Here is a 56,010-nt window from a genome sequence, read left to right on the forward strand (position 1 = left end):
GGACCAAGACAGCCGAGGAGATCCTCGACTCCCTCGCCCGTTTCTGCCGACGGATCTCCGGCGCAGGACACTAGCGGCTAGCGGCTAGCGGCTAGCGCGTTTCGGTGACCTTGGCCAGTGCCCGGGGTGCATCCGGGTCCTGGCCGCGGGCGATCGTCACCTCGTACGCGAGCATCTGGAGCGGCAGGATCTCCAGGATCGGCTGGACCTCTTCCGCGACGCCCTCCATGGGCAGGACGAAGCCCGCCGAAGCCGCCTCTACCTGGGCCCTCGGCCCGACCACGACCAGGTCCGCGCCGCGGCCGCGCAGCCGGTCCAGGACGGGCTGGAGGGCCTCGCCGCCCCTGCCGTCCGTCACGACGGCGATCACCGGGAAGATGTTGTCGACCATGGCGAGCGGGCCGTGCAGGAGGTCAGCGCCGGAGTAGGAGAGGGCGGGGATGTAGCTCGTCTCCATGAGCTTCAGCGCGGCCTCCTTCGCGGTCGGATAGCCGTACCCGCGCGAGGTGATCACCATGCGCTCGGCGAACCGGTACCGGGAGGCCAGCGTCCGTACCTCCGCCTGGCGGCCGAGGATCTGCTCGGCGAGTTCCGGCAGCACTTCGGCCGCCGAACCTTCGCCGCCCCGCAGCCCCTCCACGAAGAGGTACAGCGCCAGCAGCGAGGCGGTGTACGTCTTCGTCGCCGGCAGCGCCTTCTCCGGACCCGCGAGGATGTCGATGTGGTGCTCGGAGACCGCGGCGAGCGGCGAGTCCGCGTTGTTGGTGACCGCGAGGGTGCTCCGGCCTCCCGGGCCGCCTTGGTGGAGGCGATCAGGTCCGGCGAGCCGCCGGACTGGCTGACCGTGATCACCAGTACGTCGGTGAGGTCCGGCTTCGCGCCGTACGCCGTCGTGGTGGACATCGAGGTCAGGCCGCACGGCAGGCCGAGCCGCACCTCCAGGAGGTACTTCGCGTAGAGCGCCGCGTTGTCGGACGTGCCGCGCGCGGTGAGCAGTACGAAGCGCGGGCTCTTCGCCGCGATGCGCTCGGCGACCTCGCGGATCTTCGGCGCTCCCTGCTCGAGGATGCGCCGCAGCACGAGGGGCTGCTCGGCCATCTCGCCGGACATGATCCGGCCCGGCTGCTCGCTGGCGGACACGACGCCCAGTCGACCATCTCCGGACACAACACGCCACCTCTGCTAGATTGGTCTATACCACATGAGACCACTCTCCAGATCGGCAGGCCCAGCGTGGAAGTTGTCATCGTCCCGGACGCCAAAGCAGGGGGCGAGCTCATCGCGGAGGCCATCGGCGCCCTGCTGAGCCGCAAGCCCGACGCTCTGCTCGGCGTGGCCACCGGCTCGACCCCGCTGCCCATCTACCAGGCCCTGGCCGCCGCCGTCCGGTCCGGCGCCGTGGACGCCACCCGCGCCCGCGTCTGCCAGCTCGACGAGTACGTCGGCCTGCCCGCCGGGCACCGCGAGTCCTACCGCTCGGTCGTGCTGCGCGAGGTCGTGGAACCGCTCGGCCTGACCGAAGGCTCCTTCATCGGCCCCGACGGCACCGCCGAGGACGTCCAGGCCGCCTGCGAGGCGTACGACCGCGCGCTGGCCGAGGCCGGCGGAGTGGACCTCCAGCTGCTCGGCATCGGCACCGACGGGCACATCGGCTTCAACGAGCCGTGCTCCTCGCTCGCCTCCCGCACCCGGATCAAGACCCTCACCCAGCAGACCCGGGAGGACAACGCCCGGTTCTTCGACAGCCTCGCCGAGGTACCCCACCACGTCATCACGCAGGGCATCGGGACCATCCTGGAGGCCCGCCACCTGGTGCTGCTCGCCACCGGCGAGGGCAAGGCCGACGCCGTCGCGCAGTCCGTCGAAGGCCCCGTCTCCGCGCTGGTGCCCGCCTCCGCGCTGCAGTTGCACCCGCACGCGACGGTCGTGGTGGACGAGGCCGCGGCGTCCAAGCTCAAGCTCGCGGACTACTTCCGCGCCACCTACGCCGCGAAGCCGGCCTGGCAGGGGCTGTAGACGGTACCGATGGGAAGGTGGCCGGGCCCCCGAGAGGGGCCCGGCCACCGCCGTATCCGGAAGTCAGACTCCGGCGATGACCTCCGCCGCGGCCCGTCCGCAGACCCGGGCGGCGCCATGGGTCGCGATGTGCACGGCTCCCCTCTGCGGCGCCTGGGGCACGCCCATCTCCACCACGACCGTGTCGGGGCGGGCGTCGAGCAGGGCGTCCAGCGCGCCGGCCATCCACGGGTGGCGGTGGACGTCGCGTACGACGGCGACGATCCGGCGGTCGCCCGCGTCCTTCAGTACGGTCTCGGGCGTGACCGGGTCGGCGTACGTGCCGGTCTCCGTACCGGGGAGCAGGCGCGCCAGCTCGGCGGCCACGCCCCACGGGGTCTCGTCTCCGACGGCGATGTTCGCGACCGGGGTGAGGGCGGCGACGTACGGGGCGGCCGTGAGCGGCTCGAACGTGGCCGCATGCGGTCCGGGGGTGACGCGCAGCGCGCGCCGGGCGGCGGTCAGACCGATGCCGGTGCCGGGCGCGGTCCCCTCCTGTGAAGCCGCGCCCGGCCCCGAAGCCCCCCTGGTCCGCCGCGTCCACTCAGCGAGCGCGCGGACCCGGGCTGCCGCGTCGGCCAGCCGTTCCTCGGGCAGGTGACCTTCGCGTACCGCACCGACCAGCGCGTCGCGCAGGCGCAGTACGGTCTCCTCGTCGGCGAGGCCGCCGCCCACACAGATGGCGTCGGCGCCCGCGGCGATCGCGAGGACACTGCCGCGCTCGATGCCGTACGTGGCGGAGATCGCTTGCATCTCCATGCCGTCCGTGACGATCAGCCCCTGGTAGCCCAGCTCTTCACGCAGCAGACCGGTGAGGATCTGCGGGCTGAGGGTCGCCGGGCGGGTGGGGTCGAGCGCGGGAAGCAGAATATGCGCACTCATCACCGCTTTCGAGCCCCCTGCGATGGCGGCGCGGAATGGTGCCAGCTCACGGGCGTGCAGTGTGTCCAGATCCACATCGATGCGGGGCAGCGCGTGGTGCGAATCGACGGCCGTGTCGCCGTGGCCGGGGAAGTGCTTGGTGCAGGCCGCGACGCCGGCGGACTGCAGGCCCTCGATGTACGCAGCGGTGTGCCGGGCGACGAGGTCGGTGCCGGCGCCGAAGGACCGTACACCGATGACTGGATTGCCCGGGTTCGAGTTGACATCGGCGGAGGGCGCCCAGTTGAGGTTGACACCGCATTCGGCGAGCCGGCGGCCCAGCTCGCGGGCGACCTCCCGGGTCAGATCGGTGTCGTCGACCGCGCCCAGTGCGAGATTGCCGGGGAACGACGAACCGTGCCGCACTTCCAGGCGGGTGACGTCGCCGCCCTCCTCGTCGATCGCCACGAGTACGTCGTCCCGCTCGGCCAGCAACTGGGCGGTGAGCGCGGCGAGTTGCTCGGGCGAGGCGATGTTGCGGCCGAACAGGCCGACGGAGGACAGGCCTTCGCCGACCCGGCGGAGCAGCCAGTCGGGGGCGGTGGTGCCGGGGAACCCGGGCTGGAGGACGGCGAGCGCGTCGCGGGTCAGTCCGTCCTGGGAGGACGTGGCCGTGCCGTGGGCGAGGGTCGTCATGGGGAGGCGTTATCCCTTCACTGCGCCGGCGGTCATCCCGCCGACGGCCCGTCGCTGGAGGAAGAGGAAGACGACGAGCACGGGGACGGCGAAGAGCGAGGAGGCCGCCATCGTGGCGCCCCAGTCGCTGCCGAAGGCCGTCTGGAACTGCGTCAGCCACAGCGTCAGGGTCTGCGCTTCCTTGTCCTTGTTGAGGATGAGGACCATGGCGAACTCGTTCCAGGCCGTGATGAAGCCGAAGAGCGAGGTGGACATCAGACCGGGCGCGAGCAGCGGGAAGATCACCTTGAAGAACGCCTGGCCGCGGTTGCAGCCGTCGATCAGCGCGGCCTCCTCCAGCTCCACCGGGACGGCGGCGATGAAGCCGCGCAGGGTCCAGATGGTGAAGGGCAGCACCATGACGAAGTAGATCGCGGTGAGCAGCGGAATGCTGTTCAGCATGTCCCCGTCGCGGGCGATCAGGTACATCACGATGACCATGACTTCCCAGGGCGCCATCTGAGCCATCATGACGGCGAGTACGAGGCCCTTGCGGCCCTTGAACTTCATCCGGGCGATGGCGAAGCTCGCGGCCAGGGCGACGACGAGGGCGAGGAGCACCGCGCCGACGGTGACGATGAAGCTGTTCTGGACATATGTCCAGAACAGGTCGACGTTCGTCGCCTTGGTGTAGTTGTCGAAGGTCGGCGCGAAGAAGAAGACCGGGTCCTTGCTGAGGATCTCGCTCTGCGGCTTCAGCGAGGACGAGAACATCCAGTAGACCGGGAAGACGAAGCCGGCGGCGAGCACGAGCGCGGCGGCGTTCTTGCCGATCGCGCCGAACCGGATGGGCCGCTTGGCGCGGCGGACGCCAGGGGACACGTTGCTGTTCAACTCTCCTCCTCCTGCTTCAGGATCAGGCGGAAGTAGAAGGACATGAGGACGACCAGGATGAGGATGGTCAGTACGGAGATCGCCGCGGCGAGCCCGTAGTGACCCTGGCCCTGGCCCTCGATGTAGGCGAAGACGGGAAGGATCTCGGAGGCGCGGTCCGGGCCGCCCTGGTTCATCGCGTACACCTGGGTGAATGCCTTGAAGACCCAGATGATCTCCAGGAACGTGGTGATCAGGAAGAACGGCTTCAGGTTCGGGAAGACCACGGACCAGAAGATCCGCCAGCCGCCCGCGCCGTCCATCCGGGCCGCCTCGTACAGCTCGCTGCCGATGGTCGTCAGGCCCGCGTACATGTTGAGCGCCACGAACGGGATCGAGCCCCAGACCACCAGCACGGTGACGATGGTGAGGGTCGAGAAGCCCGTCTCGAACCAGTTGTGCTGGTCGTATCCGGCGAAACCGAGGGTGCGCATCAGCCAGTTGGCGACGCCGAACTGCTCGTCGAAGAGCCAGCGGAACACGGTCACGGAGGCGACGATCGGCATGGCCCAGGCCATCACCAGCGCCACCGAGAGCACCAGCCGCATCTTCTTGCCGAGGCGGCCCAGGAGGATGCCGATGAGCGTGCCGACCGCCATGATCAGGACGACGTTCGCGGCGGTGAACGCGAAGCTGCGCAGGACCACCGTCCAGAAGTCGGGGTCACCCAGCAGCTCGGTGTAGTTGCTGAAGCCGGTCCACACCGTCTCGCGGGTGATCAGCTCCTTCCGGTTGACCTGCTGGAAGGAGAGGACCACGTTGCGGACGAGTGGATACAGCAGAAGCAGCGCGCCGCAGACGATCGCGGGGGCCACCAGCAGATACGGCAACAGCCCGGCGGGCAGCGCCCGTCTGCCGCGAGGAGGCCGACGGACTTCCTTGGAACCGGAACTGGGGCCGGAAGGGGGCGGCGGAGTCTTCGACTCCGTTGCCGCCTTCCCGGGCGCATCCTCCGGAGCAGAGGTCGCCACTCCCTGGGAGTGCACGGTCATGGTCTTCTTCCTCGCGGTTCTGGGGCTCCCGCGCCCACCGGGCAAGGCGGCCACGACAACGGCCGCCGTCACTGCAGAATCCGGTGGCCCGGCCGGCGCGCGCTGAGCGCCGGCCGTGACCACCGGTCATGACTACTGCTGCATGACTACTGCTGGTTGACTACTGCTGGTTGATGCGCTCGGTGATGACCTTGTCGGCCGCCTCGCCCGCCTTCTTGGCGTCCTCACCCTTGAGCACCTTGGTCATGTACTCCTTGATCGGGTTGGGCGCGGTCTCCACGTTCGCCCAGCCCGGGGTGACCGGGGTGATGTTGCCCGCGGCCGCGGCGGCGGCCATGGCCTCGGCGAAGGAGCCGGCCTCCGGCTTGAACTGCGCCGAGTCGTTGTTCGGCAGCAGCGCGCCGGTGACGGCGGCGCTGTACTTGGTCATCTGGTCCTTGCCGGCGGCCAGCGCCAGCCACTCCTTGGCCAGGTCCTTGTTCTTGGACCGCTCGGAGATGGCGAGGTTCGAGCCGCCGAAGAACACGCTGCCCGGCTTGTCCGCGGTCTTGCCCGGGATCGGGAAGTACCCGAAGTCGGCCGTCTTGCCGGCCTTCTTCATCGCGTCGATCGCACCGCCGGCCTCCCAGCCGAGACCGATCCACGAGGCGACGCCTCCCTTGGGGACGATGTCGGTGGACTGCTGCGGGGTGGCCTCGTCCTTGTCCTTCGGAGCGGTCGAATAGGACTGCAGCTTCTTGTAGAACTCCATCGCGGAGGCTGCCTCGGGGGTGGAAAGAGTGCCCTTCCACTTGTCGCCGTCCTTGACCGCGAAGTCGCCGCCCTCGTCCCAGATGAGTCCGGCGAGCACGTACCAGCTCTGGCCGGGCAGGTAGATCGGCTGGGACTTGCTGTCGGCGGCCTTCAGCTTCTCCAGGCCGGCGATCCACTCGTCGCGGGTCTTCGGCGGGGTCACCTTCGCCTTCGCGTACGCCGCCTTGTCGTAGACGACGACGCGGTTGGCCGCGTACCACGGGGCGGAGTACAGCTTGCCGTCGTACTCGGCCGACGCGAGCATGCCCTTGTTCCAGCCGTCGCCGCCGAGGGTGGCCTTGTCGGCGGACAGGTCGGCGAGGCCGCCGGTGGCCGCGTACCCCGCGGTCTGGGTGTTACCGAGCTCGAGCACGTCCGGCGGGGTGTCCTCGGAGAGGGCCGTGGTGACCTTCTCCTGGATGCCGTTCCACTGCTGGGTCTCGACCTTGACCTTGACGCCCTTGTGCTTGGCCTCGAACTCCTTGTTCACGGCCTCGAGCCACGGGGCCGGAGCCGAACCGTCCATCACCCAGACGGTCAGGGTCTTGTTGCCGTTCGCGTCCGTGGTGCCCTTGCTGTCGCTGTCGCTACCACAGGCCACAACGCCGACCATCATGCCCGCGACGCCTACCGCCGCGATGAGCTTGCGCTTCACGCCACACTCCTCAGGGATGCCTGCAATCCACTGCCCGCCGCGGTGACATACGCCAAGTACTGCCGTGGGGCTGGGACCTGGTCTTTAATGGTTTAGACCAGTACTCGGAGCTTGGCCTAGACCTTTAGGGGTGTCAAGGGTGTATAAGAAGGGCAGTCGCGTCCGTTATCGGACCGACACCTGAGGGAGGGCGACGTCCTCGGACCGGCCCGTGTCACGATGTGAGCCGCTACGTACGGAGGAGCCGGTGACGGCAGCAGGACAGGAGTCGGGAAGGCGGGGCATGGCCACCGACGGGGGAAGCACGGATTCCGAGAGCAGTAAGGCGGGGGCGGCCACCCGCACCGCACGCGTGCCCAAGTACTACCGCCTCAAGCGGCACTTGCTCGACATGACGGAGACACTGCCGCCGGGCACCCCGGTGCCGCCGGAGCGGACACTCGCCGCCGAGTTCGACACGTCGCGCACCACCGTGCGGCAGGCACTGCAGGAGCTGGTCGTCGAAGGCCGGCTGGAGCGGATCCAGGGCAAGGGCACGTTCGTCGCCAAGCCCAAGGTCTCCCAGGCGCTCCAACTCACCTCCTACACGGAGGACATGCGGGCCCAGGGCCTCGAACCCACCTCTCAGCTGCTGGACATCGGCTATGTGACGGCCGACGACACGCTCGCGGGACTGCTCGACATCACCACCGGCGGACGGGTGCTGCGGATCGAGCGGCTGCGGCTCGCCAGCGGTGAGCCGATGGCCATCGAGACCACCCACCTGTCGGCCAAGCGCTTCCCCGCGCTGCGCCGCTCGCTGGTCAAGTACACGTCCCTCTACACGGCGCTGGCCGAGGTGTACGACGTCCACCTCGCCGAGGCCGAGGAGACGATCGAGACCTCGCTGGCCACCCCGCGCGAGGCCGGGCTGCTCGGCACCGACGTGGGCCTGCCGATGCTGATGCTGTCGCGCCACTCGCTGGACGCGAACGGCGAGCCGGTGGAGTGGGTCCGCTCCGTCTACCGCGGCGACCGCTACAAGTTCGTGGCGCGGCTCCAGCGGCCGAGCGGCTGAGCGGCTGACCAGCCCGGACCGACATCGTTCTCGTACCGATATACGGACGGGGGGTGACGCCTGCCGAGACAGTCGCCTAGATTTCCTGCGCATTAAGCAGGTGATCAGCGAGGGGACGGAACACCATGCCAGAGCCGGCATCACCCACCACCGCCACCAAGCGGGGCCTTACTCCGAAGTCGATAGCGGTCTGGTCAGTCGTCGCCCTCACGGGCGCGATCGGCTGGGCCGTGCTCGCGCTCTCCCGCGGCGAGGACATCTCCGCCGCCTGGATGCTCGCGGCCGCCCTCGGCTCGTACGCGATCGCGTACCGCTTCTACTCCCGCTTCATCGCCAACCGCGTACTGAAGGTGGACAAAACGCGGGCCACCCCCGCCGAACGCCTTGACAACGGTGTCGACTTCCACCCCACCGACCGCCGGGTGCTCTTCGGGCACCACTTCGCGGCGGTCGCGGGCGCGGGTCCGCTGGTCGGCCCGGTCCTCGCCGCCCAGATGGGCTACCTGCCGGGCACGATCTGGATCGTCGCGGGCGTCATCTTCGCCGGCGCCGTCCAGGACATGGTGACGCTCTTCTTCTCGACCCGCCGCAACGGCCGGTCGCTGGGCCAGATGGCCCGGGACGAGATAGGGCCCTTCGGCGGCGCGTCCGCACTGGTCGCTGTCTTCGCCATCATGATCATCCTGCTGGCCGTGCTGGCACTGGTGATCGTCAACGCCCTGGCGGACTCGCCGTGGGGCGTCTTCTCCATCGGCATGACCATCCCGATCGCCCTGTTCATGGGTGTCTACCTGCGCACACTGCGGCCGGGCAAGGTCACCGAGGTCTCCGTCATCGGCGTGGCGCTGCTGCTGCTCGCCATCGTCGCGGGCGGCTGGGTCGCCGACTCCTCGCTCGCCGACACCTTCACGCTGGAGAAGGGCACGCTCGTCATCTGGATGATCGTGTACGGATTCCTGGCCTCCGTACTGCCGGTGTGGATGCTGCTCGCGCCGCGCGACTACCTCTCCACCTTTATGAAGGTCGGCACGATCGGGCTGCTCGCACTGGGCGTCGTGATCGCCCTGCCGACCCTGAAGATGGACGCGGTCACCGAGTTCGCGAGCCGCGGGGACGGACCGGTCTTCGCCGGCTCGATGTTCCCCTTCGTCTTCATCACCATCGCCTGCGGTGCGCTCTCCGGCTTCCACTCCCTGGTCTCCTCGGGCACCACCCCGAAGATGATCCAGAAGGAGACCCAGGTCCGGGTGATCGGCTACGGGGCGATGCTGACCGAGTCGTTCGTCGCCATCATGGCGATGATCACGGCCTGCATCATCGACCCGGGCCTGTACTTCGCCATCAACTCCCCGGCCGGTGTCGTCGGCACGACCGTCGAGTCCGCCTCGCAGGCGGTGACGAACCTCGGGTTCACCATCTCGCCCGAGCAGCTGGCGCAGGCCGCCAAGGACGTCGACGAAGCCAGCCTGCTGTCGCGGACCGGCGGTGCGCCGACCTTCGCGCTCGGTATGTCGGAGATCTTCTCCGCCGTGGTCGGCGGTACGGCGATGAAGGCCTTCTGGTACCACTTCGCGATCATGTTCGAGGCGCTGTTCATCCTCACCACCGTGGACGCGGGCACCCGCGTCGGGCGCTTCATGCTCCAGGACATGCTGGGCAACGTCTACAAGCCGTTCCGCCAGGTCAGCTGGAAGCCGGGCGTCTGGTTCGCCAGCGCGGTCGTCGTCGGCGGCTGGGGCTACTTCCTGTGGGTGGGCGTGCACGACCCGCTGGGCGGCATCAACCAGCTCTTCCCGCTGTTCGGTATCGCCAACCAGCTGCTCGCCGCCGTGGCGCTCGCCGTATGTACGACGCTGCTGGTCAAGTCCGGCCGGCTGAAGTGGGCCTGGGTCACGGCGGTCCCGCTCGCCTGGGACGTGGCCGTCACGCTCACCGCGAGCTGGATGAAGATCTTCTCGGACGACACCAAGGTCGGCTTCTTCGCCCAGCGCGAGAAGTTCCAGGCGGGCATCGACGCCGACAAGGTGCTGCCGCCCGCCAAGACCATGGACGACATGCACACGGTCGTCACCAACGCCACGGTCGACGGGGTGCTCTCAGTGCTCTTCGCCGTCCTCATCGTCGTGGTCATCGCGGACGCGGCGCGGGTCTGCTACCGGGCCATCAGCAACCCGGAGGGCGTCAAGCTGGCCGAGGTCCCGTACACCGAGTCCAAGCTCCTCGCACCGGCGAGCCTGATCGCCACGAAGGAGGAGAAGGCCGAGTTCGCGGCGGCCGGACTCGGCCCGGACGGCGGTGTCCGCAAGGACATGGACACCGTCCCGGCGGGGACCGGCCAGGCATGAACCCCGCGACCCTCGCGACCCGGCTCGGGCGGGCCGTGAACTGGATCCGCTGGTACGTACGCGAGGTGTCGGGCGAGGCGGTGTACGACAAGTACGTCGCCCACGCCCGGGCCTGCAATCCGGCCGCCGAGGTGATGGACCGGCGCGAGTTCGAGCGCAGCCGTACGGACGCGCGAGAAGCTGATCCACGGGAAGGCTTCCGCTGCTGCTGAGCCCCCCAGCACCGCCCAACGGGCCGTCGCATCCCCTCCGGGGGAAATGCGGCGGCCCGTTGTCGTACCCGTGCGGCACACTTCGGTACATGGACATCACCATCCGGCAGGCCCGGGCAGAGGAGTACAAGCAGCTGGGCGAGATCACCGCGCAGGCGTATCTCGGGGACGGGCTGCTGGACTTCGGGGAGGACGACGACTACCTCCACGTCCTGCGGGACGTGGCCCGGCGGGCGGTCGGCGCGGAGGTGCTCGTCGCGGTGCACGACGGGGAGCTGCTGGGCGGGGTGACCTTCGCACCCCCCGGCAGCGCGTGGGCCGACATCGCGCGGGACGGCGAGGCGGAGTTCCGGATGCTGGCCGTCGCCCGCGAGGGGCGGGGGCGTGGTGCGGGCGAGGCTCTGGTGCGGGCGTGTATCGAGCGGGCACGGGCGCTCCACGGCGTCGAGCGGCTTGTCCTGTCCACGCAGCCCACCATGCTGGACGCCCACCGGATCTACGAACGGCTGGGCTTCACCCGCGCCCCGCAGCGCGATTGGGAGCCGATACCGGGCCTCCCGCTCTTCGCCTACGAGTTGGAGCTTTGACCTCCTCCCCCACATGAATTGGTCGGATTCCGTCCCTGGCGTGCCGTTACCGGTGCGAGGCCCCCGGTCCGGGGGTGGACGGTGCTGTGTTAGGGAGCCGCCGCCCGTATGCGGCGGCCTTCGTGTTCGACGTTCTTCGCGGCGTTGTGGTCCCGGTCGTGGCGGGTGCCGCATTCGGTGCAGGTCCAGGCCCGGATGTGCAGGGGCTTGGGGGCCGTCACGGTGCCCGCATGCCGAGCACACCTGCGAGGACGGATACACCCGATCCACCTTGGTGAGAGTGCGGCCGTGCTTGACGGCCTTGTACTCCAGCATGCTCACGAACGCGGACCATCACGCGTCGTGCACCGTCCGCTCTAGCCGCAGGTCATTGCAGGCTAGAGATTCGCCTCACCTCCGGGGTGAAGCCCAGAGCACTGCGAATGGACCCGGTAGCGACCCACGACACAACATGTGGGGGGTGCCTCATCGCACGGCCCCCACATGTATGCTCGTGCTCGCTGTCGCCGCAGGGGAATCCGGTGGAAATCCGGAACTGTCCCGCAACGGTGCATTGGTGCGCATTCGCACACCCAGGAGTCCGAACACCTGCCGACGGCGCCTCCGGTTCGACCGATCCGGAGCCGATACGTCCGGGCCTCGCGGATAGGCCGGTGGACGCTGCGTGGTGTGCTGCCCGGTGCCGGTTGCGTACGCCCGTGAGCGCCCCCGCTTCCCCGTGGCCCCGAGCCGAGCGAGGGAGAGAACCCCGTGACCATCGCGCCAGCCGGTCCTGCTTCAGCCCAGGTTGCCGAACAGGTTGCCGACGGACCGGGGACCGCACTGCTGCGGACCCTGACCGACCTCACCGCCGATCTGCCGGACACCGACCCCGGCAGGGTCGCCGCGGCGGCGCTGCGCGGCCGGAACGCGCGGTCGGACGAGGCCGAGCTGCGGGGCCTGGCCACCGAGGCGGCCGCGGGTCTCATCTCCGAGGACCCGGCCTACTCGCGGCTCGCGGCGCGCCTGCTGACCCTCGCGATCGCGGACGAGGCGGCCGGCCAGGGCGCGGTGTCGTTCTCCGCGTCCGTCGCGGTGGGGCACCGGGAGGGCCTGATCGCCGACCGTACGGCCGAGTTCGTCCGTACGCACGCGGACCGGCTGGACACGCTGGTCGACATGTCGCTCGCCGACGGTGCGGACGACCGCTTCGGCTACTTCGGCCTGCGCACCCTGCACAGCCGCTACCTGCTGCGCCACCCGATCACCCGCCAGGTCATCGAGACCCCGCAGTTCTTCATGCTGCGCGTCGCGGCAGGACTGGCACAGGACGAGAGCCCGCGCTCGGTCGACGAAGTCGCCGCGCTCTACCGGCTGATGAGCCGCCTGGACTACCTCCCCTCCTCCCCCACCCTCTTCAACTCCGGCACCCGCCACCCGCAGATGTCCTCCTGCTACCTGCTGGACTCACCGCTGGACGAACTCGACTCGATCTACGACCGCTACCACCAGGTCGCGCGGCTCTCGAAGCACGCGGGCGGCATCGGACTCTCGTACTCCCGTATCCGCTCCCGCGGTTCGCTGATCCGCGGCACGAACGGCCACTCCAACGGCATCGTCCCGTTCCTGCGCACCCTCGACTCCTCGGTCGCGGCGGTCAACCAGGGCGGCCGGCGCAAGGGCGCGGCCTGCGTCTACCTGGAGACCTGGCACGCGGACATCGAGGAGTTCCTGGAGCTGCGCGACAACACCGGCGAAGAAGCCCGCCGTACGCACAACCTCAACCTCGCGCACTGGATCCCGGACGAGTTCATGCGCCGCGTCGAGGCCGACGCCGACTGGTCGCTGTTCTCCCCCGCCGACGTGCCCGAGCTGGTCGACCTGTGGGGCGACGAGTTCGACCGCGCCTACCGCACGGCGGAAGCCCAGGGCCTGGCCCGCACCACCGTCCCGGCCCGCCAGCTGTACGGCCGGATGATGCGTACGCTCGCCCAGACCGGCAACGGCTGGATGACCTTCAAGGACGCCTCGAACCGGACAGCCAACCAGACCGCCGAGCCCGGCAAGGTCGTCCACTCCTCGAACCTCTGCACCGAGATCCTCGAAGTGACGGACGACGGCGAGACGGCCGTCTGCAACCTGGGTTCGGTCAACCTGGGCGCGTTCGTGCTGCCTTCAGGGGAGATCGACTGGGAGCGGCTGGACGAGACCGTCCGTACCGCCGTGACCTTCCTCGACCGGGTCGTCGACATCAACTTCTACCCGACCGAGCAGGCCGGCCGCTCCAACACCAAGTGGCGCCCGGTCGGCCTGGGCGCGATGGGCCTGCAGGACGTCTTCTTCAAGCTGCGCCTGCCGTTCGACTCCGCGGAGGCGCAGGTGCTGTCCACGAAGATCGCCGAGCGCATCATGCTCGCCGCATACGAGGCGTCCTGCGACCTCGCCGAGCGCAACGGCCCCCTGCCCGCCTGGTCCCAGACCCGCGCCGCCCGCGGCGTCCTGCACCCCGACCACTACGGCGTCGAGGTCACCTGGCCGGAGCGCTGGGCCGCGCTGCGTACCCGTATCGCCGCGACCGGCATGCGCAACTCGCTCCTGCTCGCCATCGCCCCGACGGCGACCATCGCGTCGATCGCCGGCGTGTACGAGTGCATCGAGCCGCAGGTCTCCAACCTCTTCAAGCGCGAGACGCTCAGCGGTGAGTTCCTCCAGGTGAACGCCTACCTGGTGAACGACCTGAAGAAGCACGGCATCTGGGACGCCCAGACCCGCGAGGCGCTGCGCGACTCCAACGGCTCGATCGAGGGTCTGAGCTGGATCCCCCAGGAGATCCGCGCCCTCTACCGCACCGCGTGGGAGCTGCCGCAGCGCGCGCTGATCGACATGGCCGCGGCCCGGACGCCGTACCTCGACCAGAGCCAGTCGCTCAACCTCTTCCTGGCCTCGCCCACCATCGGCAAGCTCAGCTCGATGTACGCGTACGCCTGGAAGAAGGGCCTGAAGACGACGTACTACCTGCGCTCCCGCCCGGCGACCCGCATCGCCCGCGCGGCCGGCGCCGCGGCGACTGTCGCCGCACCCATCCCCGTACAGCAGACGGCTTCGCCCGACGCCGAGGCGATCGCCTGCTCCCTGGAAAACCCCGAGTCCTGCGAGGCATGCCAGTAATCATGAGTGACAAGAACCTTCTCGACCCGGGCTTCGAACTGACCCTGCGTCCCATGCGCTACCCGGACTTCTACGAGCGCTACCGGGACGCGATCAAGAACACCTGGACGGTGGAGGAGGTCGACCTCCACTCCGACGTGGCCGACCTCGCCAAACTCTCGCCGGGCGAGCAGCACATGATCGGCCGCCTGGTCGCGTTCTTCGCGACGGGCGACTCGATCGTCTCCAACAACCTGGTGCTCACGCTCTACAAGCACATCAACTCCCCCGAGGCGCGGCTCTATCTCTCCCGCCAGCTCTTCGAGGAGGCTGTGCACGTCCAGTTCTACTTGACCCTGCTGGACACGTATCTCCCGGATCCTGACGACCGGGCGGCCGCCTTCGACGCGGTGGAGGAGATCCCGTCGATCCGGGAGAAGGCCCAGTTCTGCTTCAAGTGGATGGATTCGGTCGAGAAGATCGACCGGCTGGAGACGAAGGCCGACCGCCGCCGTTTCCTGCTGAACCTCATCTGCTTCGCGGCGTGCATCGAGGGCCTGTTCTTCTACGGCGCCTTCGCATACGTGTACTGGTTCCGCTCGCGCGGCCTGCTGCACGGCCTGGCGACGGGGACGAACTGGGTCTTCCGCGACGAGACTGCCCACATGAGCTTTGCGTTCGAGGTTGTCGACACCGTTCGCAAGGAGGAGCCCGACCTCTTCGACGAGGAGCTGGAGAGGGAGATCTCCGCGATGCTGAAGGAAGCAGTCGATGCGGAGCTTCAGTTCGGCCGCGACCTCTGCGGTGACGGTCTGCCCGGCATGAACACGGACTCCATGCGACAGTACCTGGAGTGTGTGGCCGACGACCGCCTCCGACGCCTCGGCCTCGCCCCGGTCTACGGGTCCACGAACCCGTTCTCCTTCATGGAGCTTCAGGGCGTGCAGGAGCTGACGAACTTCTTCGAACGCCGGCCTTCGGCGTACCAGGTCGCGGTCGAGGGCACGGTCGGCTTCGACGACGACTTCTGAGCCTGCCGGATCTCATGAGCCCGCGGGCGTACGGATCGGGCGGCGGCTGCCTTCAGCTGCCGGTCGATCCGTCGGTCGTGGAGATGCCCGATCAACGAGGGAGCGAGCAGCAGTCCGAGGACGGCGAGGACGAGGAGGTAGTTCAGGAACGTGTTCATGGCTCCACTGTCGTCGTCCGGGCCTGGAAAAGTCAGTGGCAGGACTGTCATGAAACGTCGAATTACTGCCAAGACAGTGGCACACTGGTGGCATGCTGAAAAACGTGGCTGTGGCCGTGGCCGACGAGGTCGCCCCCTTCGAGCTCGGCGTGATCTGCGAGGTCTTCGGCCTCGACCGCAGTGATCAGGGACTGCCCGTCTACGACTTCGCGCTCTGTGCGGCGCAGCCGGGGCCGCTGAACGCGAGGTCGGGCACCTTCGGGATCTCCGTACCGTACGGACTCGACCGGCTGGAGTCGGCCGATCTCATCGCGGTGCCGGCCGAGCGGCCCCGCGAGCCGCAGGAGTACTCCGAGCCCCTGCTCGATGCCCTGCGCCGGGCCGTGGACCGCGGGGCGCGGGTGCTGAGCGTCTGCACCGGTGCCTTCACGCTCGGCGCGGCCGGGCTGCTGGACGGCCGGCCGTGTACGACCCACTGGATGCACGCCCCGGAGCTCGCCCGCCGGTACCCGCGGGCGCTGGTCGATCCGGATGTGCTGTACGTGGACGACGGCCAGGTCGTCACCTCGGCCGGGACGGCGGCGGGGATCGACGCGTGCCTGCACATCGTGCGGCAGGAGCACGGGCCGGAGGTCGCCAACACCATCGCCCGGCGGATGGTGGTGCCGCCGCACCGGGACGGCGGTCAGGCCCAGTACATCGAGCGGCCGCTGCCGCGCACGGCGTGCGACACGGTGGGGGACGTACTGGCGTGGATGGAGCGCCACCTGGACGCGGAGATCACCGTCGAGCAGCTGGCGGACCGGGCGCACATGTCGCCCCGGACCTTCGCCCGGCGGTTCCTGCAGGAGACGGGGACGACGCCGTACCGCTGGCTCCTGCGCCAGCGGGTGCTGCTGGCGCAGGAGTTGCTGGAGGCGACGGACGACACGATGGACGCGATCGCCGGGCGATCGGGCTTCGGCAACGCGGCCGCGCTGCGCCACCACTTCCTGCGTACGCTCGGCACGACCCCGAACGCCTTCCGCCGTACGTTCCGCGGTACGACAGAGGCCGCCTGAGCCGTGCCGGACCGGCACGACCGGCCGGTCAGATGCCGCAGCTCGAGGCGGACCAGAAGCGGCTGCCGCGGTGGTCGAGGTGGGTGTGGTCGCCGTGGCCCGGGTAGCCGGGGCCGAGGATGCCGTTGAAGCCGTGGTTGCGGGCCTGCTTGGCGAGGGTGCACAGGGAGTGCGGTCCGGCGCCCAGGTCGGCGGCGTCACCGTAGAGATGGCGGCTGTCCGACGCCCCGCCGACCGCGTCGTTGCAGGCGCGGGAGCGGAAGCCGCTGGTCACGGTGACGGGCTGGTCGCCCAGCGCGTGCCGCAGCGCCTCCAGCTTCCACATGGTGCGCAGGGCGTTGGACTTGGCGGTGGCGGCGCTCACGGCGCCGCCGGACCAGGTGGAGTTGCAGTCGTTCAGCTCGGCGTACGTGAAGTGGACGGGCGTGCAGTCGTCGTCCTGGAGGGCGTAGAGCTTGCTGAAGGTGGCGGACCCGGCGACCCCGTCGGCCGCCAGCCCGTACGCGGACTGGAACCGCTTGACGGCGGCGGTGGTGGCGGGCCCGTAGCCACCGTCGGCGGCCAGCACGGCGCCGTACCCCGGATGGCCGCCGACGCGGATCTGCAGCTGGGTGACGTCGGCGCCGGAGGCGCCCTGGGAGAGGGTGCGGGACCAGGTGTAGCAACCGTCTGCCTGCGCGCTACCGGCGGTGGCGACGACACCACCCAATGCGACAATCATGACCATGACAAGGCCGGTTGTGCATCTCGCCATACGTCGGAACATGGGGCCTCCCTACCGAGAAAGGGCAACACGGCCGAGACTGACGGCCCACTCGACGCGCGTCAACAGCGCGGCGACAAGGGTCATTTGTTCAACCAATGGCACCGACGGCAATTCGGATCTCCTGATCGAGATGGCGGCCTTCTCAACGAAGGCCGCCCGCACGGCGGACGTGAGCGCGAAGGTCGACCGGTTCGTCCGCTTCGCGGGTGACCAATACCACGTGTTGAGCGCGTACACGCGACAGATCAGGCGTTCGGGACCGTCTCGTAGCGCGGCGTGCCCTCTTCCATCTGGCGCAGGGCGTCCTTGCGGTCCCGCTTCGACAGCCGGTCGATGTACAGGTAGCCGTACAGGTGGTCCGTCTCGTGCTGGAGGCAGCGCGCGAAGTAGCCCGTGCCCCGCACCTTGATTGCGTTGCCCTCGGCGTCCTGGCCGAGCACCACGGCGTAGTCCGGGCGGGCCAGCGAGGCGTACGCGGTCGGGACCGAGAGGCAGCCCTCGTTGGAGTCGTCCAGGAGGCGTTGGGCGGCCGGCAGGTCCTCCAGGACAGGGTTGACCACGACACCGGTGTGCCGGACGCCGTCGTCGTCCGGGCAGTCGTAGACGAAGACCTTGAGATCGACACCGATCTGGTTGGCGGCCAGGCCCACACCCTCGGCGGCCCGCTGGCTGGCGAACATGTCGTCGATCAGCGCGGCGAGCTTGTCGTCGAACTCGGTGACGTCCTTGCACTCCTTGTGCAGCACCGGGTTGCCGACGACGGTGATCGGGCGGGCGGTGCCACGCGCGCGGTAGGCCGCCTCGCGCTCCTCGCAGTTCTCGGTGTCCACGACAAACCCGCTGTCGTCCACGCTTGGCTGCTGGTCCGTCTCCTGCTGCGCCATGTCCGCCGTAGGCCTTCCGTAAGTCACGATGTGTGCCCGTACAGCCTAAGGCCAGCGCTCAGCAGACTTCCTCGAGATCGCGCCACTCACGGGTGTCCGGACTGTCCGCGACCCAGCCGTCGAGCAGCCCGCGCACCAGCCCGGTGGGCGCCGCGATGCCGCACTCGCGCTCGGGAACCCACAGCTCGCCGGCCGTGCGGTGACCGAGCGGGCCCGGGTGTCCCGGCTCGCTGTGGTCGTGCGGGTCCAGGTGCTCGCCCTCGCCCTCGTCGCTCGGCATCCGGCTCTCCGAGCACAGCCGGCACAGCAGCCGCACGGACGAGGACCAGTCCTCGGCGGCGAAGCCGGCGTCGGAGGCGAGCTGCTCCAGCGCGTCCCGGTCGTCCTCGGTGGCCGCCTCCAGCAGAACCACCCAGGTGGGGACGGGCGAGGGGGCCCACAGCTCGATCTCGTCGAACACCGGGTAGGAGGGTCCGGCGGCGGTGACCCGCTCGCCGTGCGGGACGCCGTCGTGCAGCACGACCTCGCCCCAGCGCCGCCCGGAGGAGGGCAGCGGGATCGACAGCACCTCTATCCGGGCCGGGTCGAGCCGGCGTCCCCACACGACCTCGGCCTCGCCCTCGGGCGACAGCCGTACGGCGGCACTGCCCAGCTCCATGCCGACGGGCTCGCCGTTCCCGGCGGACTCGCCGGGAACCTTCAGCCCGTACGCCTGCCAGGCCCGGCGCGCCAGCGGCCAGTCCTGGAGGGCGGTGGCGGCGATCCCGACGTTCCACCAGTCGGGGGCGCCGGTCTCCCGGTCCAGGAGTGCCACGGCGCGCAGGCCGGCCGCACGCGCCTGCTCCCAGTCGTGCCGGAACTTGTGCAGCAGGGCGAGGTTGAACCAGGACTCGGACAGCCAGGGTTCGAGGTCCGCCGCGCGCGTCAGCAGCGCGCCCGCGTCCTCGTACCGGCCGTCGCCGATCAGCGTGAACGCCCGGTCGGTGGCCTGCCGCCACGAGGCGGAGGGCCGATGCCGTACCTTCCCGAAGATCCTCACGATTCCCGCCTGCCGGTCCCTACGGTGCAGTCCTGCGGACACCCTCTTCTTCGCATCCAACCATGCCCGGTTGGACGACCGCTCATTACCCATGGGTTACCCAGGCGGGGACTGGGTCAGGCCTCGGGAAAGCACCCGGGCCAGGGCCTCCACGACGGCGGGCTGATAGTCGTGGCCGGTGCCCAGGCGCAGCTGTTCGAGGGCGTCCAGGGAGCCGCCGAGCCGCCCGGTCCCGGTGCCGGTCCCGCCCACGAGATCGTCGTACGCATTGACGGTACGCACGATCCTGGCGGTGAGTGGCTGCTCGCGGTACGGATCGGCCTGCCGCTCCACCACGACCGCGACCTCCGGCGGCACCCCGGTCTGACGTACGACGGCGCCGCCCAGCAGTGCGATGCGGCGCTGTTCGACGGCGGGCAGGGGCGCCGTGGCCCCGGCCGGCACCGGGTCCACCAGCGACAGCTGGCCGATGTCGTGCATCAGGGCCGCGTACTCCAGCACGGTCAGGTCCGGCTCGGCCAGGCCCAGCTCGCGGCCGACGGCGCAGCTGAGCGCGGCGACCCGGCGGGCGTGGCCGTGCGGGGTGTATCCGGCGATCTCGGTGGACCGCGCGAGCGAGGTAATGGTCTGCCGGTACGTCGTCCGTACAGCCGCGATACGGCGGAACGACAGCTGGGTGAGCAGCAGCGGCACGCTGAACACGGGCAGCGCCCAGAGCCCGGCGACGGCCACGCCGAGCGCCATCACCGCCCCGGTGGCACAGATCGCGGAGCCGACGCCGAGGAGCGCGCGCAACTCGTCGCGGAGCAGGGGGCCGTACGGCCAGCGGGTACGGGCGCGGGCCATCGCGGCGGCGAGTACGGCGTCGCACAGGGCGGTGAGGACGAGGATCAGGGCGAGGAAGCCCGCGTAGTACGGGCCGTGGCCGATCCAGTCGCCGAGCTTGCCCGAGTTGTACAGCGGCTGGAAGCAGACCGCGGCGAACCCCACGCTGAGTACCCGGCGGGAGACATGGTCGAGGGCGGGGCCGCGGCCGAGGGCGACGTGGGGGACGGTGCCGACCAGGGCCGCCGCGACGACGACGGCGATGATCTGGAGGACGCCGTGGGTGGTCGCGCTGCCCGCGTTCTGGCCGAGCAGGGCGTACGCGAGGGCCCCGGCGGAACCGAGCGGCGCGGGCTCGCGGTCGCCGGGGGTCTCCCGCCCCCCGCGGCGGGCCAGCTCCCCCACGGTGATGAGCGCGCCGAAGGCGAGCGCGATGCCGGGTTCGGCGAGGCCGTGCCAGAGCGTCCAGCCGAGCGCGAGCGCGGTGAGCGCGGCGGCGCCGCCATGAACGCCCCCAAGAACAACCCCCGCCCCTCCCACCCCCTTCAAGCGCCCCACCCCACCGACCAGACCTCGCCCGGCCATTCGACGGGAGCGAGCCACTGGACTCTTCCGGCGGCCGACCACCCGCCACCGCCGACTGCGGCCCGACGCGGGGGGCGCCCGGCTGCGGCCGGCCCCTGGCCCGCTCCGCCCGACCGGCGAGGGTCACTGGTGCGTAGCCCCTCGCCGCCGGCCGCCATCGGCCCGGCGCGGGTGATGTGCCCTTTGGCGGCTGCCGGCAGGTCGCGGCTGAGCCGCGGGGCGTAGCGGGCGCGGGTCTCGGGGGGCCGGGGGCTTGTCCCCGGTTTCGGGAAGGGGCGGGGCTGGGGAAGCTTCCTCACCCGGGCCGGGGTCACGTCGCTCCGCCATGGCCGGGGCCCGAGACGCCCGTTCGGCTTCGCTCCGGCACCGCGGTGCCGTCCGCGTCCGCCGACCCGTCCGCCGACCCGTCCGGCGACCCGTCCGGCGGGCGCGATGGCGGGACGTTTCCTCGCGGCGCGGGGCCCTGCTCCTCCGCCGTTACCGAGGGGTGCCAGCCGTGGCGTTCGATCGCCCGCACGAGCGCCCGTACCATTCGCGCGTCGAACTGCGCGCCCGCGCACCGTTGCAGCTCCTGCACGGCCGCCTCCACCGGCCGAGCCCGCCGGTACGAGCGGGTCGACGTCATCGCGTCGAACGCGTCGGCGACCGCCACCACCCTGGCGAACTCCGGGATCTGACGGCCGGACAGGCCGTACGGATAGCCGCTGCCGTCGATCCGTTCGTGGTGGTGCAGGATCGCCGCCCGCGCCTCGCCGAGGAAGCCGATGCCGCGCACCATCTCGTGCCCGTACTCGGGATGCAGTTCGATGACCCGGCGCTCCGCCGGGGTCAGCGGCCCGTCCTTGCGCAGCAGCCGGGTCGGTACGCCGAGCTTGCCCACGTCGTGCAGGATCCCGGCGAACCGCAGCACTTCGAGGCGGTCCTCCTCCATGCCCAGCTCGCGGGCGATCATCGTGGACGCCTGGCCGACGCGCTCGCTGTGGCCGCGCGTGTAGCGGTCCTTGATGTCGACGGCCTGGACCAGCGCGCGGATGGTCGCCTGGTGGGCGGCCCGCTCCCGGTGGTACTGGGCGAAGACCCAGCAGGAGATGTACATCGGCAGGAGCACGAGCAGTGCCGCGGGCGGCCCGTACGGGCTGCGCCAGAGCACGGCCATCATCAGGCCGGCCAGCCCGTGCACACAGTGCGGGGCGAGCGAGCGCAGCAGCAGCCCGCGCCAGGCGGTCCGGGCGGGCAGCCGTTCGGCGGTGGCCAGAATGCCGCCGTCGAGGGCGGTCAGCACCAGGCAGAAGACCAGCACCGCGGCGGCCGCGGGAGCCAGCACGTACGGGAAGTCGGGCGCCAGGCCACCGGGCGGCGTCAGGCTGCCCGGAGTCAGGCTGCCGGAGGCCGCGTCGCCCGGCGCCAGGTTCCCGCTCACCCCGCCCAGCGCGGACGGGCCGCGCAGCACCCCGTACACCAGGGCGGCGGCCCACGCGGCGAGCGCGTGCTGTGCCGCGTGCCAGACGCGGCGCACCCACGCGGGGCGCTGCTCGATCCGGCCGGCGAGCGCGCCGGGAACCGCGACGAGCGCGGCGGCGGCCGGGGGCAGCAGGAAGACGGCAGCGAGCACCACCGGGAAGAAGGAGCCGATACCGGCCGGTACGCGGTGCCCCATGAAGGGGCGTATCTTGACCAGCTCGCAGAGGGCGTACAGCGCGCCCAGCAGAGCGACCGCACCCCAGGGGGTGCCGTAACCGGCCGTCAGCGCGGGGGCGGCGCACGCGAGGCCGCCCAGCACAGCGCACAGGATGTAGGCGCGCGCCCCCGGCGGAAGTGCCCCCATGGCGCTCTCCTCCTCGTGTGCCTGGGCAAGCCCTCACGGGCCACGCCCGTCGGGGCCCGTACAGGTTCGGGAGAATATGCGCGCTGCGGACCTCAAGGGGCCGCATTCTCGGATTGCGCCGTCCGAAGCCCCCGGATTAGCACCTTCGAGTGAACGAAGTCGCCTGCCGGGCGCGGGAGTTCATGCGCGGGAGTTCATTCCTGGACGGCTGTCACATCGTGATCAGGGATGGCCTGTCCCGAACGAATCAGTTCGATACGGCCCATGACCTTCGACCGGAGGTCGCTCGGCACGTCGTCGTGACCGCAGCAGCGCTTCACCAGCTTCTTGACCGCCTGCTCGAGCCCGTACTTCTCCAGGCACGGCGAGCACTCCTCGAAGTGCGATTCGAACTTCGTGCAGTCACTGTCGGGCATCTCGTGGTCGAGGAACTCGTAGAGATGGTCCAGGACCTCTGAGCAGTCCGTCTCGTGCGGCTCTCCGCAGCTCATGAGCCCGAGCCTTTCAGGTCGTTCGACTCTCCCGCACCGGCCGGGACCAGCCCGCGGTCGCGGGCGTAGTCCTCGAGCATGCCGCGCAGCTGACGGCGGCCCCGGTGCAGGCGGGACATCACCGTACCGATGGGTGTACCCATGATGTCCGCGATCTCCTTGTACGCAAAGCCCTCGACATCGGCGAGATAGACCGCGATGCGGAACTCCTCGGGGATCGCCTGCAGGGCTTCCTTCACGTCGGAATCCGGCAGGTGGTCCAGCGCCTGCGACTCGGCGGAGCGCAGTCCGGTCGACATGTGCGACTCGGCGCGCGCCAGCTGCCAGTCCTCGATCTCCTCGGCGGCGCTGCGCTGCGGTTCGCGCTGCTTCTTCCGGTACGAGTTGATGAAGGTGTTGGTCAGAATGCGGTAGAGCCACGCCTTGAGGTTCGTGCCCTCACGGAACTGGTGGAAGGACCCGTACGCCTTGGCATACGTCTCCTGCACCAGATCCTCGGCATCCGCCGGATTGCGCGTCATGCGCAGCCCGGCCGAGTACATCTGGTCGAGGTAGCCGAGGGCGTCCCGCTCGAAGCGCGCGTTACGCTCCGCGGTCGTTTCCTCCGCGCGGCCGTCGTCGGTCCCAGTGACAGGACCCACCTCCTCCAACACCGTGGTGGGGCCGAGAGCGGACCCACTCGAATCGGAGAATAGTCGACCTTCCGGAGACGGTCCCTGCCGATCCGGTCCGCCCACCCCCGAAACGGGGGCGGCCTTCGCCCCAGGCAGCACCGTCCACTCCAGGTCAGCGGCGTGCGGACGGCTGGGGCAGATGGTCGATGCCATGCGTTCCCTCTCCTCGTGCAAGTGCCTCAACGTACGGACGCTTCACACAACAGAGGTCACGCCCTCAACATTCCCCGAAGCTTCGCAGGCTCACCCCCCAGCCCGTCGAGCCAGCTCGCCACACCCTCGGTGATGATCTTCAGGGCCTCCTCCTGGGTGATATCGGCCCGCTTCGGCACGGCGAAGCCGTGATCGGCGTACGGCACCTCCAGCGGCTCGTGCCCCGCGGGGAACTCGCCGGGCCGCCCGAACGAGTCGTTACCGCCCTGGACGACGAGCGTGGGCACGCCCGCGCCGGTGAGTTCGTCAGCCCGGGACTTCTCCGGCCTGCCCGGCGGGTGGAGTGGGAAGCTCAGCGCGAGTACGGCGTACGCGCCCAGCTCGCGCGCCGTACGGCAGGCCACCCGCGCCCCGGCGCTGCGGCCCCCCGCGACGACCGGCAGCCCGGGCTTGGCCAGCGCGGGCCACAGCCCCCGCCACCCCTCGTCCAGCGTCTTCGGCGCGGGCGCGACCTTCTTGCCGGCCACTCGCCACGGCTGCTCGACCAGCGCGACGGTCACGCCCCGGGCGGGCAGCGTGGCGGCGAGCGCCTGCAGATCGCGGGCCTGGATCCCGCCGCCGGCCCCGTGGCTGACGGCGAGCACGAGCCGCGCCTTGCGGGCGGCGGCAGAAACCCAGGTGATCCGGGCCTCGCCCGCGGGCGTCTGAACAGTCTCAACGTTCTCAGCAGTCTTGATCCGGCTCACACAGCCATCCTGCCGCCTGAAAACCCGGAACGTGCGCTCAGAACAGCGTGCCCAGTTCCGGCGCGGCCAGCTCCTCCAGCAGTTCCGGGCCGTTGTTACGGACATTGCTGACGTCCGTCGAGACCGGATACGCGCGCATCAGGCCCGGCGGGGGCGGCGCCAGCAGCTCACGCAGGCCGTCCACGTCCGTACGGGCCGGGTCCAGCCAGGCGTCCCAGCGGTCCGGGGTGAGCATCAGCGGCATCCGTGGGTGGATGTCCGCCAGCGCCCGGGGTCCGTCGGCCGGGGCGACCGCGAGCGGGGACTTCTCCGCCTCGGTCGTGACGACGGTGCACGTCACCCACCAGGCCCGCGGGTGGTCGTCGGGCAGGGTGCGGTCCCGCCAGAACTCGTACAGGCCGGCCATCGCCATCACGGAACCGTCGGCGGGCGTCACGAAATACGGCTGCTTGCGCGGCCGCTTCTTCTTGCCCTGCTCCTCCAGCTGCCGCTCGCCCGCCCCCGTGACCCACTCGTAGTAGCCGTCCGCCGGGATGACGCAGCGCCGCTGCGCGAACGGCCGCCGGAAGGACGGCTTCTCGTGCAGGGACTCGGCGCGGGCGTTGATCATCCGGGCCGCGCCTTCCGGCGACTTGGACCACGAGGGGACGAGTCCCCACTTCAGCGCCCGCAGCTGGCGAACCGGACTCGGATCCTCTGCGTCCTTGAGAGGACGCTCGAGAATCGCGAAGACGTCGTTCGTCGGTGCCACGTTCCAGTCGGGGGCCAGGGTCTCCGTCGGCTCCCACTTCTCGACCTCGAAGACACCGACCAGGTCCTCAGGTTTACGACTCGATGCATACCGTCCGCACATGAGTGCCACACTGCCACTCCTGCCCGCCACCGGACCACCACCCCTCAACGACAGGAGTCGGCCCCCACATGGACAGCACAGCACTGGGTGACCTCTGGGACCGTGTCTTCGGGGTCCAGTCCGACCCCGACAGCTGGCTGGTGATAGCCACCGCCGTGGCCGCCCTCGCCGTCGTCCTTCCGCGCAGCGCCTGGCGGTTCTCCCGCAACGCCGTCACCATCGCGCACGAGGGCGGCCACGGCCTGGTCGCCCTGCTCACCGGTCGCCGCCTGGACGGCATCCGGCTGCACTCGGACACCAGCGGCCTCACCGTCAGCCGCGGCAAACCGACCGGCCTCGGCATGATCCTGACGGCCGCCGCCGGCTACCCGGCACCTCCGCTGCTCGGCCTCGGCGGCGCCTGGCTGCTCGCCGCGAACCACATCACCCTGCTCCTGTGGCTGGCGACCGCCCTGCTGCTCGTCATGCTGGTCATGATCCGCAACGCGTACGGCGTCCTGACCGTGGTTCTCACCGGCGGCGCCTTCCTCCTGGTCTCCTGGCTGACCTCCTCCACCGTCCAGGCCGCGTTCGCGTACGGGGTGGTGTGGTTCCTGCTGCTCGGCGGCGTACGGCCGGCGTTCGAGCTCCAGGCCAAGCGCCGCCACGGGGGCGCCGCCGACTCGGACGCCGACCAGCTGGCCCGGCTGACCCATGTGGCGCCCGCCATGTGGCTCTTCCTCTTCCATGCCGTCTCGCTGTGCTCGCTGGTGGGCGGCGCCCGCTGGCTGCTCGGACTGTGACCTCGGATGCCCCCGTACCACCTCCCGGTTACACCCCGGTTTCGGCGTATTTGATCAAGATCGGGCCTCTCGCCGAGCCACTAAAGTGAGAGCCATGACCGAGACCCCCGCGCACATCGCACTCTGGCCCGCCCCGCACGCGAGCGGAGCCGTCGACGCCACCGTCACCGTGCCCGGATCGAAATCGGTCACCAACCGCGGCCTGGTCCTCGCCGCACTCGCCGCCGAGCCGGGCTGGCTGCGCCGCCCCCTGCGCTCGCGCGACACCCTGCTGATGGCCGAGGCGCTGCGCGCCCTGGGCGTAGGTATCGAGGAGACCGTCCCCTCCAGTTCCTCCGTCACCGGCGCCTCCGTCACCGGCGCCCCCGACCACACCGGCGAGGTCTGGCGGGTCATTCCGTCCGGACTGCACGGCCCGGCCCAGGTCGATGTCGGCAACGCCGGTACGGTCATGCGCTTCCTCCCCCCGGTCGCGGCGCTCGCCGACGGCCCGGTCCGCTTCGACGGCGACCCCCGTGCGTACGAACGCCCGCTGCACGGCGTGATCGACGCCCTGCGGGTGCTCGGCGCCCGTATCGACGACGACGGCCGCGGCGCGCTGCCGATGACCGTGCACGGCGTCGGCGCCCTGGACGGCGGCACGGTGGAGATCGACGCCTCCTCGTCCTCGCAGTTCGTCTCCGCGCTCCTGTTGTCCGCGCCGCGCTTCAACCAGGGCGTGGAGGTACGGCACGTGGGCGGCCCCCTCCCCTCCATGCCGCACATCCGGATGACCGTGGACATGCTGCGGGTGGCCGGCGCCCAGGTGGACACCCCCGAGTCGGGCGGCGAGCCGAACGTCTGGCGGGTCACCGCCGGCGCCGTACTCGGCCGCGATCTGGTGGTCGAACCGGATCTCTCCAACGCCCAGCCGTTCCTGGCGGCGGCGCTCATCACCGGCGGCCGGGTGACGATCCCGGACTGGCCCCGGCGGACCACCCAGCCCGGTGACGCGCTGCGCGAGATCTTCACGGAGATGGGCGGCAGCTGCGAGCTGACCGACCAAGGGCTCACCTTCACCGGCACCGGCCGCATCCACGGCATCGATGTCGACCTGAGCGAGGTCGGCGAGCTGACGCCGGGCATCGCGGCGGTCGCAGCCCTGGCCGACTCCGAGTCGGTACTGCGCGGTGTGGCCCATCTGCGCCTGCACGAGACCGACCGGCTGGCCGCACTCACCAAGGAGATCAACGAACTCGGCGGCGATGTCACCGAGACCGCGGACGGACTGCACATCCGGCCGCGCCCGCTGCACGGCGGGGTCTTCCACACGTACGACGACCATCGGATGGCCACCGCGGGCGCGATCATCGGTCTCGCCGTCGAGGGCGTACAGATCGAGAACGTCGCCACGACCGCCAAGACGCTGCCCGACTTCCCCGACATGTGGACCGGCATGCTCGACGGCACAGGCACAGGCACCGGCACGGGCGCGGGAGCCTGACGCGATGCGCCGCTACGGCAAGAACCCCGACGAGGACGACATCCGGGTCCGCCCGAACCGCAAGGGCAACCGGCCCCGTACCAGCATCCGCCCCAAGCACGAGGACGCCCTGGAAGGGTTCGTCCTGACGGTGGACCGCGGCCGGCTGACCTGCCTCGTCGAGGGCCGTACGGTGATGGCGATGAAGGCCCGCGAACTGGGCCGCAAGGGCGTCGTCGTCGGCGACCGGGTCGGCATCGTCGGCGACCTGACCGGCGACAAGGACACCCTCGCGCGCATCGTGCGGGTCCACGAGCGCGCGTCCGTCCTGCGGCGCACCGCCGACGACGACGATCCGTACGAGCGGGTGGTCGTGGCCAACGCCGACCAGCTGGCGATCGTCACGGCTCTCGCCGACCCCGAGCCGCGCCCGCGCCTGATCGACCGCTGTCTGGTCGCCGCGTACGACGCCGGGCTCGAACCCCTCCTGGTCCTGACGAAGTCCGATCTCGCTCCGGCCGACGAGCTGCTGGAGACGTACTCGATGCTCGGCGTGAACTATGTCGTCACCAACCGCGACGAGCTGAAGACCGGCGAGGCGGCGGACCGGGTCCGCGAGAGCCTCACCGACCGGATCACCGCCTTCGTCGGCCACTCCGGTGTCGGCAAGACGACCCTCGTCAACGCGCTGGTGGCGGCGGACCGGCGGCGCGCGACGGGCCGCGTCAACGCCGTCACGGGCCGCGGCCGGCACACCACCACTTCGGCGCTCGCCCTGCCGCTGCCGGGCGAGACGGGGTGGGTGATCGACACCCCGGGCGTCCGGTCGTTCGGGCTGCACCACGTCGACCCGTCGCGGGTCATCCTGGCCTTCCCCGATCTCGTACCGGGTACGGAGGGCTGTCCGCGTGCGTGCAGTCACGACGAGGAGGAGTGCGCCCTGGACGCGTGGGTGGCCGACGGCCACGCGGAACCGGCCCGGCTCTACTCGCTGCGGCGGCTGCTGGCGACGCGCGAGCGACGCGAAGGGGACTGAGCCAGCACGTTTGCCGGACCCCGCTGCTGGTAAGTGCATAATCGCACCAAGCGAGACGAAGCAGTCAGGCGAAGCAGTCACCGAATGCGGGAGGACTCATCATGGCGTGGCTGCTGGTCGTGGTCGCCGGGTTTCTCGAGACCGGCTTCGCTGTGTCTCTCAAGCTCTCGCACGGTTTCACCAGACTGTGGCCCACGGTCGCGTTCTGCGCTTTCGCGCTCGGCAGTTTCGGCCTGCTGACCCTCGCGTTGAAGAGGCTCGACGTCGGTCCGGCGTACGCGGTGTGGACCGGCATCGGCGCGGCCGGCACCGCCGTCTACGGCATGGTGTTCCTCGGCGATCTGGTCTCCACCCTCAAAATCGTGTCGATCACGCTGGTGATCGTCGGCGTCATCGGACTGCAACTCTCGGGCTCGGCCCGCTGACACCCGGCGCACTGACCCGCAGCGCGTTGCGTACCAGCCGTCCCACATCCTCGCCGCTCGGCGCGATCACGTACGAAAGGGCGAGCCGCACCGCGAGTTCGCAGCGGTGCGCCAGCTCGTCACGCCCCTCCTCGGTACGCCACTCCTCGGGCCGCCCCTTCCCCAGCACCGCGGCCGCCCGGTCCCGTACGGCAGCAGACAGCTCGGCCGGCGAGAGCATCCCCGCATCGGCCCGGCGCTGGGCAGGCACGATGGCCGACGAGTGGGGCGGGGCGGGCCTCGGGGCGGGGAGCCGTTCGCTCCAGCAGCCTGTGAGCAGCGCCCGTACGAGAGGGTTGCCGCGAGCCGCCCGCACCGTCCACTCGGCGACCGCGGCGAGCCGGTCCCACGGCCCGCTGCCGGCGCTCAGCGCCTGGTCGACGCCGCGCAGATAGAGGTCGGTCTCCCGGCGCACCAGCGCACGGGCCAGACCTTCCTTGCTGCCGAACTCGTTGTAGAGGGTCTGCCGCGAGACCCCGGCCGCGGCCGCGACGTCGACCATCCGCACCATGGGCCAGGGCCGGCCGGCGAGCGCCACGAAGGCGGCGTCGAGTAAGGATTCCCGCGCTGTCGGCATCGTTGCCTCCCGCTGCTCTGCGGTCAGAGTTGACGTACGGCAGGGCGGTGTCAATAGTTCGCGCGGGTCGTCCGCGGGTTGGTCCGCGGGTTGGTCCGCGGGCGATGCCGTGTGGTCCGTCCAATCGAGTCTCGATACTGTTCGCCCATGCCCGACTTTCACGATGACCTGCGCCTCGCCCATGTACTCGCCGACGCCGCCGACGCCGCGACGATAGACCGGTTCAAGGCTCTGGACCTCAAGGTCGAGACCAAGCCGGACATGACACCGGTGAGCGAGGCGGACAAGGCGTCGGAGGAGCTGATCCGCGGCCAGCTGCAGCGTGCGCGGCCGCGTGACGCGATCCTCGGCGAGGAGTACGGCATCGAGGGCACGGGCCCCCGCCGCTGGGTCATCGATCCGATCGACGGTACGAAGAACTACGTGCGGGGCGTTCCCGTGTGGGCGACGCTGATCTCGCTCATGGTGCAGGGGGAGGGCGGCTACCAGCCGGTGGTGGGCGTGGTGTCCGCCCCGGCGCTGGGCCGCCGCTGGTGGGCGGCGCAGGGTGGCGGCGCGTACACCGGGCGCAGTCTGACCTCGGCGACCCGGCTGCAGGTCTCCAAGGTCGGCCGGATCGCGGACGCCTCGTTCGCGTACTCCTCGCTGAGCGGCTGGGAGGACCAGGGGCGCCTCGACGGTTTCCTCGACCTGACCCGGGACTGCTGGCGGACCCGCGGGTACGGCGATTTCTGGCCGTACATGATGGTCGCCGAAGGCTCGGTGGACATCTGCGCGGAGCCCGAGCTCTCGCTCTGGGACATGGCCGCGAACGCGATCATCGTCCAGGAGGCGGGCGGGCGTTTCACCAGCCTCGACGGGGTGCCGGGCCCGGGCGGCGGCAATGCTGCGGCGTCCAACGGCCTGCTGCACGACGACCTGCTCGGGTATCTGAACCAGCGTTACTGACGACAGCTTCGGGACCAGGGGCGCGCGGCGATCAGCTGCGCGCCCTCTTGTTGACCCTCCGTGTCCGTGCAACTCTGAGAGTCCCCCCACTTGTGAACTTGTGAATCCATTCTCTAAGAGGGGGATTCACCAAGGAGGTGGCTCCATTCATGCTCGTCCGTGACGCCATGAGTACGGTGGTCCTCACCATCGGACCCGCCCACACACTCCGCCAGGCAGCGCGGCTGATGGCCGCCCGCCGGGTCGGCGCAGCCGTCGTCCTCGACCCCGACACCAGCGGGCTCGGCATTCTCACCGAGCGCGACATCCTCATCTCGGTCGGGCTGGGACAGGACCCCGACCGCGAGACCGCGGGCTCGCACACCACGACCGACGTGGTCTTCGCCGCACCCGGCTGGACCCTGGAGGACGCAGCGGACGCCATGGCACACGGTGGCTTCCGGCATCTCGTCGTACTCGACCGGAACGAGCCCGTCGGAGTCGTCTCCGTACGCGACATCATCCGCTGCTGGGCCCCCAGCAAGCGGCACAGCGCGGCCCTCGCCGGCTGACCCGGCCCGCCGACGAGCCCCGGAACACGCCAACGGGCCGGACTCCCCGAGGGGAATCCGGCCCGTCACCTACGACAAACGATCCGGTCAGCCGCGCAGGGCCTGGACCGCGGCCTCCAGCCGCTTGCCGAAGTCACCGTCGGCCTGACGGAAGTTGTTGACCGCACGCTCGGCGATGTCGTCGCGCGACACCTTCGAGATGAACCCGGCGAGGTTCTCGATCAGGCGGCCCTTCTCGTCCTCGGACATCAGGCGGTAGAGGTTGCCGGCCTGAACGAAGTCGTTGTCCTCGGAGTGGTTCGGCGCCTCGTGGGTGCCGGTGGCACCGGACACCGGAGTCGGCTGCCACAGCGGCTTGTCCGTCTGGAACGGGCCGCCGAAGCTGTTCGGCTCGTAGTTCTTCGCGCGGCCGTGGCGGCCGTCGTACAGCAGACCGTCACGGCTGTTGGTGCGCGCCTCGGTGCCGTGCGGACGGTTCACCGGCAGGTGGTCGGCGTTGATGCCGACGCGGTAGCGGTGGGCGTCGCCGTACGCGAAGAGACGGCCCTGCAGCATCTTGTCCGGGGAGGGACCGATGCCCGGCACGAAGTGCGCCGGCGAGAAGATGGACTGCTCGACCTCGGCGAAGATGTTCTCCGGGTTGCGGTTGAGCTCCAGCTTGCCGATCTCGATCGGCGGGTAGTCCTCGTGCGGCCAGACCTTGGTCAGGTCGAACGGGTTGAAGCGGTAGTCGGCCGCCCCGGCCGCCGGCATGATCTGCACCTGCACGGTCCAGGACGGGAAGTCGCCGCGCTCGATGGCCTCGCGCAGGTCGCGCTGGTGGCTGTCCGGGTCCTCACCGGCGAGCTGGTTGGCCTCGTCGGTGGTGAGGTTCTTGATGCCCTGGTCGGTCTTGAAGTGGTACTTGACCCAGAAGACCTCGCCGGCCTCGTTGTTCCACTGGTACGTGTGCGAGCCGTACCCGTTCATGTGGCGCAGCGTCGCCGGGATGCCGCGGTCACCGAACAGCCAGGTCACCTGGTGGGTCGACTCGGGGCTGAGGCCCCAGAAGTCCCAGACGTTGTCGGCCTCCTGGCTGCCCGTGTACGGGTCGCGCTTCTGGGTGTGGATGAAGTCGGGGAACTTGATGGCGTCCTTGATGAAGAACACCGGGGTGTTGTTGCCGACGAGGTCGTAGTTGCCCTCTTCGGTGTAGAACTTCAGCGCGAAGCCGCGGGGGTCGCGCACCGCGTCGGCCGAGCCGAGGTTGCCCGCGACGGTGGAGAACCGCAGGAACCCCTCGGTCTGCTTGCCGACCTCGGAGAGGAACTTGGCACGCGTCCACTGCGAGACGTCGCGGGTCAGCGTGAAGGTGCCGTACGCGCCGGCGCCGCGCGCGTGAACGATGCGCTCCGGGATGCGCTCCCGGTTGAAGTGCGCGAGCTTCTCGAGCAGCAGCTGGTCCTGGACCAGAACGGGACCGCCGACGCCAGCGGTCTCGCTGTTCTGGTTGTCGGCGACCGGAGCTCCGGCCTCCGTGGTGAGCGGTCCCTGCGTCACGTGCGCCTCCTGCGTCATTCCTGCAACGTCCTGTCCTTGGCGGTTGCCGGTCTCGATCCTACGATGGACTTTGTCTAAGTCAAGTAAGCATCCAAAGTCACACCCGTTCGGGACTTCGGTCCCCTCGCTGTTAGGCTGACCCCTATGAGTGACCTGCTGGAACGACTTCGCGGACGCGGATGGCGCATGACCGCACAGCGGCGTGTCGTGGCCGAGGTCCTCGACGGGGACCACGTCCACCTGACGGCCGACGAGGTGCACGCGCGCGCCGTGGCCAAGCTGCCGGAGATCTCCCGCGCGACCGTGTACAACACGCTGGGAGAAATGGTGACCCTCGGCGAGGTCCTGGAGGTGTCCACGGACCGTCGCGCGAAGCGGTACGACCCGAACGCGCACCGTCCGCACCAGCACCTGGTCTGCGCACAGTGCGGCGCGATCCGCGACGTCCACCCGGCGGGCAACCCGCTGGCGGACCTGCCGACCTCGGAGCGCTTCGGCTTCACCGTCTCCGACGTCGAGGTCACATACCGCGGCATCTGCCCGGGCTGCGCCTCCGCCTGACCTGACAGCGGCACGAACGGAACGACGGCCCCCAGCGCTCGGCGCTGGGGGCCGTCGTCGTTGTGTACTACATACGCATATGACGAAGGCCCGGATCCTTGAGGATCCGGGCCTTCGTCATTCAGTAGCGGGGACAGGATTTGAACCTGCGACCTCTGGGTTATGAGCCCAGCGAGCTACCGAGCTGCTCCACCCCGCGTCGGTGAACCCAACCTTACGCCGGGGCGGCCGACCAGCGCAAATCCGTTTACCCGCTCACGCGGTCAGCTCCTGGTGCAGCGCTTCGCGCAGCCGCGCGGCCCGCTCCGCGACCTCAGACGGACCCAGTTCGACGGCCCGCGCGCACCACTGCTGCCCCTCGGCCAGATCGCCGTGGCGCGCGGCGAGCAGCCCGAGCCGCAGCGCGGCGCGGCCGTGCCCCGCCATGGCCGCCCGGCTCCACCACAGGGCTGCTTCCGGCTCGCTGCCCTCGCGCGCGAGCAGCAGCCCGAGGTTGAAGGCGCCGTTGCGGCTGCCCGCCTCGGCGGCCTCGCGGTACCAACGGGCGGCCTCGACCAGGTCGCCGCGGCCGGCGGCCAGCATGCCGACGCGTACCTGGGCGCGGCGGTGCCCCTGCTCGGCGGCCCGCTCGTACCACTCCTCGCACTCGGACTTCTCCGACACCGGTTCACCGAGCCCCACCGGCTCCGGCGGCGGCTGCAGGGAGTCCAGCAGCGAACCGAGCCGGAAGGCGGCCTCCGCGCTGCCACCGCCCGCGGCGCACCGCAGGTGGCGCTCGGCGCCCCGCTCCTCGCCGTCCCGGACCAGCGCGATGCCGACCTGGAGGGCGGCCTCGGTGTGCCCGGCGGCGGCTGCCCGCTCGTACCACTTCAGCGCCGTACGGTCGTCGTCGCGGCTCGCGTGCAGGATGCCGAGGTTGAACGCGGCGTCCACGCTGCCCGCCTCGGCCGCCTTGGAGAACCAGGGCTCGGCCCCGGCCGCGTCCCCGCCCTGGAGCAGCAGGATGGCGAGCGCGTTGGCGGCCTCCCGGTGACCCGCGTAGGCGGCACGGCGGTACCACTGCTCGGACTGCGCGGTGCGGTCCTGGGCAGCGCAGAGCAGGGCGAGGTTGTACGCCCCGTTGTCGTCGCCGGCGTCCATCGCGGCCCGGTACCAGCGCTCGGCGGTCTGCGTCTCGCCGCGGGCGGCGTGCAGCGCGCCCAGGGCGTTGGCGGCGTTTCCGTCGCCCTCCTGGGCAGCCCGGTGCCACCACACGGCCGCGCTGTCCTCGTCGCCCGCGTCGCGCAGCAGGAAGCCGAGCGCACAGGCGGCGCGGGACTCGCCGTCCTTGGCGGAGGTCAGGTACCAGCGGCCCGCCTCCTTCAGCTCGCCGCGTCCCTCGAGGATCGAGCCGAGGTGCAGGGCGGCACGCCGGTGCCCCCGCGCGGCGGCCTGGCGGTACCACTGCTCGGCCTCGTCGGCCCGCTCCGTGTCGGTCCTGCGCAGGTGCTGGGCGAGCCGGTACGCCGCTTCGCGGTGGCCCTGCTCGGCGGCGGCGCGCAGCCAGCGCTCGGCGCCGACGTCGCCGCGGTGCTCCAGCAGGTCGGCGAGGGCGTACGCACCGAGGGCATGGCCGGACTCGGCGGACTGGCGCAGCCAGTATTCGGCCGCCGGCTCGTCGCCGCGCTCGCGGTAGTGCCGGCCGAGGGCATGGGCCGCGGCGGCGGAACCGGCGACAGCGGCGATGCGCCACCAGCCGGCCGCCTCGTCGGCGTAACCGCGCTGATGCAGCAGGACACCCAGGTTGTTGGCGGCGGCCCGGTCGCCCTCCGCGGTTGCGGCACGCAGATGGGGCTCGGCGCCGTCGAGGTCACCGCGGCGCAGGAGCAGGGCACCGAGCACACTCATCGACGCGATGTCGCCGCGCTCGGCGGCACGCCGGTGCCGCGCCTCGACTTCGGCGTCGGCGGTGTCCGCAGTGCTCTCGGCCTCTTCCTGCACAAACCGCCCTGTCTCCAACAGAGTTGACCTGTCCCCCATAAACTCCATCGTCGCACCACCTGCAACCCGCGTACACCTGGTATACCGCAGCCAGTGAGGTCACTACAGCGTTTTGTCGACATGCCCACAGATGGACAAGTCAAACACGTCTCAGCCCCAACTCCGCCCACCTGAGACGCGTTTCGCCGCATCGGCACATGACAAAGGCCCGGATCCTTAAGGATCCGGGCCTTGTCTTGAGTAGCGGGGACAGGATTTGAACCTGCGACCTCTGGGTTATGAGCCCAGCGAGCTACCGAGCTGCTCCACCCCGCGCCGTTGTGTTGCAACCGTACCACGGCGCGGAGCGGGTCCTGACCGGCCGCCGGAGCGGGCGGTCAGGACCAGCGTCAGAGTCAGAGTCAGAGTCAGGACCAGGGTCAGTGTCAGTGTCAGTGTCAGTGTCAGTGTCAGTGTCAGGGCGCGTCCGGCGTGGCACCCGGCTTTGCGGCCGCCTTGGCCTCGGCGTCGGCAGCCCGCTTCAGCGCCGCCGCGAGCTCGTCCTGGGCCTTGCCGTAGGCGGTCCAGTCACCCTCCTTGAGCGCCTTCTCTCCGTCGTCGAAGGCCTTCTGCGCATCGGCCAGCGCCTGCTTCACCGTCGGGTCCTGCGGTGTCGTCGGCGGCTTGGTGGTGTCGTCGCCGGGCGGCGGTGGCTCGGTGGTGTCCGCGCCCTCCGCTCCGAAGACCTTGTTCAGGGCCTCGCCGAGGGTGTCCTCGAACGCGGTCTCCTTGCCGTACGAGACCAGCACCTTCTTCAGCAGCGGGTAGTTGACCCCGCCACCGCGCACGTACACCGGCTCGACGTACAGCAGGTCGCCGTCGAGCGGCAGCGTCATGAGGTTTCCGTACTCGACCTCGGAGTCGCCGCCCTTGAGGAGCCTGATCTTCTCCGCGATCACCTCGTCGGAGTTGAACTGGCTCTGCACCTGCTTGGGTCCGGCGACCGTGGTACTCGCCGGCAGTTTCAGGATCTCGATCCTGCCGTAGTCCTTGGCGTCCGCCTCGGCGTTGACCGCCATGAACGCGCTCAGGTTGTCGCGGCCGTTCGGTGTGAACGTCGTCGTCAGCGAGAACGCCTGGTCGGTCTGCTTCGGCATCTTCATGGACAGGTAGTACGGCGGAACGGCGTTGCCCGACTTGTTGGTCGGGTCGTCCGGCACCTGCCACGCCTCACTGCCGCTGAGGAACGTCTGCGGGTCGGTGACGTGGTAGCGGGTCAGGAGTTCACGCTGCACCTTGAACAGGTCCTGCGGGTAGCGCATGTGCTCCTTGAGTTGCGGCATGATCTCGCTCTTGGCCTTGACCGTGCCGGGGAACGCCTTCATCCAGGTCTTGAGGACCGGGTCCTCGGTGTCCCACTGGTAGAGGTGCACCGTGCCGTCGTACGCGTCGACTGTGGCCTTCACCGAGTTGCGGATGTAGTTGACCTGGTTCTCCTGCGCGACGACCGCGCGCTGGCTGTCGGTCAGCGCGTCCGCGGTGGTCTCCCCCAGCGTCGTACGCGAGGCGTACGGGTAGCCGTTGGACGTGGTGTACGCGTCGACGATCCACTGGATCTTCCCGCCGACGACCGCCGGGTAGGCGTCGCCGTCGATGGTCAGCCAGGGGGCGACCGCCTCCACACGCTCCTTGGGGGTGCGGTTGTAGAGAATCCGCGAACCGTCGCCGATGGCACCGGAGTAGAGGATCTGCGGCTCGCTGAAGGCCATCGCGTACGCGGCCCGGTTGAACGGGTTGGCGAGGTTGACCCCGCTCTTGCCCTTGTAGCTGGTGGTCTTCTCACCCTTGTCGTCGGAGTAGTCCAGCTCCGTCTGCGGACCGCCCACGATCGAGTACTGCTTGGTCTTCTCGCCGTAGTAGATCTGCTGCTGGAACGTGCCGAGCTGGCCCCGGGACGGCAGATCGGACTCGGTGAAGACCGGCTTGCCCTCGGAGTCGGTGGTCGTGCCCTTGGCCGCGACCACCCCGTAGCCGTGGGTGAACTTGAAGTGGTCGTTGATCCAGTTGTTCTTCGGGATGCCGTCGAGGTTCAGCTCGCGCAGTCCGATGACGGTGTCCTGGCTCTTGCCCGCCGGGTCCTTGTAGCGGTCGACATCCAGCGTGGCGGGGAAGGTGTAGTAGCCCTTGATCTGCTGGAGCTGCTGGAAGGTCGGCGAGACGATGTTCGGGTCGAGCAGCCGGATGCTGGCCGTGGTGTCGGCCTCCTTGCGCTGCTTCACCTTGTCCGTCGAGCTCGCCGCGCCCGGGTAGTCCGTCACCTTCGACGTGTCGATGCCGTACGCGTCGCGGGTGGCCTCGATGTTCTTCTCGACGTACGGAGACTCCTTGGCCTGCTCGTTCGGCTGGACCTGGAACTTCTGCACGATGGCCGGGTAGAGCCCGCCGATCAGGATCGCGGAGAGCACCATCAGACCGAAGCCGATCACCGGCAGCTGCCAGGTGCGGCGCCACAGGGTCGCGAAGAACAGCACGGCACAGATGACGGCGATGCAGAACAGGATGGTCTTCGCCGGCAGGTAGGCGTTGGCGTCGACGTACCGCAGACCGGTCCAGTTGTCCGTGGCCCTGAAGTCACTCGACTTCACCGCCAGCCCGTACCGGTCGAGCCAGTACGCGACCGCCTTGAGCGAGACGAAGAGGCCCAGCAGCACCGACAGATGGCCGGTGGCCGCGGCCGTCGCCCGCGCGCCCGGGCTGGTGATCCGCAGGCCGCCGTACAGGTAGTGCACCAGGGCGGCGGCGATCAGCGAGAGCACGGCGGCCGCGAAGCCGAAGCCGAGCAGGAAGCGGTACCAGGGCAGCTCGAACGCGTAGAACGACACGTCCATGTTGAACTGCGGGTCCTTCTGGTTGAAGGGCACGCCGTTCACCCACATCAACCAGGTACGCCACTGACCGGATGCGGAGGCGCCCGCGATCAGGCCGATGAGCGCGGTGATCCCGAGGAGCAGCCACTTCTTGTACGGGGCGATGCTCATCCGGTACCGGTCGAGGCTCTGCTGCTCCATGGACATCGCGCTCAGCGGCGGCCGCAGCCGGTGCGCCAGCCAGATGTTCACGCCGACGGCAGCCGCCATCAGCAGACCGAAGACGGAAAACAGCCCGATCTTGGTCCACAGGGTGGTCGTGAAGACCGATGAGTACTTCACGGAGCGGTACCAGAGCCAGTCGGTCCAGAACCCCGCGAACATGACGAACGCCATGGCCAGCACGGCCAGCACGCCCAAAGTCATGAGCAGGGTCCGGACACGCCGGGACGGGCGGCCGACTCTGATCCGTGGCCCGGACGGGCCTCCGCCGCGGTCCGGCATCTGGAAAGCCAAGGTGCGCACCTCGAAAGTCGCTGTTGGTTGAGCAGGCCCCGCGATCGTAGAGCCCACTCATGCAACTTACTGAAGCTTTACTCAGTTCCCGCTTCCGGGTCCGAAGCAGGCAGGATGTTCGCCATGTCCAACGTTTCCGCCTCCGGTACTCCCATGGCCGCGAGCCCCCTCACCCGTGCCGTACTCGAAATCGACGACTACGCCTCCGGGCTCGGCTGGGACCAGCCCGCCCGGCTCTTCGCGCTCGTCGACACCGCGCAACTGCGCACCCAGGAACCGGGGCTCGCCGCCCAGCTCGGTCTCGAGGCCGGCGAGGCCGCCGCCTCTCTCACCCCCATCGAGCAGGAGGAGCTGCCGAAGGGCACCGCTCTCGACGAGTTCCTCGGGACGATCGCCTGGCCCGACGCGGTGGCCGGATGCGCGATGACCGTGGAGCGGCTGATGCTGCCGCCTTCCGCCGAGGCGTCCGTACCGGAGGGCATGAACGACGCCCAGCTGGCCAAGTGGGTCGCAAAGCATCCGGACCGCCAGGAGGTCCGCATGACGGTGGCGGTGCTGCGCAACGGTGCGCGCGAGTCGGCCGTACGGCTGCGCGAGAAGGACTCCCCCACGGAGGTTCTCACCGGCGCCGACCTGGTGCCCGGCCTCGCCGAGGCGCTGGCCCTGACCTTCGAGGCGTAACCCCCGGCCGGCGCGAGTGGACGGCTCCGGTCAGCTCGCGCTGCACCGGGGCAGCCCGGCGGTGTTCCCCTTGCTGATGTCCTCCAGGGACTTCACGGCGTCGTCGATGGTCTTCACCTTGACCAGGGTGAGGCCGGCGGGGACGTCGGCGGCGGCCGAGGCGCAGTTCTCGGCGGGCATCAGGAAGAACGTGGCGCCCGCGTCGCGCGCGCCCACCGTCTTCATCCGGATGCCGCCGATGGGCCCGACCTTGCCGCTCTCGTCGATGGTGCCCGTGCCCGCGACGAACTTCCCGCCGGTCAGCTGCCCGGGCGTCAGCTTGTCGACAATGCCGAGGGCGAACATCAGGCCGGCGCTGGGGCCGCCGACGTCGGCCAGCTTGATGTCGATGGTGAACGGGAAGGTGTGGTCCGTCCCGGCCTGGATCCCGACCATCGCCCGGTCGGCGTCGGGTGCCCTCTCGGTGGTGATGGTGATCTTGTCGTCGCCCACGGGCTCCTTGCCGGCCTTCTCGGCCGCGGCCGCGTCGGCGGCCGGGACGACGGTGAAGACGACCTTCTCGCCGGGCGTGTGGCGGGTGACGAGCTTGGCCACGTCGGCGGGCTCCTTCACCGGCTTGCCGTCGACGGTCTTGATGACGTCACCGGCGTGCAACTTGCCCTCCGCCGGGCTGCCCTTGATCACCGTGGAGACGACGACACGGGTGGAAACCGGGATGCCGAGTTCCTTGAGGGCGGCCACCTTCGCGCTCTCCTGGGACTGGCTGAACTCCTCGGCGTTCTCCTGGGTCGACTCCTCCTCCGACTTGCCGTCCGGGTAGAGGGTGTCGTGCGGGACGACCACGTTGTCGTGGGCGAGCCAGCCGTAGACCGCCTCGACGAGGTTCATCCGGTAGTCGGCGCCGGTGACGCGGACGGTCGTCATATTGAGGTGACCGGCGGTCGGATAGGTCTTCCGGCCCGAGATCCGAAGCACCGCATCGCCGCGTGCGTCTCCGAGCGTGTTCACCGTCGGCCCCGGAGTCATCTCCGCGTACGGCACCTTGATGAGTACACCGGCGCAGAGCAGCGCGATCAGCATCAGAGTGGAAGCGAGCATCGTCGCGGTGCGGCGTGGCATGGAACGACAGTACGGGACGGCTCCGCAGGACCACCCGTGGGGCCGGTCCGTACGGGCACTCGCGGGACGCGTCAGACGGCGTCGGAACCGGAGTGTGCCTTCTCCATCGCTTCGCGGAACCTCGCATAGCCTGCGAGTTCGGATATGTCACCGGAAGTGCGGTTGCGGGCAGCCCAGCTCGCCCATATCGCAGCACCGATGGCGGCGAAAAACGGTATCAGCAACCACGCGAGCGATGCCATCCCGACCTCCCTACCCTTGAACGACCGCAGCGGATTTGATCAGCAGATTAGTCATCTGCCGGTTCAACGCTCATGGCAGGGGCCGGGTTACGCAAATCGGACGGCAAGGCGCTACGCGCCGACCCGCCCTCCCGTCGCCCGACCACCACCCCTCAACGACAGCGCTACGCGCCCACCCACTCCTCTGTGCCGTCGGAGAACTGCTGGTGCTTCCAGATCGGGACCTCGTGCTTGAGGTCGTCGATCAGCTTGCGGCAGGCCTCGAATGCCTCTCCGCGGTGGGGGCAGGAGACCGCGACGACCACCGCCAGATCGCCGACCTCCAGGTCGCCCACACGGTGGATGGCCGCCAGCGCACGCACCGGGAAGTCCGCGACGACCCGTTCCGCCACTCGGCGCATCTCGTCCTCGGCCGAGGGGTGGCAGGAGTATCCGAGGGCGTCCACATCGGCGCCGCCGTCGTGATTGCGCACGGTGCCGACGAAGAGCGCGGTGCCGCCCGCCGCCTCGTCGCCGACGGCCTTGAAGACCTCGTCGACGGAGAGCGGGGCCTCACGGATCGCGAGCAGCCGGATGGGGTCCTGAGCCGCGTGCTCGCCGGGGTGGTCGATCTTCGGTGCCATACCGTCCATCGTGCCGTACCCGGCTGACATTGCGGAATAGCCGATTCGCCGGGGGTGGCGGCCCCCATATGGAGCCTTCTACAGCGGGCTCCCGGCGAGCGGCCGGCCGTACCCGTAGCCGTTAGCCGTAGCCGTGCGCTGTCAGCGCCTGCGCGCCTTGCGGGCTCTGCGTACGACGGCCGCTGCGCCCAGCAGCGCCACGGTCGCGCCCGCCGCGCCGGCCGCTGTGGCGTCCTTGCGGCCGAGACGGCGTCCCGCGACGGTGTGCCGGCCGGCGACCTCCTCCAGCAGCTCGGCGAGGACCTCCTCATTGGTCCACTGCGGGCGCCAGCCCGCGTCGTGCAGCCGGCTGACGCTGACCACCCACGGGTGCATCGTGTACGCGAGGTCGCCCGCGGGCGACGGAGTGAGGCCGATGCGGTGCAGCCTGGCAGCGGCGCCGAGGGCGACGGCGGAGGGCAGCTCCATCCGGCGGATGCCGCTCAGCTCCTCGACCTCCTCCTGCTCCAGCCAGCCGTCGCAGCCGACCGCGAGCTCCCCCTCGACCTTCTCCAGCGCGGCGTACTCCAGTGCGCTGACCAGGTCCTCGACATGGCAGAACTGCCAGGTGGGACGCGAACCGGCGACCACCAGCAGGCGCGGGGACTCGAAGTAGCGGGTGAGCGCGGTGTCCGTACCGCCCACCAGGACGGCGGGCCTTACCACCGTGACGTTCAGACCGGGGTGGGCACGGGGTGCCCGGCGGCCCAGTCTCTCGATCTCCAGCAGGTCGCCTACGCCCGTGGCCTCGGCGGTGGCGCGCAGCTCGGAGTCCTCGGAGAGCGGAATGTCGTTGTCCGCCAGTGCCCCGTAGACCATCGCGGAGGTGCACAGCACGACCCGGTGGACCCCGACGGCCGCTGCAGCGGTGAGCACGGTCTGGGTGCCGCGCACGTTGTACGCCGTACGCGCGGCCGGGTCGGTCTCCAGGTCGAGGTCGAGCGCCAGGTGTACGACGACGTCCGCGCCGCGCAGCTTCTCGGCGATCGCCGGATCGCGTACGTCGAGGATGTGCCAGAGCGCGTCGGCGCACGCACCGCGGCGCTCGTCGACGGCCACCACCTGCTTGACCTCGTCGGATGCGGCGAGGCGCTGAACGAGCAGCGCACCGACTCCCGAGGCGGCACCGGTGACCGCGACGACGGGGCCGCGGCCGGTCGGCGCTGGGTTGTTTCGCCTCTGGCGAACTTCGGCGCTGTGCGATGCGCGAACCTGTGGATCTGGGGAACTCACCGGGCGTCTCCAGCGGTTGTCTTCAGTACGTACACGCCGTGACGCGTACGTACCAGGTGGCGTCCATCCTGCCGCAGGCCACGTGTCCGCGGAGCACCGAGCCCGGAAGCGGGTGTGGTGTCTACGCTGGGTGGTGTTGTCGGGCAATCGCCGTCGACTCCCGTCGGCGGCCTTACGAGCCGAGGAAACCCGTGAGTGACTCCCCATTCGGATTCGGCCTTCCGCCGGAGGAGCCGGAGAACGGCGACGAGGGCAAGAAGAAGGGCAATGAGGGCGGCCAGGGCGGCCCGGCGAATCCGTTCGGGTTCGGCGGGGCCGGCGGCGCGGACAATCCGTTCGCCGCGATGTTCGGTTCGCTGAACCCGAACGACCTGGGTGCGGCCTTCCAGCAGCTCGGCCAGATGCTCAGTTACGAGGGCGGTCCCGTCAACTGGGACATGGCCAAGGACATCGCGCGGCAGACGGTCGCACAGGGCGCCTCCAACGGGACCAAGGACGTCAGTGTGGGTCCCGCCGACCGGTCCGCGGTCGAGGAGGCCGTGCGCCTCGCCGACCTGTGGCTGGACAGCGTGACGTCGCTGCCCTCCGGCTCCGGTTCGGCGGTGGCGTGGAGCCGCGCCGAGTGGGTCGAGGCGACCCTGCCGGTGTGGAAGGACCTGGTCGATCCGGTCGCCGAGCGCGTCGGTGCGGCCATGGGCGACGTACTGCCCGAGGAGATGCAGGCCATGGCGGGCCCGCTGCTCGGCATGATGCGGTCCATGGGCGGGGCCATGTTCGGCCAACAGATCGGGCAGGCCGTGGGCGTGCTCGCGGGCGAGGTGGTCGGCTCGACGGACATCGGGCTGCCGCTGGGGCCGGCCGGCAAGGCCGCGCTGCTGCCGGTGAACATCGAGGCGCTCGGCAAGGACCTGGGCGTGCCGAAGGACGAGGTGCGGCTGTATCTGGCGCTGCGTGAGGCAGCCCACCAGCGGCTGTTCGCACATGTGCCGTGGCTGCGCTCGCATCTGTTCGGCGCGGTCGAGGGGTACGCGCGCGGGATCAAGGTCGACACCTCCAAGCTGGAGGACGTCGTCGGCCAGCTCGACCCGACGCACCCGGAGCAGTTGCAGGACGCCTTGCAGCAGGGCATGTTCCAGCCCGAGGACACCCCGGAGCAGAAGGCTGCGCTGGCCAGGCTGGAAACGGCGCTGGCGCTGGTGGAGGGCTGGGTGGACGCCGTGGTGCACGAGGCGGCCAAGCCCCGGCTGACGTCCGCCGACGCGCTGCGCGAGACGCTCCGCAGGCGCCGGGCCTCCGGCGGTCCGGCGGAGCAGACTTTCGCGACGCTGATCGGCCTGGAGCTGCGCCCGCGCAGGCTGCGGGATGCCGCGCGCCTGTGGGCCTCGCTCACGGACGCGCGCGGTGTGGACGGCCGGGACAACCTGTGGGAGCACCCGGACATGCTGCCGACGGCTTCCGACCTGGACGACCCGGACGGGTTCGTGCACCGGGAGCAGCTGGACTTCTCGGAGCTGGACAAGATGCTCGGCGAGGCGGCACCGAAGGAAGACCGTGGCGACGAGGGTGACAGCGAGAAGTGACCCTGCACGACGACGCCGTTCTCGTACTCAAGAACTACGAGGCACAGGGGCAGCGGGGGCAGCAGGAGCAGCTGCGCCATACGTATCTGGACCATCTCTCGGCGCATCCGGACGGGGTGTGGAAGGCCTGCCGGGCCGGGCACATCACGGCGAGCGCGCTCGTGATCGACCCGTCGCGCGGTCGCGTGCTGCTCACGCTGCACAGGAAGCTGCAGATGTGGCTGCAGATGGGCGGCCACTGCGAGCCGGGGGACGCCACACTCGCGCACGCGGCGCTGCGGGAGGCGACGGAGGAGTCCGGCGTGCCCGGCCTGACGCTGCTGCCGGGCGGCCCGGTGACACTGGACCGGCATCCGATTCCGGCGCCCTGCAACTGGCACCTGGACGTGCAGTACGCGGCGCTGGCCCCGGCGGACGCGGTGGAGGCGATCAGCGACGAGTCGCTGGATCTGCGCTGGTTCGCGTACGACGAGGTGGCGGGTGTGGCCGACGAGTCGGTCGTACGGCTGCTGGATCGCACCCGCGCCGCGCTCTGAGCACATGGGTGAAGGGCGGTGCTCACTGCTGAGCGCCGCCCCTCACCCGTACCCGTCAGTTCCAGGCGTTGTTCTGGTTCTGCGCGTGCGAGCCGTGCTGGCCCATGCCGAACTGGGCGCGGGCGCCCTGGCCGATCTGCGCGTTCTGCGGCGGCAGCACCTCGCTGGGCTGGACCAGGACGAAGCCCTGCCCGAGAAAGCTGAGCTCCCAGCCCTCGCCGGTGTTGCCACGGCGGCGCCACACTCCGGTGGAGTGCGTCTGGGCCTGCATCTGCACCCGCAGCGAGGTGGACCAGGCGACGATGGCGTCCGCGTCGACGTTGACGTACTTGTCCGGCGTCACATGCATCATCAGCGGCTGGCCAGAGGTCATCAGCGCGACCTTGCCCTGCCCGGAGATGTTGAGCTGGTACTTGCCGGAGCCGGAGATTCCGTACTGGCTGTCCACCGCGATGACCTCGGTGTTCAGCGTGGAGTCCAGCGCGAGGACATAACTGCTGTCCACGGTCATTCCCTCGCGGACCACGTCCACGACATGGACGTACTGCGCGAGGTTGGCGAGGTAGACGGTGCCCTGGCCGGAGCAGCGCATCAGGTCCAGGCCCTCACCGGTGCTCGCGCGGGCGCGGCGCTGGCAGCTCGACTGGTACTCGCCGTCGAAGTCGATGAGCCCCTGGTAGGCGACCATCGCGCCCTTGCGGGCGAGGACGTCGTCCTGGCCGGTCAGGGAGACCCGCAGGAGCTGCGGGTTCTGCACGACATAGCGGTCCTGGGACTGCTGTTCCGTGTTGCTGAAAAGTGCGCTCTGCATGGTGTCTTCGCTCCCCCTCAGCCCCGGGCCCGAAGGCGGTCGGTGCTGTCCTCGCTCGGCTGTACGACGACGATCCCCTGGCCGGAGAAGGCCATCTGGTACGCCTCGCCGCTGCCCCGGCCGATCACCGAGGAGGCCTTGAAGCTGCGCTTGCCCTTCACCTTGAGGTTCGGGGACCAGGCGACGAGTGCGTCCGGGTCGACGTACGTCTCGTCGTCGCCGCGTCCGCAGTCGACGACGATCGGCGTGCCGCGGGAGGTCAGGGCGACCCATCCCGTGCCCGCGATCTCGACGTTGAACAGGCCCTGTCCGGCGAACTTGGCCAGGCCCTTCACCTTCTCCACGCCCCACTGGAGGTGCGCGTCGAAGGCGAGGACGTTGGTGCCGTTGACCGAGAGCGAGTCGTTGTTGAGGTTGATGACGACGACGTCGGCGCCGTAGTCGGCGAGGTAGAGCAGGCCGTCGCCGGTGCACTTCATGATCGGCGCACCTTCGCCGGTCACCCACTGCGCGGCCATCTGCCGTACGGCGGGCGGGTTCGGCTCGTACTGGATGAAGCCCTCGTACGCCACCATCGAGCCGGTGCGCGCGAAGAGGTCCTGGCCGCTCTGCATGGCGACCTTGAGCATGCTGCGGCCGTGGTTCTCCATACGGGCCACGACCGGGGTCGGGGCGTAGCCCGCGAGTTGCTGGTTCATGACGGGCTCCCTCAGACCTCGTAGGGCTGGACGACGATGAAGTTGCCTGGGGCACCGCGGAACTGGAGGTTCACGGTCTCGCCGCTGTGGCCCGGGTATGCGTTGCGGCGCAGCCGCACCTGGCTGGAGAGGATCACCTGCGAGGCGGACGACCAGGCGACGATGGCGTTGCTGTCAGCGAACGTCGTCGGGGTGACCGGCAGGACCACCGGAACGCCGTGCGTCTTGACGACGACCGTGCCGGTGCCCTGGAACTGCATGGTGAACAGGGCGCCGCCGGGGATGCCGTGGCCCTCGATCCTGCGGACCTCGTGCTGCAGCGACTCGTCGAACGCGAGGACGTTCTCCGCGGAGACGCAGATTCCGTCACCCTGGAGCTCGATCGAGTGCAGGTGCGCGCCGCCCTCGGCGAGAAACACCTGGCCGCGGCCGGTGCAGCGCATCAGCTGCATCTCCTGGCCGGTGTTGTTGCCGACGATGCGGCCGGCGAAGCCGGCGCTCTTGTAGCTGAAGTCGACCTTGCCCTGGTACAACACCATGCTGCCCTGGCGGGCGAGGACGGCGGTGCCGCCCATCGCCAGGTCCACGCGCATCAACTGCTGGTTCTGCGGCGTCCAGCGGGAGCCGGTCGCGGCTTCCCTGTACGGCTGCAGGGCCGCCTGGAGTCCGGCGCCGGTCTGCGGGACGGCCTGGGGCATACCTGGGGGCATGCCCTGGGGCTGTCCGTACGCACCGGGCACCTGGCCCGGGACCTGGCCGAACTGCGGCTGCTGGGGCGGCTGTCCGTACTGCTGCGGCGGCGCGGGCGGCTGGCCGTACGGCGCGGGCGCCGGGGCCTGCCCGGGGACCTGGCCGAACTGCGGCTGCTGGGGCGGCTGTCCGTACGGCGCAGGGGCGGCCGGCGAGGCCGTAGGAGCGGCCATCGTCGGGGCCGTGTGCATCTGCGGAGCGGCGGGCTGCGGCCCCTGCGGGGCGGCCGGCGCGCCGAACGACGGGGCCGGCTGCGGCGCCTGGGGCGCGGCCGGGGCGCCGAAGGACGGTGCGGGCGCGGCGGCCTGCGGCGGCGGTGCGAACGACGGGGCGCCGGCCTGCGGCTGCGCCGCCGGCTGGTCCTCGGCGACCTCGCCGCCGAAGTTCCTCAGCAGCGCGTCGAGCCCGCCGTCGAAGCCCTGGCCGACGGCGGCGAAACGCCACACGTCCTTCAGGTAGAAGTCACCGAGCATGACCGCGCGCTCGGTGGTGAACTCCGAGCCGGTGAAGGCATACCTGACGACCTCTTCGCCACCCGCGACGATACGGATGTAGCCGGGGCCGACCTGCGACATCTGTCCCGCGCCGTCGAGCGTCGCGGTGAAGGAGAGCTTGTGGATGTTCGCGGGTACACGGTCCAGGGTGACGCGGAAGGACTCGGTGTCACCGGACTGCGCGCCCAGCTGCTGAATGGACTCTTCCGGCGACTTCGGCTGGTTGAAGAAGATGAAATACCGGTCGTCCGACAGCTGCTCATTCGCATCGAGACCGAAGCAGCTGATGTCGAACGTCAGCCCGGGTCCGGCGATCTGCACACCTACGTACAGATCCGTCCCTGCTGTGAGGTCACTGACTTTGGCCTTGTGGCCGCGTTGGAATTCCCTGGCCATGCGTAACGACGTCCCCCATCCCGAACGTGAATGCGTCGCGCCAGGCTAACCGCTGAACGCGACGTTGAGCGATGTCGGTACAGACCCGGTACAGATCACTTTGTGTCACTCGCTGCGCGCGGCGGGCAGGTGCGGCAACCGGTCGGCGGCCACCACTCCTTCGAGGTATCCGCGGGCCCGTTCGGTGCGCGGATAAGCCTCCAGCAGCCGCCAGAAGCGCGGGCCGTGTCCGGGAACCAGGAGGTGGGCAAGTTCGTGGAGGAGTACGTAGTCGACGACGTACTCGGGCATGCCCTGCAGCCGGTGCGAGAGGCGGATACTGCCTTCCGCCGGAGTGCAGGAGCCCCAGCGGGTGTTCTGGTTGGTGACCCAGCGGACCGACGTGGGCCTGGCCCGGTCCTCGAAATACTGGCCCGACAAGCGCTCGGCGCGCTCGGTCAGTTCGGAGTCTCCGAGGATCCGCTTGCTCTCCTGGGCCGCGAGCTTGTCGAGCATCACGGTCACCCAGCGACGCTCCTCCGCCTCGGACATCCGGGCGGGAATGAGGACGATCGTGCGATCGCCCTCACGGTAGGCGGAGACCGTCCTGCTGCGCCGCGCGCTCCTGCGGACCTCGACCGCGCTCGCCCCCGGGCCGCGTGGCGGCTGGCTGGTCATGCTGCGCTTCGGGCTTGTGGCGCGGTGCAGTGGGTCGGCGGGCACGCCACGACGTTACCCGCTGTCAGTTGTTGAAGTCCCGCCCCCGTGATGGTTCCGACATGATCCACTCCGCGAGGTGCACCATTTGAACGACTAATGCCCCCTGCCTGTGGACAACTATCTGCGACGGTCGCCTTGCGCGGGCATTCTGACTGCACCGACAACGGGGGTTCCGGGAGAGATCCGGAAACAGATCGGGGACAGGGGGCACAGATGTATCCCATGGTGAAGCCCGCCTTGCGGCGCGGCTGGCGCGATCTTCAGACCGTGCAATTCGGAGTGACACCCGCGCATGCGGTGGTACTGGGTCCGGTGGACACCGCGACGGGGAGTTTCCTCGGCCTGCTGGACGGGACGCGCGGCATGGCGCTGCTGCGCGAGGAGGGCCGGGCGATGGGGCTGCCGGACGGTCACGTGGACGCGCTGGTACGGCGCTTGACAACGGCGGGACTGATCGACGACGCGACCGCCGGCGGACCGGGCGCCGAGGCCATACGGAAACGGACCGCCGCGCTGGAGCGGCTGCGGCCCGATCTGGCGTCGCTTTCACTGGTCCATCCGGAACCGGGCGGCGGGATACGGCGGCTGGCTTCGCGGCGGGCGCTGCGGGTGCAGGTGCGCGGGGCGGGCCGGGTCGGGGCGGCGATCGCAGCACTGCTCTCCGGATCGGGGGTGGGCCGGGTCGAGGTCATGGACGGCGGATGCACCGACGCGGGGGATGTCTCCCCCGGCGGGCTGCCGCAGGAATCCGTTGGAGACCGCAGAGACGCGGCCGCGCGGCGGACGGTGCGCAGTGCATCGCCGGACCGGGCCCCACGAGCCTCGGAGGTGTCGGAGATCACACCTGGGGCCGAGCCGGGTCTGCCGCTGGTGGTCGTCGCACCGCGGGACGGGCTCACCGCGTACGCACCGGATCCGGCCGTCGCCGATTCCTGGATCGCCTCTGGCACACCCCATCTGTACGCGGGGGTGATTGAGGGCACGGGCGTGGTCGGTCCGCTGGTGCTGCCCGGCGGGACCGCGTGCGCGGGCTGTCTGGAGCTGGAGCGGGCGGACCAGGATCCGGCGTGGCCGCGGATGCTGGCGCAGTGGCGGTCCGGGCGGGGGTGCGTGCCGGCGTGTGACCTGGCTCTCGCCTCGGCGGTGGCGGGACTGGCCGCCGCTCACGCGCTGGCTTTTCTGGACGGGGAGTTGCCGGCGAGTACGGGCACGCGCTGGGAAGCCGCTCTGCCGCTGCTGGACTGGCAGTCGACTCGGATCACACCACATCGCGACTGTACCTGTGGGGCCGCCCGGAACTATGAAGGGGAGCACTCCTCGGGGGCCAGGGAGCCACACGACACAATGGCCGGGTAACCGCCGTTCGCGGCGCGGCTGTCTGGGATTTGGAGGGGCGAATGTCTGATCTTCCCCGGAAGGCGGTAACCCGAACCGCCAAATTGGCCGCGCTGCCACTGGGCATCGCGGGCAGGGCGACGTGGGGTCTGGGAAAAAGGATCGGCGGTAAGTCCGCGGAGATTGTCGCGCGGGAACTGCAACAGCGCACAGCGGAGCAGCTGTTCAAGGTGCTCGGTGAGCTCAAGGGCGGTGCCATGAAGTTCGGGCAGGCGCTGTCCGTCTTCGAGTCGGCCCTTCCCGAGGAGGTCGCCGGACCGTACCGGGCCGCGCTGACCAAACTCCAGGAAGCGGCGCCGCCGATGCCGACGCGCACGGTGCACTCGGTGCTGGAGCGGCGGCTCGGCGAAGAGTGGCGGGAGCTGTTCCTGGAGTTCGAGGACAAGCCGTCGGCCGCCGCCTCGATCGGCCAGGTGCACCGGGCGGTATGGCACGACGGCCGGGAGGTCGCCGTCAAGGTGCAGTACCCGGGGGCCGGAGAGGCACTCCTTTCGGACCTCGCTCAGCTGAGCCGGTTCGCGCGGCTGCTGGGACCGCTGATTCCCGGGATGGATATCAAGCCGCTCATTTCCGAGCTGCGCGACCGGGTGTCGGAGGAGCTGGACTACGAGCTGGAGGCTCAGGCACAGCGCGCACACGCGGCGGAGTTCGCCGACGACGGGGATGTCGTGGTGCCCGATGTGGTGCACCAGAGCGACCAGGTGCTGGTGACCGAGTGGATCGACGGGATACCGCTGGCCGAGGTGATCGCCGACGGCACGCCCGAGCAGCGGAACAGGGCCGGACAACTGCTCGCCCGCTTCCTGTTCTCGGGCCCGGGCCGTACCGGACTGCTGCACGCGGACCCGCATCCGGGGAACTTCCGGCTGCTGCCCGAGGCGGGCGGCTGGCGGCTGGGCGTACTGGACTTCGGCACGGTGGACCGGTTGCCGGGCGGGCTGCCGAGGACCATCGGCGAGTCGCTCCGGATGACGATCGAGGGCGACGCCGAGGCGGTGTACGAGCTGCTGCGCGAGGAGGGGTTCGTCAAGGAGTCGATCGAACTGGACCCGGACGCGGTGCTGGACTATCTGCGACCGATCATCGAGCCGGCCGAGGCCGAGGAGTTCACGTTCTCCCGTGGGTGGATGCGCAACCAGGCGGCGCGCATCGCCGATCCCCGTTCGCCCGCCCACCAGTTGGGCAAGCAGCTCAACCTGCCGCCGGCCTATCTGCTGATACACCGGGTGACGCTGAGCACCATAGGAGTGCTCTGCCAGCTCGGGGCGGAGGTCCGGCTGCGGGACGAACTGGAGGCGTGGCTGCCCGGGTTCCTGCCCGAGGCGGAGGAGGAGGAAGGAGAGGACCGGGCGGTCAGGGTCTGAGGGGGTGGCCGGTTACCACCAGGACGAATCGAGCCGGCTTTCGATCGCCCTGAGGTTGGCCCGGGCGCAGTCGTCGCAGAAGTAGAGACGGCGGCCGTTCTCCATCGAGCAGGTCCAGGTCGGCGGTGCTCCCTCAGCGGACGTCGCACCGCAGCGGGAGCACACGACGGTCTCGGTTTCGGCACCCGGCTTCCCAGGGTCAGGAGTCTGCTGGTCCACCTCCCAGACGATATCGCCGTGCGCGCTCGGCGGCCGTCCGCAACGCACCGTGGGGCCCGGTCCGTTCGGACCGGGCCCCACGGGAGATGCCTTGACTAGTTCATGACCGCCATGGCCAGCGCACGGCGGGCGCGCATCGAAACGCGCTCGGCGCGGCGCTGCATGCGGCGAGCGGCGACCAGGCGCACGGCCTGGCGTTCCGCGTCGGCCTCACGCATGCGGTCGTGCATATGCGCACGAGCCATGGCTTCTGGGATGAGTTGCATTTCGCGGGTCCTGTTCTGACGCGAGGCGTTCGCGCCGATGGTGGTGACGTCTGAAGTCGCGGAGCCGGACGGCTCGCTGGTGGAGGGGGTCATCGGGGCCTGCTTCTGGGGATCGTGCGTATGCGGTCGGTCGATGGTTCCGGTGATGTTCATGCCGCAACCGGGTTCTTGCGCGGACGGCCACGCGGACGCTTGCGGGCGACGACGACGCCCTGGACGAAGAGCTCGCCACCCCAGACACCCCAGGGCTCGCGGCGCTCCTTGGCACCGGCGAGGCAGGCCTCGACCAGCGGGCAGGTGCGGCAGAGCGACTTGGCGTACTCGACATCGGCCGGCGACTCGGCGAAGAAGACCTCCGGGTCGTACGAACGGCAGGGGACGGGCACGCCGAGGTTCTCGATGGCGTCGTCGAGCGCGGTGAGCGCGGTGAGCGGAGTCAAGGTGGAGTCCTCCGGGACATCGGGCTGGGAGATCGGGCGGGAAGGCGGTACGGACGGGGCGTGCGCTTCGAGTTGCACGGTGGTTTCTTTCCTCGTCTGGTCGGTCCGGCCTGTGGGCCGGGTGTCGGCAGGTACCGGGTGCTGCTTGTCCCGAGGCCCCTTCGCTCTGTCTCATCCGTGCGGACAAAACAGAAGGGCCGCGGATCCCGGGTGGGGTTCCGCGGCCCTGAAGGCGCCTGCCTGATCCTGGATCAGGCTGGATCACTCCAGGGTTCGAGCCCACGGAAGGCCCACATCGTGTGGTGCTGCGTCGTCTGCTTCTTGGATCCGGCACCGGCTGCCGCAAAGGCATAGGCCCGAGCCTGTGCCGCTGCTACTGCTGCTTCCGGTGCCTGGGTCGGTCGCTCATTGCGCTCCCGCACGGGGAGGCTCGCCAGGGCCACAGGGCTGACGGCGGAAATGCCGGACAGACCGGTGCCACGGAGCGAAGAGCCGAGCGGGCAGGTGGCGACGACCGAGCGATCGGTCATTTTGGTAAAGGTCATGAAGCTGGTCACTGGTCTCGCCTCCTCTCGGCGTCTCGGGGAGCCCCCCAAGGGGGCCTTCTCCCATGCGTATTCGGATAAGTACAGCACGAAGACAGGGCTTCAGAGAAGCCGCTGTTCCCGTGGTTAAGAACCTATGGGGCTTCGCAGGGCATGCGCAAACTATTTTTTCGACGAGTTTGCATCAGTCCTCCTCGTCGACTCCCCCAAGCTCCTCACCTGCGCAGATGGCCAGCACATCGGTGCCGAAGCGCTCGACTTTACGTCCGCCTACGCCGGAGATCTGCTGGAGCTCAGCCTCGCTGCCCGGCACCGCCTCGGCGATCGCCATCAGCGTCTTGTCGGTGAAGACGCAGAACGCGGGCTGGCCCAGTTCCTTCGCCTGGCCGACGCGCCACTCGCGCAGCCGCTCGTAGAGCGCCTCGTCCATGTCCGAGGGGCAGTCCTCACAGCGCATCAGTTTCATCTCGCCGGCGTCGGTCAGCGTCCGTCCGCAGACCCGGCACTGGACCGGCCCCCGGCGCCCACGCTTGCGGCCGCTGCCCCGCTCCACTCCACCGGCGTCCACCGCACCCCCGCGGGTGCCCGTCGCCGGCGAGCCGGGGCGCAGCCCGTTCAGGAAGCGGCTGGGGCGGCGCCCGGCGCGGCCGCCCGGAGAGCGGGACAGCGCCCAGGACAGGTTCAGATGCAGCCGCGCCCTGGTCACCCCGACGTAGAGGAGCCGCCGCTCCTCCTCGACCTGCTCGTCGGTCTTGGCGTACGTGATCGGCATCATTCCCTCGGTGAGACCTACCAGGAACACGGCGTCCCACTCCAGGCCCTTGGCCGCATGGAGGCTGGCCAGGGTGACGCCCTGGACGGTGGGGGCGTGCTGGGCGGCCGCGCGCTCGTCCAGCTCCGTGATCAGGTCGGAGAGAGTGGCCGAGCCCCTGGCCTTCGTAAAGTCCTCCGAGAGCCGGACCAGCGCGGCGAGCGACTCCCACTGGTCGCGGACCGCGCCCGAGCCTGCCGGGGGCTGGGTGCTCCAGCCGTTGCCGCTGAGGACCGCGCGCACCTGGGAGGGCAGGTCGACGACATCGTCGAGCAGCGGGTCGTTGTCCCCGAAGCGGGCGGCGCTGCGCAGGCCCGCGATCGCCTTGCGCACCTCCTGCCGCTCGAAGAACCGCTCCGCGCCGCGCAGCTGGTAGGGCACTCCGATGTCGGCGAGCGCCTGTTCGTACACCTCGGACTGCGCGTTGATCCGGTACAGCACGGCGATCTCGCCCGCCGGGACTCCGGCCGCGATCAGGTCACGGATCCGCCGGGCGGTGCCTTCGGCCTCGGCCGGCTCGTCCGCGTACTCCGTGTAGGCCGGATCGGGGCCGGGCTCGCGCTGCGAGATCAGCTCGAGCCGGTGCTCCGCGGCACGGCCCTCGGCCTGGCCCAGCAGACCGTTGGCCAGATGCACCACCTGCGGGGTGGAGCGGTAGTCACGGACCAGCTTCACCACGGTCGCGTCGGGGTGGCGGGTACGGAAGTTCAGCAGGTGGTCCGGGGTGGCGCCGGTGAACGAGTAGATCGTCTGGCTCGCGTCACCGACCACGCAGAGGCTGTCCCGGTCCCCGAGCCAGAGTTCGAGCAGCCGCTGCTGGAGCGGGCTGACGTCCTGGTACTCATCAACCACGAAGTGCTGGTACTGGCGGCGGATCTGGTCCGCGATGTCGTGCCGGTCCTGGAGGATGCCGACGGTCAGCAGCAGCACGTCCTCGAAGTCGATCATCGCCCGGTCGCGCTTGAGCTGCTCGTACAGGCCGTAGACCTGGGAGATCTCCGCCGGGTCCCGCGGTGCCTCGCGGCCCGCTTTCACCGCGGCCGCCGGATAGTCGGCGGGGACGGTCTGGGTAACCTTCGCCCACTCGATCTCGCCCGTCACGTCCCGCAGCTCATTGCGGTCGAGGCGGATCCGGCAGCGCGCCGCGGCCTCGGCGACCAGCTGGACCTTGCGCTCCACGAGCCGCGGCAGATCGCCGCCGACGGCTTTCGGCCAGAAGTACTGGAGCTGGCGCAGGGCCGCGGAGTGGAACGTCCGGGCCTGGACGCCGCCCGCCCCCAGCTCGCGCAGCCGGCCGCGCATCTCGCCCGCGGCGCGGTTGGTGAAGGTGACGGCCAGCACACTCGCGGGCTGCAGTATCCCTGCGCGCACGCCGTACGCGATCCGGTGGGTGATCGCCCGCGTCTTGCCCGTGCCGGCCCCCGCCAGCACGCACACCGGACCGTGCAGGGCCGTGGCCACCTCGCGCTGCTCCGGGTCGAGCCCGGCGAGCACCGCGTCAGGTGAGTCAGGAACCTGCGGGAAGGGGGAGGAGTGCGTTGCTGCTGTCACACCGCCATGCTGCCAGGTCCACGGAGGCGCTTGGTTCACGTTGTCCACAGGGGGACGGGTGCAGTCGTACAAGTGCGGGAATGGTGACCGGGTCGCGTACGTTCCCCTTCATTGCGGCCACGCACCGACATACCCGAGCGAACCAGAGGAGCGCGAGAGACCATGCAGGGACCTGTGACGATGTACAGCACCACCTGGTGCGGCTACTGCCGCCGGCTGAAGAGCCAGATGGACCGCGAAGGAATCGCGTACACCGAGATCAACATCGAGCAGGACCCGGCCTCCGCGGCCTTTGTCGAAAAGGCGAACGGCGGCAACCAGACCGTGCCTACAGTTCTATTCGCTGACGGATCGACGCTGACCAACCCGTCGCTGGCGCAGGTCAAGCAGAAGGTCGGTGCCTGACCCGAGGGCGGACCGGACAGGAGCGTCCGTACCCCCGGTGCCGATGGGCACTCGGGGGTACGGACGCGCCGCGCAGGCCGGGCCGGCGCATTGAGCGCTATCACACAGGTGTACCCGGAATCGGGATGAACCCCGGGCCACAAGCCGATGCGAGGTTGGCGCCGGTGAACGGAGTGGGGCCGTAGGTGCACACAGCCTGGTAGCCCAGTCCGTCGGTGGTCATCAGGTTCACGAACAGCAGGCGCACGGTGCTGGTACTTTCGGTGGCCGACACAGCGGTGTCCACCACACACTGCGGGGCACCGGGCAGGACTTCCAGGTTGATCCAGGCTCCCACGTTCCGGCTGTCGTTGAGGAACGCATTCCCCTCCCAGTTTGTCGCAGACCGGAACTGGGTGCCTTGAAGAGGTCCGGAGTCCACGACGGCGGAGCTGATGTCGAGTTCGTTCCGGCCACATTTGTCCCCATGG

The 56,010-nt window shown here is 70.0% G+C and carries 52 protein-coding genes, 2 tRNA genes, 2 pseudogenes and 1 riboswitch (1 of these 57 only partly in view); of the genes and pseudogenes, 21 read left to right on the forward strand and 35 right to left on the reverse strand.

Annotated features, from left to right (window positions below):
* Window positions 1–91: 91 nt before the first annotated feature.
* Window positions 92–1,110 (reverse strand): annotated as a pseudogene (locus tag NLX86_RS26495) (SIS domain-containing protein).
* 123 nt (window positions 1,111–1,233) lie between these two features.
* Here NLX86_RS26495 and NLX86_RS26500 point away from each other — a divergent pair.
* Window positions 1,234–2,016 carry a glucosamine-6-phosphate deaminase gene (locus tag NLX86_RS26500; RefSeq protein WP_254374310.1) on the forward strand — a complete coding sequence of 261 codons (783 nt, stop codon included), beginning with the start codon at window positions 1,234–1,236 and terminating at the stop codon, window positions 2,014–2,016.
* Between the two features lie 63 nt (window positions 2,017–2,079).
* On the opposite strand, the gene NLX86_RS26505 is transcribed toward NLX86_RS26500, so the two are convergent.
* From NLX86_RS26505 to NLX86_RS26520, 4 genes are all read right to left on the reverse strand, one after another.
* A complete protein-coding gene (locus NLX86_RS26505) occupies window positions 2,080–3,612 on the reverse strand; it encodes a glycoside hydrolase family 3 protein (protein WP_254374311.1) in 1,533 nt (510 codons plus the stop codon).
* Between the two features lie 9 nt (window positions 3,613–3,621).
* A complete protein-coding gene (locus tag NLX86_RS26510) occupies window positions 3,622–4,485 on the reverse strand; it encodes a carbohydrate ABC transporter permease (RefSeq protein WP_254374312.1) in 864 nt (287 codons plus the stop codon).
* On the reverse strand, window positions 4,482–5,516 hold the full coding sequence (locus NLX86_RS26515) for a carbohydrate ABC transporter permease (RefSeq protein WP_254374313.1): 1,035 nt from the start codon (window positions 5,514–5,516) through the stop codon (window positions 4,482–4,484). Before NLX86_RS26515 ends, NLX86_RS26510 begins: the two co-directional genes overlap by 4 nt.
* 160 nt (window positions 5,517–5,676) lie before the next feature.
* On the reverse strand, window positions 5,677–6,963 hold the full coding sequence (locus tag NLX86_RS26520; protein ID WP_254374314.1) for an extracellular solute-binding protein: 1,287 nt from the start codon (window positions 6,961–6,963) through the stop codon (window positions 5,677–5,679).
* A 283-nt stretch (window positions 6,964–7,246) separates the two neighbouring features.
* Here NLX86_RS26520 and NLX86_RS26525 point away from each other — a divergent pair, with 283 nt between their 5' ends.
* The 4 genes from NLX86_RS26525 (at window position 7,247) to NLX86_RS26540 (ending at window position 11,164) form a co-directional block, all read left to right on the forward strand.
* Window positions 7,247–8,020 (forward strand): GntR family transcriptional regulator, encoded by a 774-nt coding sequence (locus NLX86_RS26525; RefSeq protein ID WP_254374387.1) that lies wholly within the window; start codon window positions 7,247–7,249, stop codon window positions 8,018–8,020.
* A 125-nt stretch (window positions 8,021–8,145) separates the two neighbouring features.
* A complete protein-coding gene (locus NLX86_RS26530) occupies window positions 8,146–10,365 on the forward strand; it encodes a carbon starvation CstA family protein (RefSeq protein WP_254374315.1) in 2,220 nt (739 codons plus the stop codon).
* Window positions 10,362–10,577: a YbdD/YjiX family protein gene (locus NLX86_RS26535; RefSeq protein ID WP_254374316.1), complete on the forward strand. Its 216-nt coding sequence runs from the start codon at window positions 10,362–10,364 to the stop codon at window positions 10,575–10,577. The genes NLX86_RS26530 and NLX86_RS26535 overlap by 4 nt, the downstream gene beginning before the upstream one ends.
* 89 nt (window positions 10,578–10,666) lie before the next feature.
* The gene (locus NLX86_RS26540) at window positions 10,667–11,164 is read left to right on the forward strand and encodes a GNAT family N-acetyltransferase (protein ID WP_254374317.1); all 498 of its coding nucleotides are present in this window, start codon (window positions 10,667–10,669) and stop codon (window positions 11,162–11,164) included.
* Between the two features lie 89 nt (window positions 11,165–11,253).
* Here NLX86_RS26540 and NLX86_RS26545 read toward each other — a convergent pair.
* Window positions 11,254–11,479 (reverse strand): annotated as a pseudogene (locus tag NLX86_RS26545) (zinc ribbon domain-containing protein).
* Window positions 11,480–11,634: 155 nt separating this feature from the next.
* Window positions 11,635–11,775, forward strand: a riboswitch (cobalamin riboswitch).
* A 139-nt stretch (window positions 11,776–11,914) separates the two neighbouring features.
* Here NLX86_RS26545 and NLX86_RS26550 point away from each other — a divergent pair.
* The 3 genes from NLX86_RS26550 (at window position 11,915) to NLX86_RS26565 (ending at window position 16,540) form a co-directional block, all read left to right on the forward strand.
* On the forward strand, window positions 11,915–14,311 hold the full coding sequence (locus tag NLX86_RS26550; protein ID WP_254374318.1) for a ribonucleoside-diphosphate reductase subunit alpha: 2,397 nt from the start codon (window positions 11,915–11,917) through the stop codon (window positions 14,309–14,311).
* A 2-nt stretch (window positions 14,312–14,313) separates the two neighbouring features.
* Window positions 14,314–15,321, forward strand: coding sequence for a ribonucleotide-diphosphate reductase subunit beta (locus NLX86_RS26555; RefSeq protein WP_254374319.1), 1,008 nt, complete (start codon window positions 14,314–14,316; stop codon window positions 15,319–15,321).
* Between the two features lie 250 nt (window positions 15,322–15,571).
* Complete coding sequence (locus NLX86_RS26565; protein WP_254374321.1) at window positions 15,572–16,540, forward strand: helix-turn-helix domain-containing protein; 969 nt, start codon at window positions 15,572–15,574, stop codon at window positions 16,538–16,540.
* Window positions 16,541–16,568: 28 nt separating this feature from the next.
* Here the strand turns inward: NLX86_RS26565 and NLX86_RS26570 are convergent, their stop codons facing one another.
* The 10 genes from NLX86_RS26570 to NLX86_RS26615 form a co-directional block, all read right to left on the reverse strand.
* Window positions 16,569–17,306, reverse strand: a complete 738-nt coding sequence (locus NLX86_RS26570; RefSeq protein ID WP_254374322.1) for a D-Ala-D-Ala carboxypeptidase family metallohydrolase — start codon at window positions 17,304–17,306, stop codon at window positions 16,569–16,571.
* A gap of 9 nt (window positions 17,307–17,315) precedes the next feature.
* The gene (locus tag NLX86_RS26575) at window positions 17,316–17,543 is read right to left on the reverse strand and encodes a hypothetical protein (protein ID WP_254374323.1); all 228 of its coding nucleotides are present in this window, start codon (window positions 17,541–17,543) and stop codon (window positions 17,316–17,318) included.
* 8 nt (window positions 17,544–17,551) lie between these two features.
* A complete protein-coding gene (def, locus tag NLX86_RS26580; protein WP_254374324.1) occupies window positions 17,552–18,190 on the reverse strand; it encodes a peptide deformylase in 639 nt (212 codons plus the stop codon).
* A gap of 58 nt (window positions 18,191–18,248) precedes the next feature.
* Window positions 18,249–19,229 carry a hypothetical protein gene (locus tag NLX86_RS26585; protein ID WP_254374325.1) on the reverse strand — a complete coding sequence of 327 codons (981 nt, stop codon included), beginning with the start codon at window positions 19,227–19,229 and terminating at the stop codon, window positions 18,249–18,251.
* Between the two features lie 96 nt (window positions 19,230–19,325).
* Window positions 19,326–20,639 carry an HD-GYP domain-containing protein gene (locus NLX86_RS26590; protein WP_374213965.1) on the reverse strand — a complete coding sequence of 438 codons (1,314 nt, stop codon included), beginning with the start codon at window positions 20,637–20,639 and terminating at the stop codon, window positions 19,326–19,328.
* Window positions 20,640–20,949: 310 nt separating this feature from the next.
* Window positions 20,950–22,464 (reverse strand): HD-GYP domain-containing protein, encoded by a 1,515-nt coding sequence (locus tag NLX86_RS26595; RefSeq protein WP_254374327.1) that lies wholly within the window; start codon window positions 22,462–22,464, stop codon window positions 20,950–20,952.
* Window positions 22,465–22,658: 194 nt separating this feature from the next.
* Window positions 22,659–22,955 (reverse strand): mycothiol system anti-sigma-R factor, encoded by a 297-nt coding sequence (gene rsrA / locus NLX86_RS26600; protein ID WP_254374328.1) that lies wholly within the window; start codon window positions 22,953–22,955, stop codon window positions 22,659–22,661.
* Window positions 22,952–23,596, reverse strand: a complete 645-nt coding sequence (locus tag NLX86_RS26605; protein WP_374213966.1) for a sigma-70 family RNA polymerase sigma factor — start codon at window positions 23,594–23,596, stop codon at window positions 22,952–22,954. Before NLX86_RS26605 ends, rsrA begins: the two co-directional genes overlap by 4 nt.
* Window positions 23,597–23,838: 242 nt before the next feature.
* Window positions 23,839–24,528, reverse strand: a complete 690-nt coding sequence (locus tag NLX86_RS26610) for an alpha/beta family hydrolase (protein ID WP_254374330.1) — start codon at window positions 24,526–24,528, stop codon at window positions 23,839–23,841.
* A 37-nt stretch (window positions 24,529–24,565) separates the two neighbouring features.
* Entirely contained in the window at window positions 24,566–25,381 is an 816-nt protein-coding gene (locus NLX86_RS26615; protein ID WP_254374331.1) for an SOS response-associated peptidase, read from the reverse strand.
* A 68-nt stretch (window positions 25,382–25,449) separates the two neighbouring features.
* On the opposite strand from NLX86_RS26615, the gene NLX86_RS26620 reads away from it, so the two are divergent.
* The 4 genes from NLX86_RS26620 (at window position 25,450) to NLX86_RS26635 (ending at window position 29,086) form a co-directional block, all read left to right on the forward strand.
* Window positions 25,450–26,163, forward strand: coding sequence for a M50 family metallopeptidase (locus NLX86_RS26620; RefSeq protein ID WP_254374332.1), 714 nt, complete (start codon window positions 25,450–25,452; stop codon window positions 26,161–26,163).
* Window positions 26,164–26,257: 94 nt separating this feature from the next.
* Window positions 26,258–27,646, forward strand: a complete 1,389-nt coding sequence (aroA, locus tag NLX86_RS26625; protein ID WP_254374333.1) for a 3-phosphoshikimate 1-carboxyvinyltransferase — start codon at window positions 26,258–26,260, stop codon at window positions 27,644–27,646.
* A gap of 4 nt (window positions 27,647–27,650) precedes the next feature.
* Window positions 27,651–28,661, forward strand: coding sequence for a ribosome small subunit-dependent GTPase A (rsgA, locus tag NLX86_RS26630; protein ID WP_254374334.1), 1,011 nt, complete (start codon window positions 27,651–27,653; stop codon window positions 28,659–28,661).
* Between the two features lie 101 nt (window positions 28,662–28,762).
* Window positions 28,763–29,086, forward strand: coding sequence for a multidrug efflux SMR transporter (locus NLX86_RS26635; protein ID WP_254374335.1), 324 nt, complete (start codon window positions 28,763–28,765; stop codon window positions 29,084–29,086).
* On the opposite strand, the gene NLX86_RS26640 is transcribed toward NLX86_RS26635, so the two are convergent.
* A complete protein-coding gene (locus NLX86_RS26640) occupies window positions 29,052–29,702 on the reverse strand; it encodes a TetR/AcrR family transcriptional regulator (protein WP_254374336.1) in 651 nt (216 codons plus the stop codon). The two genes, NLX86_RS26635 and NLX86_RS26640, sit on opposite strands and share 35 nt — an antisense overlap.
* 147 nt (window positions 29,703–29,849) lie before the next feature.
* On the opposite strand from NLX86_RS26640, the gene hisN reads away from it, so the two are divergent.
* Window positions 29,850–30,650: a histidinol-phosphatase gene (gene hisN, locus NLX86_RS26645; protein WP_254374337.1), complete on the forward strand. Its 801-nt coding sequence runs from the start codon at window positions 29,850–29,852 to the stop codon at window positions 30,648–30,650.
* Window positions 30,651–30,799: 149 nt separating this feature from the next.
* Complete coding sequence (locus NLX86_RS26650; protein ID WP_254374338.1) at window positions 30,800–31,201, forward strand: cyclic nucleotide-binding/CBS domain-containing protein; 402 nt, start codon at window positions 30,800–30,802, stop codon at window positions 31,199–31,201.
* Between the two features lie 87 nt (window positions 31,202–31,288).
* Here NLX86_RS26650 and NLX86_RS26655 read toward each other — a convergent pair whose 3' ends face one another.
* On the reverse strand, window positions 31,289–32,758 hold the full coding sequence (locus NLX86_RS26655) for a catalase (RefSeq protein WP_302061798.1): 1,470 nt from the start codon (window positions 32,756–32,758) through the stop codon (window positions 31,289–31,291).
* A gap of 126 nt (window positions 32,759–32,884) precedes the next feature.
* Here NLX86_RS26655 and NLX86_RS26660 point away from each other — a divergent pair, with 126 nt between their 5' ends.
* A complete protein-coding gene (locus NLX86_RS26660) occupies window positions 32,885–33,301 on the forward strand; it encodes a Fur family transcriptional regulator (protein ID WP_254374340.1) in 417 nt (138 codons plus the stop codon).
* 125 nt (window positions 33,302–33,426) lie between these two features.
* Here NLX86_RS26660 and NLX86_RS26665 read toward each other — a convergent pair.
* The 4 genes from NLX86_RS26665 to NLX86_RS26680 all read right to left on the reverse strand — a co-directional run bounded on the left by NLX86_RS26665 (window position 33,427) and on the right by NLX86_RS26680 (window position 38,631).
* A tRNA-Met gene (locus tag NLX86_RS26665) sits at window positions 33,427–33,500 on the reverse strand.
* A 56-nt stretch (window positions 33,501–33,556) separates the two neighbouring features.
* Window positions 33,557–35,329, reverse strand: coding sequence for a tetratricopeptide repeat protein (locus tag NLX86_RS26670; RefSeq protein ID WP_254374341.1), 1,773 nt, complete (start codon window positions 35,327–35,329; stop codon window positions 33,557–33,559).
* A gap of 193 nt (window positions 35,330–35,522) precedes the next feature.
* A tRNA-Met gene (locus tag NLX86_RS26675) sits at window positions 35,523–35,596 on the reverse strand.
* A 140-nt stretch (window positions 35,597–35,736) separates the two neighbouring features.
* Complete coding sequence (locus NLX86_RS26680) at window positions 35,737–38,631, reverse strand: UPF0182 family protein (protein ID WP_254374388.1); 2,895 nt, start codon at window positions 38,629–38,631, stop codon at window positions 35,737–35,739.
* 126 nt (window positions 38,632–38,757) lie between these two features.
* Between NLX86_RS26680 and NLX86_RS26685 the strand changes: the two genes are divergently transcribed.
* Window positions 38,758–39,324: a PPA1309 family protein gene (locus tag NLX86_RS26685; protein ID WP_254374342.1), complete on the forward strand. Its 567-nt coding sequence runs from the start codon at window positions 38,758–38,760 to the stop codon at window positions 39,322–39,324.
* A 30-nt stretch (window positions 39,325–39,354) separates the two neighbouring features.
* Here the strand turns inward: NLX86_RS26685 and NLX86_RS26690 are convergent, their stop codons facing one another.
* From NLX86_RS26690 to NLX86_RS26705, 4 genes are all read right to left on the reverse strand, one after another.
* Window positions 39,355–40,443 (reverse strand): PDZ domain-containing protein, encoded by a 1,089-nt coding sequence (locus NLX86_RS26690; protein WP_254374343.1) that lies wholly within the window; start codon window positions 40,441–40,443, stop codon window positions 39,355–39,357.
* A gap of 71 nt (window positions 40,444–40,514) precedes the next feature.
* Entirely contained in the window at window positions 40,515–40,685 is a 171-nt protein-coding gene (locus NLX86_RS26695) for a hypothetical protein (RefSeq protein WP_254374344.1), read from the reverse strand.
* Window positions 40,686–40,849: 164 nt separating this feature from the next.
* Window positions 40,850–41,308, reverse strand: a complete 459-nt coding sequence (locus NLX86_RS26700; RefSeq protein ID WP_254374345.1) for a molybdenum cofactor biosynthesis protein MoaE — start codon at window positions 41,306–41,308, stop codon at window positions 40,850–40,852.
* Between the two features lie 141 nt (window positions 41,309–41,449).
* Window positions 41,450–42,580, reverse strand: a complete 1,131-nt coding sequence (locus NLX86_RS26705) for an SDR family oxidoreductase (protein ID WP_254374346.1) — start codon at window positions 42,578–42,580, stop codon at window positions 41,450–41,452.
* A gap of 191 nt (window positions 42,581–42,771) precedes the next feature.
* On the opposite strand from NLX86_RS26705, the gene NLX86_RS26710 reads away from it, so the two are divergent.
* Window positions 42,772–44,160 carry a zinc-dependent metalloprotease gene (locus tag NLX86_RS26710; protein WP_254374347.1) on the forward strand — a complete coding sequence of 463 codons (1,389 nt, stop codon included), beginning with the start codon at window positions 42,772–42,774 and terminating at the stop codon, window positions 44,158–44,160.
* Complete coding sequence (locus NLX86_RS26715) at window positions 44,157–44,696, forward strand: NUDIX hydrolase (RefSeq protein ID WP_254374348.1); 540 nt, start codon at window positions 44,157–44,159, stop codon at window positions 44,694–44,696. The genes NLX86_RS26710 and NLX86_RS26715 overlap by 4 nt, the downstream gene beginning before the upstream one ends.
* Window positions 44,697–44,751: 55 nt before the next feature.
* On the opposite strand, the gene NLX86_RS26720 is transcribed toward NLX86_RS26715, so the two are convergent.
* The 4 genes from NLX86_RS26720 to NLX86_RS26735 form a co-directional block, all read right to left on the reverse strand.
* On the reverse strand, window positions 44,752–45,507 hold the full coding sequence (locus NLX86_RS26720) for an AIM24 family protein (protein ID WP_254374349.1): 756 nt from the start codon (window positions 45,505–45,507) through the stop codon (window positions 44,752–44,754).
* Between the two features lie 17 nt (window positions 45,508–45,524).
* Entirely contained in the window at window positions 45,525–46,205 is a 681-nt protein-coding gene (locus NLX86_RS26725) for an AIM24 family protein (RefSeq protein WP_254374350.1), read from the reverse strand.
* 11 nt (window positions 46,206–46,216) lie between these two features.
* Window positions 46,217–47,845, reverse strand: coding sequence for a TerD family protein (locus NLX86_RS26730; RefSeq protein ID WP_254374351.1), 1,629 nt, complete (start codon window positions 47,843–47,845; stop codon window positions 46,217–46,219).
* A gap of 105 nt (window positions 47,846–47,950) precedes the next feature.
* Window positions 47,951–48,547 (reverse strand): M48 family metallopeptidase, encoded by a 597-nt coding sequence (locus NLX86_RS26735; protein WP_254374352.1) that lies wholly within the window; start codon window positions 48,545–48,547, stop codon window positions 47,951–47,953.
* Between the two features lie 210 nt (window positions 48,548–48,757).
* Between NLX86_RS26735 and NLX86_RS26740 the strand changes: the two genes are divergently transcribed.
* Window positions 48,758–49,900, forward strand: coding sequence for a ThiF family adenylyltransferase (locus NLX86_RS26740; RefSeq protein WP_254374353.1), 1,143 nt, complete (start codon window positions 48,758–48,760; stop codon window positions 49,898–49,900).
* Window positions 49,901–49,941: 41 nt separating this feature from the next.
* Window positions 49,942–51,303, forward strand: a complete 1,362-nt coding sequence (locus NLX86_RS26745; RefSeq protein ID WP_254374354.1) for an AarF/ABC1/UbiB kinase family protein — start codon at window positions 49,942–49,944, stop codon at window positions 51,301–51,303.
* A 314-nt stretch (window positions 51,304–51,617) separates the two neighbouring features.
* Here the strand turns inward: NLX86_RS26745 and NLX86_RS26755 are convergent, their stop codons facing one another.
* From NLX86_RS26755 to NLX86_RS26770, 4 genes are all read right to left on the reverse strand, one after another.
* On the reverse strand, window positions 51,618–51,941 hold the full coding sequence (locus NLX86_RS26755; protein WP_254374356.1) for a hypothetical protein: 324 nt from the start codon (window positions 51,939–51,941) through the stop codon (window positions 51,618–51,620).
* Window positions 51,938–52,306: a WhiB family transcriptional regulator gene (locus tag NLX86_RS26760; protein ID WP_254374357.1), complete on the reverse strand. Its 369-nt coding sequence runs from the start codon at window positions 52,304–52,306 to the stop codon at window positions 51,938–51,940. Before NLX86_RS26760 ends, NLX86_RS26755 begins: the two co-directional genes overlap by 4 nt.
* 173 nt (window positions 52,307–52,479) lie before the next feature.
* On the reverse strand, window positions 52,480–52,773 hold the full coding sequence (locus NLX86_RS26765; protein ID WP_254374389.1) for a hypothetical protein: 294 nt from the start codon (window positions 52,771–52,773) through the stop codon (window positions 52,480–52,482).
* 184 nt (window positions 52,774–52,957) lie between these two features.
* Window positions 52,958–55,135, reverse strand: a complete 2,178-nt coding sequence (locus NLX86_RS26770) for an ATP-dependent DNA helicase UvrD2 (RefSeq protein ID WP_254374358.1) — start codon at window positions 55,133–55,135, stop codon at window positions 52,958–52,960.
* 162 nt (window positions 55,136–55,297) lie between these two features.
* Between NLX86_RS26770 and NLX86_RS26775 the strand changes: the two genes are divergently transcribed.
* On the forward strand, window positions 55,298–55,540 hold the full coding sequence (locus NLX86_RS26775) for a mycoredoxin (RefSeq protein WP_254374359.1): 243 nt from the start codon (window positions 55,298–55,300) through the stop codon (window positions 55,538–55,540).
* Window positions 55,541–55,640: 100 nt separating this feature from the next.
* Here NLX86_RS26775 and NLX86_RS26780 read toward each other — a convergent pair whose 3' ends face one another.
* Window positions 55,641–56,010: the 3' portion of a hypothetical protein gene (locus tag NLX86_RS26780; RefSeq protein WP_254374360.1), read on the reverse strand. Its footprint extends 38 nt past the window's final position; the window shows 370 of its 408 coding nt (coding positions 39–408); the start codon falls outside the window, past its right edge — the gene reads right to left on this strand; its stop codon occupies window positions 55,641–55,643.

This window comes from Streptomyces sp. A3M-1-3 (genome assembly GCF_024213665.1).
Taxonomy (GTDB): domain Bacteria; phylum Actinomycetota; class Actinomycetes; order Streptomycetales; family Streptomycetaceae; genus Streptomyces.

What these genes read in the sequence shown, in the direction of transcription:
- NLX86_RS26505 (WP_254374311.1), bottom strand. Translation starts at nt 3,612, where the DNA reads ATGACGACCCTCGCCCACGGCACGGCCACGTCCTCCCAGGACGGACTG.
- NLX86_RS26515 (WP_254374313.1), bottom strand. Translation starts at nt 5,516, where the DNA reads ATGACCGTGCACTCCCAGGGAGTGGCGACCTCTGCTCCGGAGGATGCG.
- NLX86_RS26525 (WP_254374387.1), top strand. Translation starts at nt 7,247, where the DNA reads ATGGCCACCGACGGGGGAAGCACGGATTCCGAGAGCAGTAAGGCGGGG.
- NLX86_RS26530 (WP_254374315.1), top strand. Translation starts at nt 8,146, where the DNA reads ATGCCAGAGCCGGCATCACCCACCACCGCCACCAAGCGGGGCCTTACT.
- NLX86_RS26535 (WP_254374316.1), top strand. Translation starts at nt 10,362, where the DNA reads ATGAACCCCGCGACCCTCGCGACCCGGCTCGGGCGGGCCGTGAACTGG.
- NLX86_RS26540 (WP_254374317.1), top strand. Translation starts at nt 10,667, where the DNA reads ATGGACATCACCATCCGGCAGGCCCGGGCAGAGGAGTACAAGCAGCTG.
- NLX86_RS26555 (WP_254374319.1), top strand. Translation starts at nt 14,314, where the DNA reads ATGAGTGACAAGAACCTTCTCGACCCGGGCTTCGAACTGACCCTGCGT.
- NLX86_RS26565 (WP_254374321.1), top strand. Translation starts at nt 15,572, where the DNA reads ATGCTGAAAAACGTGGCTGTGGCCGTGGCCGACGAGGTCGCCCCCTTC.
- NLX86_RS26570 (WP_254374322.1), bottom strand. Translation starts at nt 17,306, where the DNA reads ATGTTCCGACGTATGGCGAGATGCACAACCGGCCTTGTCATGGTCATG.
- def (WP_254374324.1), bottom strand. Translation starts at nt 18,190, where the DNA reads ATGGCGCAGCAGGAGACGGACCAGCAGCCAAGCGTGGACGACAGCGGG.
- NLX86_RS26590 (WP_374213965.1), bottom strand. Translation starts at nt 20,639, where the DNA reads ATGGCCGGGCGAGGTCTGGTCGGTGGGGTGGGGCGCTTGAAGGGGGTG.
- NLX86_RS26595 (WP_254374327.1), bottom strand. Translation starts at nt 22,464, where the DNA reads ATGGGGGCACTTCCGCCGGGGGCGCGCGCCTACATCCTGTGCGCTGTG.
- rsrA (WP_254374328.1), bottom strand. Translation starts at nt 22,955, where the DNA reads ATGAGCTGCGGAGAGCCGCACGAGACGGACTGCTCAGAGGTCCTGGAC.
- NLX86_RS26615 (WP_254374331.1), bottom strand. Translation starts at nt 25,381, where the DNA reads ATGTGCGGACGGTATGCATCGAGTCGTAAACCTGAGGACCTGGTCGGT.
- NLX86_RS26620 (WP_254374332.1), top strand. Translation starts at nt 25,450, where the DNA reads ATGGACAGCACAGCACTGGGTGACCTCTGGGACCGTGTCTTCGGGGTC.
- aroA (WP_254374333.1), top strand. Translation starts at nt 26,258, where the DNA reads ATGACCGAGACCCCCGCGCACATCGCACTCTGGCCCGCCCCGCACGCG.
- rsgA (WP_254374334.1), top strand. Translation starts at nt 27,651, where the DNA reads ATGCGCCGCTACGGCAAGAACCCCGACGAGGACGACATCCGGGTCCGC.
- NLX86_RS26635 (WP_254374335.1), top strand. Translation starts at nt 28,763, where the DNA reads ATGGCGTGGCTGCTGGTCGTGGTCGCCGGGTTTCTCGAGACCGGCTTC.
- NLX86_RS26640 (WP_254374336.1), bottom strand. Translation starts at nt 29,702, where the DNA reads ATGCCGACAGCGCGGGAATCCTTACTCGACGCCGCCTTCGTGGCGCTC.
- hisN (WP_254374337.1), top strand. Translation starts at nt 29,850, where the DNA reads ATGCCCGACTTTCACGATGACCTGCGCCTCGCCCATGTACTCGCCGAC.
- NLX86_RS26650 (WP_254374338.1), top strand. Translation starts at nt 30,800, where the DNA reads ATGCTCGTCCGTGACGCCATGAGTACGGTGGTCCTCACCATCGGACCC.
- NLX86_RS26655 (WP_302061798.1), bottom strand. Translation starts at nt 32,758, where the DNA reads ATGACGCAGGAGGCGCACGTGACGCAGGGACCGCTCACCACGGAGGCC.
- NLX86_RS26660 (WP_254374340.1), top strand. Translation starts at nt 32,885, where the DNA reads ATGAGTGACCTGCTGGAACGACTTCGCGGACGCGGATGGCGCATGACC.
- NLX86_RS26670 (WP_254374341.1), bottom strand. Translation starts at nt 35,329, where the DNA reads ATGGAGTTTATGGGGGACAGGTCAACTCTGTTGGAGACAGGGCGGTTT.
- NLX86_RS26680 (WP_254374388.1), bottom strand. Translation starts at nt 38,631, where the DNA reads ATGCCGGACCGCGGCGGAGGCCCGTCCGGGCCACGGATCAGAGTCGGC.
- NLX86_RS26685 (WP_254374342.1), top strand. Translation starts at nt 38,758, where the DNA reads ATGTTCGCCATGTCCAACGTTTCCGCCTCCGGTACTCCCATGGCCGCG.
- NLX86_RS26690 (WP_254374343.1), bottom strand. Translation starts at nt 40,443, where the DNA reads ATGCCACGCCGCACCGCGACGATGCTCGCTTCCACTCTGATGCTGATC.
- NLX86_RS26695 (WP_254374344.1), bottom strand. Translation starts at nt 40,685, where the DNA reads ATGGCATCGCTCGCGTGGTTGCTGATACCGTTTTTCGCCGCCATCGGT.
- NLX86_RS26700 (WP_254374345.1), bottom strand. Translation starts at nt 41,308, where the DNA reads ATGGCACCGAAGATCGACCACCCCGGCGAGCACGCGGCTCAGGACCCC.
- NLX86_RS26720 (WP_254374349.1), bottom strand. Translation starts at nt 45,507, where the DNA reads ATGCAGAGCGCACTTTTCAGCAACACGGAACAGCAGTCCCAGGACCGC.
- NLX86_RS26725 (WP_254374350.1), bottom strand. Translation starts at nt 46,205, where the DNA reads ATGAACCAGCAACTCGCGGGCTACGCCCCGACCCCGGTCGTGGCCCGT.
- NLX86_RS26730 (WP_254374351.1), bottom strand. Translation starts at nt 47,845, where the DNA reads ATGGCCAGGGAATTCCAACGCGGCCACAAGGCCAAAGTCAGTGACCTC.
- NLX86_RS26740 (WP_254374353.1), top strand. Translation starts at nt 48,758, where the DNA reads ATGTATCCCATGGTGAAGCCCGCCTTGCGGCGCGGCTGGCGCGATCTT.
- NLX86_RS26745 (WP_254374354.1), top strand. Translation starts at nt 49,942, where the DNA reads ATGTCTGATCTTCCCCGGAAGGCGGTAACCCGAACCGCCAAATTGGCC.
- NLX86_RS26755 (WP_254374356.1), bottom strand. Translation starts at nt 51,941, where the DNA reads ATGAACATCACCGGAACCATCGACCGACCGCATACGCACGATCCCCAG.
- NLX86_RS26765 (WP_254374389.1), bottom strand. Translation starts at nt 52,773, where the DNA reads ATGACCTTTACCAAAATGACCGATCGCTCGGTCGTCGCCACCTGCCCG.
- NLX86_RS26775 (WP_254374359.1), top strand. Translation starts at nt 55,298, where the DNA reads ATGCAGGGACCTGTGACGATGTACAGCACCACCTGGTGCGGCTACTGC.